This is a genomic window from Romboutsia sp. 1001285H_161024_C4 (genome assembly GCF_015550185.1).
In the GTDB taxonomy this organism is placed as follows: domain Bacteria; phylum Bacillota; class Clostridia; order Peptostreptococcales; family Peptostreptococcaceae; genus Romboutsia_C; species Romboutsia_C hominis.
In genome coordinates this window covers 115,344-173,014 of record NZ_JADNAJ010000001.1, presented here as the reverse complement: position 1 = coordinate 173,014, position 57,671 = coordinate 115,344, and the positions used below count along the sequence as shown (strand labels likewise).

The window sequence follows — 57,671 nt, the reverse complement described above, 5'->3', positions numbered from 1 at the left end:
CTCTTTCTAAATATTTGCTAAACTTTTCAGGACCTAGCATATCAAATAATGCATCATATAATGGTCTTAAATATGGATCTACTTTATCTTTTAAATCCCCTGGTAAAAAACCTAAACTTTCGCCTGCTTCTACCGCTGGTCTTGTAAGTATTATTCTACTTACTTCATCCTTTTTAAAAGCTTTAACAGCCATTGCTACTGCTAGATATGTTTTACCTGTTCCAGCTGGCCCTATTCCAAAAGTTATATCATTTTTCTTTATTAAATCTATATATGTTTTTTGACCAAGAGTTTTTGGCCTAACAGGATTACCTTTTTTAGTTAATACTATAGTTTCTTCTAGGTCTTTTATCTTTTCTTCACTACCTTCAAATAAAAGAGATAAAGAATAAGATATACTTTGCTTGTCTAAATGTTTTCCATTTTGTACTGTTGAATGTAGTTCATCCATTAGTCTTAAGGCTTTTTCTACATATTTTTCTTCACCCATTAAAACTATATTGCCTTCTCTTAATATTACATCTATATTTAAAGCATCCTCTATCAATTTAATATTTTCATCAAAGTTACCAAATAATTCTCTTTCAAACTTCTCTTCTGATACTATAAATTTCTTTTGTACTATCAATTTACGTCCTCCTTAGTTTGTATTTGAATTTTTATCTTTTTCTTTGCTTTTGTCATTTTCTTCTTTATCTTTATCTTCAAATTCATTTCTTATATCATTAATCGGTCTTTTATCAGGATTTTTAGGAATTTCTTCCTCTGACTCATTTTTTTCACTTTCTTTTATATATTCCTCTGCTTCTGACTTGCTAAGTGCGTAAGTATGCGCAATATTCTCAGTTGTTTGTACTGTTAACACATATTCTAACATATTATTTTTATTTACTTTATAATCATGGTCTACTTTTATGATTCTAGCTGATGGAGGTATAATATATTCTATTTCTTTTTGAGCCCTTTCTGATATTTCTTTTTTCAATTCTTCTTTATTCTTGCTTATCTTTTTATTCTTAGCTTCATAGAAAGTACTTACTTCAATTTTTATAGGAAAAGTATAATCTCCTATAGATAATTTATGTGTTTTGTTTTCTATAATATAATCCTTATACTTTATATTTCTCCTTAATGTATATTTTTTATCATAGAAACTTATGGTATATACTCTTTTTTTATTTCCTGTTTTTTCTTTTATAGTATCTTCATAGCTATCAGTTTTTTTAACTTCATAAAAAGTTGTTGCCCATATTTCAGGGAGAGACTTTGTATTTGCGCCACTTACTAACACATCTCCCTTTTTTACTATATCTCCAGGATTTACACTTGGGTTTCCACTTCTTGGTATTACCTTTTCTATTATACCATTTTTACTAGCAATTATATTACAATAATTTGAATCTTTAGTAGATTTTAGAGTTTCTGCTTTTTTCGTTACAGTTACAAATATATTTGTACCTTTAACATTTATAGATATGTATGCTATATCATTAAATTCTAACATTATATGGTCTCTTATTTCTTTTCTATCAATATTCTTTTTATAAACTCCAGGCTTTAGTCCTGCATTATATAGCTCTTTTCGTACATCATCTTTGTTTATCCCTTCTGGAACCTTTATGTATATATCTGTTACAAATTGAGATGTCATAATAAGTAAAAACAACGATATTATAGCACAAATCCACATTCCCTTTAATTTATAGATTCTCTTAAGTATAAATGGTACACCTGTTTTTTGCTTTACCTTTATATCAAAATTATTTCCCCTATAAGCTCTTTTTAAATCCTTCATATCTTCTCTATTTACACAAAATTCTATTTTAGTCTTACTTATTCTTTTTACATTATAAACTTTTACATTACTTCTTATTAAAAGGTTTATAAACTTTTCTATCTCCACTCCCTCTACACTTATAACATAATATCCCCTTATATAGCTTATCATACGTATTTCCCCCTAATCTATATATTCTACTGTGTATATAACTCCTTTTACACCTATTTCTTCTTCTTGTATATATTTAAGTGAAAGATCACTTCCGCATATTTTTATTGTTTTTTCTCTAGTTTTTATTTTTATTAAATCTGATTCATAGGTGATTATAGATATATAATTTTCTATACTTACGAAGGTATTTGAAATTATAGTAACTGTTGGTTTATTTACTAACAATTCTTCTGAAATATCTATCATACTATTCCTCCTTAATTTTTTACTTATTTTTCTTTTATGGAATTTAAGCCTAATAACTCCATACTAATATGATTATTTTTTTATTTAAATAAAGTCAGCGTGTAAACTTATAATATCTATTTGAATAAAATATCTATATATTTATGTTATTAAAAAAGAGGTGATTAAATGAAAAATATTTTTGCAAAAATCATACAAAATTGCATTTACCTAGATATATATTTAAGCTATCTCATAGATTATTCTTATTCGATTGATACGTTAACTTCTATAAAAGAGGAAAATAGTAGGAATACGAAGCTACTCTCTCAACTTTATAAAAATATATATCATAATTCTCTAGATAATGAATTTATCAGAACAACCAATTCATTATCCATAAATGAGGTAGATTTAAATTCTATACTTATACTTAGCTTTAATATACTTTCTGATTTAAAACGTTTAAAAAAATATGCGATAAGTAATTATTCGAAAAATATACTTACATCTCTTAATAATAGTTATTTTAATTTAATTTCATCTATGCAATCTTTATATCCATTAATTAAACCTAAATCTAAAATTAACTTAAGAAATTCTTATAATTTACCAAGTGACTCACGCATATTAAATATATGCGAAAAAACAAAAGATGATACTTTAGATACTACTTCCGATGAATATTTACGTTTTATTTGTATAAAAACTATAAATGCTATATTTGATGATTCTATTTGTGAAGAATCTATAATCGATGAAGATTTTGATATATTTTTCGATAATAATGATGCACTTAAGTTTTATCAGTATTTTTTTAAGACTAAAAATAAAATTTACAAAATAAGAATTTCTAAAAAAGATAATAAAATATTTTATATCTATCAGCGACCATATTTTAATTTAAAAATTCTTCCTATTCAAAGCAAAGATTTTTACCAAAAAATAGTTGATGAATTTTTGAAAAATAAATTAAGTAATTCTTATAATGATTTATACTATGATAAAAACTATATAAAAACTTATCAATATGATAATATAATTGAAAGTTATACATTTAAATATGATTATAAACATAATAATCTTAATAAAAGTTTATATATAAATATAAATACTCTTAATTCTCTAGTATATGAGTTGCTTCTTCTAGAGAATAAAATATAAAAAATACTGAGAAAAATCTCAGTATTTTTTATAAGCTACATATCTTTATTCATGCTCTATTAATCCATACCCACCATTTTTCCTTTTATATACAACATTTATTTCATAATTATCTTGATTTCTAAATATAAAAAAATTATGTCCTAAAAGTTCCATCTGAAGTACTGCCTCTTCTATGCTCATAGGTTTTAGATTGAATTTTTTTCTTCTTTTTATTATTATTTCATCATCTTCTTCAACTTCTTCTGAGTCTTTTATTATTAATGGGTCTGTACTAAATTTCAATTTTGATTTATACCTTATTAGCTTGCTATATACTTTTTCAAAGGCAGCATCTATTGCAGAGTACAAGTCTTCATTTATACTTTCCACTTTTCCAATATTTACATTATCTTCACTCATTAAAACCTCAATGTTATACATGCTTTCATCTTTTTCTATAATAACTTTGACACATCCATCTTCTAAAGAGCTTTTTAACTTATCAAATTTTGAATTAATATACTCTTTTATACCATCCCTTAATTCTACATTTCTACTACATATACTACGTTTCAATCAAATCCTCTCCTTAAAGTCTAATAAAATTGTATTTTATTTTTCACTTTATAGTCTCCCTTAATTTAATCATTGGCTTCTACTAATGTTTTATATTATAAGGTTTTTAATTATGATTAATTAAGTATATGTAGTATGTTATATATTGTTGCTTGTTCTATTTATTTATTATCCATATAAAATAATTTAAATATAAAGCATACATAATCCATAGAATATACGGTATATTTATATAAGTTGCTTTTTTATTTATTTTAAAGAATTTATATGTCATAACTATTACAATTAACAATATTATTACAAGCACTATTAATGCTGTTAGTCTTAAATCAAATCCAAAAAATAATATGCTCCATAAAAAATTAAGTCCAAGTTGTAACCAATAGTAAAACATTGCATCTTTTACTTTAGTAGATTCATAACCTTTTTTTAATATTAAATAAGCTGATATTCCCATTAATATGTATAGAATTGTCCATGCCATTGGAAATATAAAGCTGGGTGGTGCAAAGTCTGGTTTTATTAAACTTGCATAGTTGGCTGCTGTATTTGTTCCTGCTATTATTTGAGATATCATACTACTAGCATATCCTACTACTAGTGGTATGAGGACACTTATAAAAAAATTTATAACTTCTTTTACGGATATAATCAAAGTTATCCCCCTCTTTTCATTGTTTTCTTATTTATAAGTATGTACAAGTTCTCTTTTTTATGACAAGTTTATTTTCGGTATGTCAATATAAAAAATCATATATATAATTTCATAAGCAGTATATCTCTTTCTCAAATTTTATAGTTTTTAATTATAGATTATCAACAAAATAGGTAACTTATAATTTCTTAATATAAATAAAAGCCAATTCTAATTAGAACTGGCTTTTATTTGTATTATTCTTTTTTCTTTTTTTTATTATAAATACAATGATACCTATTAAAGCTATAATACCAACTACTAATATAGCTATATTTTTTATATTAGGTATTTTAACTTTAGCATATATATTCTCTACTTTTCCTAAGTTAAAATCCCAATTATATGTATGTATACCATCTTTTTCTGAGTTAGATGTTGCATTTGATTCTATCAATTCTAAAGGTGTATTTAAGTGGAAATTCAAATCAAAACCAGAACCAAGTAGACCTAACATACCTACTTCTTCACTACTCATATTTTTTTGCATATAATCTTTTAGCATTATGTTAACATCATATATATTATATAAAAATTTATCTTCTTGATTTATTTTTATTAAATCAGCGTATTTGCTTAAATCCTTGTTGTTATCAATTTTTATATCTTTGATATTTCCTATGTTTTCTGTTATTTTATAACCTGTTTTTCCTGGTTCTGTTATTTTTTCTACATTAGAATATGATTCTTTTAATTTGGCTTCATCTATACCTTTCATTAGGTAATCACTACTTAATATTTGTGCCGATGCACTTATATTTCCCTTTTTGTCTATATCTAATGTTATGTCTGTATTTACACAACCTGTCAAAACAAAAATAGATATAAATATTGTTATTAATGTTGTTAGTTTTTTCATATTATCCTCCAGTTGTTATTGCTATGACTATTTTACCATATTATATGGAAAGTATTTAAATTTTATATTTTAATTCATAATTTATTCCATTTTTAATATAATATAAATACAAGCAAAAGGATATACAAATCTTAATTAGATTTATCTTTACTTTCGTTTTTAGATTTTATAGCTTTGTATACAACTCTTTCAATAGAAGCGTTACATCTTCCACATCCCATACCAGCTTTTGTTTTTTTCCTTACTTCATTTATAGATGTTATCCCTTCATTTACCGCATTTTGTATATCAGCTTTAGTTACTTCAAAGCAACTACAAACTACTTTATTTTTGTTATCTTTGTTTTCTTTATACTTTTTAATTATATTCTTAAGCATTTTATACTCCTTAAACTTTTATAATATTTATATTATACCCATAGTTTCATACTTAAAAAACATCTACTACAAAGTGTTTTCTATTTAGTAAATACATTTTTCAAGTATTTTTAATTTTATCTGATAAATAAATATTATTATATTTAATATAAATTTAAATAACTAGACAATATAAACTCCTTATACTATAATAGTTGCAAAGTAAATGAAGTATTTTATATTATGTAAATTTAAAATATAGAAAGGATAATTATGAATAAAATAGGATTAATATTAGAAGGTGGTGGTATGAGAGGAATTTATACTGCTGGCGTATTAGATTTTTTCATAGAAAAGAATATAGGAGTTGATATGGTTGTTGGAGTTTCTGCTGGAAGTTGCCATGCTTCTTCTTATTTATCAAAACAATATAAAAGAGCTTATCATGCTACTGTAGATTATGTAAATGATAAAAATTACTTAAGCTTTCGTAATTTAATTAAAACAGGTTCTATATTTGGTATGGACTTTATGTTTAACAAAATACCTAATGAGTTAAATGTTTACGATTACGATGCTTTTAATAAATCTACTACTAAATTTATAGCTGTTGCTACTAACTGTGAAACTGGAAAACCAGAGTATTTTACTTTAAGTGATTTAAGAAAAGATATTATTTATCTTCAAGCCTCTTGTTCTATACCTATGTTTGCAAATATAGTTGAGGTAGACAATTATAAGTTGGTTGATGGTGGAGTATCTGATTCAATTCCTATTGAATACGCTATAAATCAAGGATATAGAAAAAATATAGTAGTACTTACTAGAGATTATACTTACAAAAAAAATAAACAAAAATTTACTTCAATTGTAAAAAGAAGATATAAAGCTTATCCTAATCTTGTTAGTGCTATTGAAAATAGACATATTAATTATAATAAAAGCCTTGATTTAGTAGATGAATTATCTAAAAAGGGAGATGTCCTTGTTATTAGACCTAAAAAACCTGTTAAAGTTAGTCAAGTTGAAAAAGATGTTAATAAACTTACAGCATTGTATGAAGAAGGTTATAATGACGCAAAAGAGCTATACGATGAAATATTAAATTTTATAGTTTAAATTTAAAATTCAAATAAGGACTAGAAAAATTTCTAGCCCTTATAATAATATTCTTTAGTTATCTCACATCTATGGATTTTTCCCATAACCATTTTACCTTGTAGCTTTATTTCTCTTTCTTCACTTCCTAAATATTTCATACCACATTTTTTCATTACATTACCTGATTTTATATTTCCGTCATAAAATTGTGCTTCTATTTTTTCTAATTTTAAATCATCAAATCCAAATTTTATTAGCCTTGTTACAACTTCAGTCATTATGCCTTTATTCCAATAGTCTGGGTTTAGACAATATCCTAGTGTTGCTACTTTATTTTCTATTCTACAAAACCCTGATGTTCCTATAAATTTGTTATTTTCTTTGTATGTTATACCATAATCATAAGATATTCCTTGTTTATACCTTTCTATAAAAAAGCTTTCTATTAAATTTTTAGTATTTTCTAAACTTTCATGTTTTGGAAATGTCATATACCTTACTACTTTCTCTTCTTTTGCGTATTCATACATATCTTTTGCATTTTCTAAACACACCTCTTTTAAAATACACCTTTTAGTTACTAATATTGGTAGCATAATATCCCCCTTAATTAAAAATTTAATACACGCCATATATTAATGATTTTAAAATCCTTCGATTATATATATATCTTAAGATTGTAGCAGAACATTATATATATTTCATTAGTCTTTATCTTTATTTATATGGATATATTGTTTTTCAATGGCTATAATTTAAGTAAGTCTTATTTTTTTATATTAATATGGTATGATTTTTATTTAAACTCGCTTTTAGAAACTCTATATCTATTTTTTTATATAATATTTTAAAGGAGGATTTTATATGGATATTCTATTGGATATAGGTGAAATTATTGCCGACTTTATATTAACTATATTTTCCGGTGATGACTTAAAAAAATTAAATAAGCACATTAAAAAACCTAGAGACTAGTCTCTAGGTTTTTCTATCTATTGTAAGTTAGCTTTCACTAACTCGTTTATTAGTTTTCCATCAGCTCTTCCCTTAACTTTAGGTCTAACAACTGACATAATTTTTCCCATATCCTTCATAGAAGTAGCTCCTACTTCAGATATAGTTTCTTTTATAATTGTGTTTAGCTCTTCTTCGCTTAACTGTTGAGGTAGGTACTCTTTTAAAACTTCGATTTCAGCCTCTGCTTCACTTACTAAGTCTTCTCTTCCAGCTTTTTTAAACTCAGCTAAACCATCTCTACGCTGTTTTAACTGCTTAGCTATTATATCTATAATGCCTTCATCATCAAGCTCAACTCTATTGTCAACCTCGAATTGCTTTATAGAAGCTCTTATTAAAGTTACCACAGATTTTCTTACTGTATCTTTATTTTTCATAGAAGACTTTAAATCTTCTTGTAACTTTTGTTTAAGGGACATTACCCTCACCTCTTTATTTCTTTTTTAACTATTTCTTAGCGTTTTTTCTTCTAGCAGCTTCTGCCTTCTTCTTACGTCTAACGCTTGGCTTATCATAGTGCTCTCTTTTTCTAACTTCAGACATGATGCCAGACATTGCACATGAACGCTTGAATCTTCTTAACGCGCTGTCTAATGTTTCGTTTTCTCTTACTCTTACTTCTGACATTTCATTTTCCCTCCCTCCGATAGTGCGAATTCTGCTGTGTCTATAACAAAGATTATAACATTTATATGTATTATAACCTCACACTTTGTTTATTATAAACTACTTTTATTTTTTTTTCAAGTATTTTATTTAAGAAGAATTTTTTAAATTTTTCTTACTTATTCATAGCTTCATACATCGGTAATTTTTGGCCACCTAGTATATGATAATGAAGATGTTTTACTTCTTGACCTCCATTTACGCCACAGTTGTTTATAACTCTGAAACCATCTTTATCAAAGCCTTGTTCTTTAGCTATTTTGTTTATCACCTTATGTATATGCGCCATTATGTCCATTTGTTCCTCAGATATATCTATTAAACTATCAAAATGTTCTTTTGGTATTACTAATATATGTATAGGTGCTACTGGATTTATGTCATTAAATGCTAATACTTTATCATCTTCATAAACTTTAGAACATGGTATTTCTCCATCTATTATTTTACAGAATATGCAACTCATAATATTTCTCCTTTTTGTTTATTATTTAACTTTTTAGGCTACTTAATCTATTTGTATATAATTATTTTACCTACTATTATTTAAAATGCCTTAAACAAACCTTTAAACGCGTATTACGCAATTTTTTTAATATATACTGTATTTAATTAAATGTACTAAAAGAAATTATGACAGTTTTTATAAATAGCCATAATTTCTTTTAAGTCATTTTATATTTCTACATATTATACTAAAATTCCTTCTACAAATTCATCATTAACCTTAGTTATCTTAACTTTAAGTATTTGACCTTGTATATCTTTTTCACTATCAACTATAACTCTTATATAATTAGTTGTTAATCCTTCAAATTTATTATCCTTCATTCTATGTTCAAATAGTACTTCTACTTCTTTACCTTCATATTTTGATGCAAACTTTTTAAAGTTTGTATGACCTAAAGCTATAAGCTTATCACTTCTTAACTGCTTCATTTGAGGATCTATTTGATTTTCCATAGTTGCAGCTGGTGTCCCTTTTCTTGGTGAATATTTAAATACATGCATTTGTGAAAGTTCTATTTCTTCTAAGAATTTATTTGTTACACTAAATTCTGCATTAGTTTCCCCTGGGAAACCTACTATAATATCTGTTGTTATTGCAACATCAGGTATATGTGCTCTTAATCTATCAACTATTTCTTTGTATTCTTTAGTTGTATATCTTCTATTCATTCTCTTTAGTGTTTCGTCACATCCACTTTGTAATGATAAATGATAGTGAGGACACACTTTGTCCATTTTAGAAACTTCTTCAACAAACTCTTCTGTGAATAATACTGGTTCAACTGAACTTAATCTTATTCTTTCTATGTTTTCTATTTCATCTATTGCTTTTATAACAGTTAATAAATTCATATTAGCATCTGTTACATCTTTTCCATAAGATGCAACATGTATACCTGTTAGAACTATTTCTTTGTATCCTTTATCTGCTAATTTGTTAGCTTCATTTACTATACTTTCTAAATCTCTACTTCTTACTTTTCCACCTCTAGCATAAGGTATTATACAGTAGGAACAAAATCTATCGCATCCATCTTGTATTTTCATAAATGCTCTAGTTTTTCCGTTTGTTTGATTTATTTCTATTTCTTCAAAGGCTCTTACCTTCATTATATCATCTACTGTACTAGCTTTTTGAGATGCATCTAGTTTTTTAATTTCTTCAACTATTTGTCTTCTTTCGTTAGTACCCATTACTAAGTTTACTTCTTCTATCTCAAGTATTTCTTCTGGTGATACTTGAGAATAGCAACCAACAACTGCTATTATTGCGTCTGGATTTTTCTTTTTCATTCTTCTTATATATTGACGTGATTTTCTATCACTCATATGTGTTACTGTACAAGTGTTTATAACATAAACATCTGCATAGTCTTCGCTTTCAACTTGAACATATCCATCTTTTTTGAACATTTCAAGCATAGCTTCTGTTTCGTATTGATTTACTTTACAACCTAATGTGTAAAATGCTACTTTTTTCACTTATGCTTGTCCTCCTAAGTCACTTAATTCATATAAAACTATAGAAGATGCTACTACTGATGCCGTTTCAGTTCTTAGTATTCTAGGTCCAAGAGATACCGATTGACCATTTATATCTTCTATTTGTTTAATTTCTTCTTCTGCAAATCCACCTTCTGGGCCTACAAATATTCCTATATTATTTATATCTATATCTTTTATAGCTTGTTTTATAGACTTCGTTCTTTCATTTTCATAAGGAACTATATTAAAGTCATTATTTTTCATATCAGCTAATGCTTCTTCGAAACTTAAAACGCCTCTAAGTGTTGGTATTTTTCCTCTTTTACTTTGCTTTGCAGCTTCGTATATTATCCTTTCCCAACGCTCTATTTTTTTGTCTTCTTTTTTATCATCAACTTTGGCTACACTTCTTTTAGTTTGTACTAAGATTATTTCATCCACTCCAACTTCTGTTAACTTTTGAAGTATCATTTCCATCTTAGGACCTTTTGGTAACCCTTGGTATAGCCTTACTTTAAGGTCTGATTCTCTTTTTATATCTATAGTTTCTACTATATCTAGAGTTACTTCTTCTTTAGATATACCCGAAATCTCTGCTATATACTCATTATTGTCATTGTCACATATTTCTAGGCATTCTCCAACTCTACATCTTAAAACTTTTGATATATGTTTTACGTCTTCACCTTCTATTATGCAAGTGTTATTTTCTAGGTTTATGTTTTTCTTTTCTACAAAAAATCTATCCATAATTTCACCTACTTAGCTATTTTAGATACTATAGCATTCCACTCACCTAAAGATTCTACATGTACTATTTCTAATCCATTTGAAACTAGTGCTTCTTTAACTTCATCAACCTTTGCATGTATTATTCCTGAAGATATAAATACTGCATCATCTTTCATAAAGTTTTTGATATCTTTAGCTAATAATTTTATTATATCTGCTATTATGTTTGCAACTACTATATCAGCTTTATCAGTTACAACTTCCATTAAATTACCGTAAAGTGCTTTAACACTTTTAGATACATTGTTAAGTTCTATATTTTCTTTAGATACTTTAACTGCTACTTCGTCTAAGTCAACTGCTAGTACATCTCTAGCTCCAAGCTTTGCAGCCGCTATTGCAAGTATCCCACTTCCACATCCGATATCAAATACTTTACTTTCAGGCTTAACGTATTTTTCTAATTCTCTTATACACATGCTTGTAGTTTCGTGAGTTCCTGTCCCAAATGCCATACCTGGATCTAGCTCTATTATAAGGTCTTCATCACCAGCTTCATATTCTTCCCAAGTTGGTTTTACTACTATTTTTTCTCCTATTTTAGTTGGCTTGTAGTAGTTTTTCCATTCATTAGCCCAGTCTTCTTCATCAACGTATGATAATTCAACTATTGCTTCTCCTACATCTATACCGAACTCTTTTAATCCATCTATTCTTTCTTTTATAGATTTAATATCTTCACTTACATCTCTTTCTTCTGTTATGTATGTTTTTATTATTACTCCGTCGTATCCACTATTAAATATTTCTTCTTCAACGAAATCCCAATCAAATTCATTTTTCTTTTGGAATTTGAAGTCTTTAGGATCTTCTATAGATACTCCTCCTACATTGTGTTCGTATAATATATTAGTTATAGCTTCAACTGCTTCTGTTGAAGTTTTTATTGTTATTTCAGTCCATTTCATGTACTACACCATCCTTTTAGAATTCCTGTTTTTACGTAAATTTTATTATATCATATTTAGTATTATCTTTAAAAATAATCTTTTATACTTTTAAAGAAAATTAATTTTTAAAATTAGTTTTCTTTGAAAGTATTATTAATTAATTTTATAATATTAAAAAAGGCCAAGAAAATTCTTGCCCTAATTTACATTAGCACATTTACCTGTATATTGTATATTTGCCTTTTATAGCTTCTGTTGTCTTTAATTTATTGTCGTGTGCTATGCCACCCATATCTTTGACTACTTGTGTATATATAATATCCAATACAAACATCTGAGCAAGTTTTGAATACATTGAACCACTTTCAAATACTCCTTCATTTGAAATATACGATAAACATATGTCTGATAAGCTCCTAACCTTAGAATCTTTATCATTAGTTACTGAAATTACAGTAGCTTCATTTTTCTTTGCCATTTCTACTGAACTTACTATATCTTCTGTCTCTCCTGTATGAGATACACAAACTATTATATCTCCTTTTTTCATTAAAGAAGACATCATTAATATAGTATGACTATCACTAAAGTAATTACAATTTATCCCTATCCTCATAAATTTATAGTTAATATCTTGTGCTATTATTCCAGAATATCCAACTCCAACGAAATACACTTTATTTGCTTTTCTTATTAGTTTTGAGCACTTATGAATATCTTCATAGTTTATTATTTGTGCTGTATTTTCTAAAACATATATGTTGTTATGTAAAAGCTTTTTAGCAGTTTCTCTTGCATGTTCCTTATTATCTATACTGCTATCTATTATATGCTTGTTCTGGATATTCGTAACTTCTTGTGCTAAGGTTACCTTAAAGTCTTGAAATCCACTAAACCCTATCTTCTTAGCAAATCTAGTTATAGTAGCTTCTCCAATATTATTATCTTTAGCTATTTCTGATATAGATTTATATGAAAAGTTTTCCATATCATTTTTTATGTAATCTATTATTTGTCTTTCTGATTTAGTAAATTTTAAATTTTTATCATCTAATTTATTTATTATACTCATTTAACCAGCCCTTTTTATAATAATTCTTTAACTTCCTTTAATTATTTTTAATATTAAAAGGTGTATAAAATATTATACACCTTTTAAGTATTTAGAAACTATATAAATTATTCATTAGTTCCTAATATATCATTTATTATATTTTTATATAAAACTGCTTTGGCTCCAAATACTGCTTGTATTCCTCCACCAACTTCTAATACATCTATTGCTCCTATTTTTTTAATTTTAGCTTTATCTACTTTATTGACATCTTTAACCGATACTCTAAGTCTTGTTATACATGCATCAACTTCTTCTATATTTTCTGCTCCACCTAATGCTTCTATTATAACAACTGCATCGTCCTTTAAAGAATCTTTATCAGTTACTTTAACTTCTTCAACTTCATCGTCTCCTCTTCCTGGCGTTGGTATATTAAACTTTGTTATGAAGAATCTAAAAGACACATAATATATTGCAAACCATAATAATCCTACTGGTATTACTAACATCCAATTTGTTTTGTCATTTCCTTGTAATACCCCAAATAATGTGAAATCTATTATACCGCCAGAGAAAGTATTACCTATTGATATGTTTAATATGTCTGCCACAAAGAAAGATATACCATCTAGTACTGCATGGAAAACATATAAAAGTGGTGATATAAATAAGAACATAAACTCTATTGGCTCAGTTATACCTGTTACAAATGAAGTTAAAGCTGCTCCTAAGAATAATCCACCTACTAAATTTCTTTTTTCTTTAGGTACACAGTGATACATTGCTAAACATGCTGCTGGTAACCCAAACATCATTGTTGCGAATCTACCTGCAAAGAATCTTGTTCCTTCTGTAAATAACCCTACATGATTTGGATCTGCTAATTGTGCAAAGAATATATTTTGAGCTCCTACTACTTGCTTTCCTGCTACTGTTGCTACTCCTCCAAGCTCTGTCATCCAAAACATTGGATATATCATGTGATGAAGTCCTACTGCTCCACAAATTCTCATTAAGAACCCATAAAAAAATGTTCCTACTGGCCCAAGTACTGCTATCTTCTCACCTAATACTACTAACCAACCTTGGAATGTTGGCCATACTATAAAGAATATCGCTCCTACAAATATTGATGCAAATGCAGTTGCTATTGGAACAAATCTTGAACCACCAAAGAAACCAAGTACTGCTGGTAATTGTATGTTATTGTATCTATTATGTAGCCATACTGCAACTGATGCTATTGCAATTGAACCTATAACTCCAGTATCTATTGCTGGTGCATCTGGTGTAAATATTCCAAGCATTGCTTTTATAGATGCATTCATTATAACGTATCCTACCAACGCCGCTAATGCCGCTGTTCCCTTATCTTTTTTAGCTAACCCTACTGCTAATCCTACTCCTAATATTAATGCTAAATTTCCAAATACAGCGTCTCCTGCTGATGACATTATAGTAAATATTGCTTGTAGCCACGGTATATTTAAAAATGGATAAGCATTTATAGTATTTGGATTTGATAATGCTCCTCCTATTCCTAAAAGTAAACCTGCTGCTGGTAATATTGCTATAGGTAGCATAAATGACTTTCCTACTTTTTGTAAGTATTTAAACATATTTGTCTCCCCTTTATATGATTTTACTTTATAGCATTTACAAACTTTGCTGTTATAAGTTGTGGTCTAGTTATAGCTGAACCTACTACTGCTGAAAATGCCCCATTTTCATATACATCCTTTAAATCCTTTGGTGTATTTATTCTTCCTTCTGCTATAACTGGTATATATAATTCATTTGATAATTTTTTTATAAGCTCTAAATTTGGACCTTCATGCTTTTCTGAGTAAGAAGTATATCCACATAATGTTGTCGATATACAATCACACCCTAGATTTTGAGCATTTAAGGCTTCTTCATATGTTGATATATCTGCCATTACTAAAATACCAAAGCTATGTATATAATCTATTAAATCTTTTAAAGTTTCACCATTTGGTCTAACTCTATCAGTAGCATCTATTGCTATCATTTCACATTTTGTCTTTGAAAGTTCTTCTACTTCTTTTTTGGTAGGTGTTATATATATTTCTGAATCACTATAATTTCTTTTTATAATTCCTATTACTGGTAAATTAGTTGTTTTTTTTATTTCTAATATATCTTCCACGCCTTGTGCTCTTATAGCTACTGCTCCACCTTCTTTAGCTGCTTTTGCCATCTTTCCCATTACAAATGAACTATGTAATGGTTCATTTTCTAAAGCTTGGCACGATACTATAAGTTTTCCTTTTATTTGTGTAAACATCATCTTCCCCTCTTCGCAATCGTTTTTTATGTTCAAATTTTATCATATCATTTTTATTTCTGCAAGTTTTTTTCCTTTTTTATTATTTTTCTCAGTCTATTATTTATATTTTAGAAAAATATTTTCATTTTTGAAATTAATCAAAATATCTATATTAAATTCAATTGTGAGTATTATCTTCTTTGTATATAAAAAGCTGTCTAAAAGTATTTTAACTTCTTTTAGACAGCTTTTTTCTTATGTATCTTGATTAGATATTTGCCTTGGCCACGAAAGTAAATCTTTTCTAGATATTTCTAATTCTTTTTCTTTAGGAAAATGTATACTACAGAAATAATTATGATAATTTGCAGTCCATATATACTTGTCCCATACTCTCATGTTTTCTCTATTTATAAATAATTGTTCTTCTATTTTCTTTTTATGTCTAAGTAATAATTCATATTGAACTCTCTCAAATTCATATTCATTACTACACTCTGTATAATATTAAATATAGTATTTAAGTAATTTAAAAACCAATTTCCATCATTATCTATAAGTATTTTATTTTTCTGAGGTGCTACATCATAATGGTTCATATAAGTTTGTACTTTTGATACGGTATTGTTATCTAATATAATCCTTGGGTAACAAGCAATCTTACTTTCTGTGTTGTGGGCATCCAATAGCGCTGGTCCAAAAACTATATCTTCATTTATATAAAAGTCCCCCATGCTTATACCACCACGAACGAAAAGTCCTTCTAAGGATAGTTTAAACTGATACTCTGCTACATTTTCTAATATTTCATCTAGTTCTTTTTCTCCATCCCCTTTTATAGGATAGGCCACTACCATGTTATCCGTAAATATTTTTATTTTACCTTTACTGTATTTATTAGGTATTATACATTGTTTATTTTTATTTATAAGGTAGTTTATTTCTGTTGGTAGATTATTCCCATATCCATTTTTAGAGGAATTCACTATCATTTGTGAAAATCCTAGTATGTCTATCGCACATACAATAGAGTTTACCAACCTTGGATTGTCTCATCATATTTTATTACATTCATTTTTACAAATCCTTAACTAATAATCATATATATTATACTTTATTTTTTAATAATCTACTATAAGCTTGTATGCGCACATAAATAAAATATATACTACCTTTAACTTATATTTTTTAGTATAAAAATACTCCATATATTTTTTAATATAAAAATATATGGAGTATTTTAGTAATTCTAAGATTTTTTTCTTTATTTATGTTTTTCTATTAATTCCTCAATTTTAGAAATACATCTGCTGCCTTTACATGGACCAGTTGTTGCTTCAGTCTTTTCTTTTACAGCTTCTATACTTGTTGCTCCTTCTTTTATAGCTTTTACTATTGCTTCCTCACTTATGCCTTTGCATAGACATATTATATTTTCACTCATATTTTCCTCCTTATTTTTGCTTGAATGTAGAACATTTTGTTTCCATATATAAGTTTACATTTTCTCCACTTACTTGTACTACATCTGCATTGCATAATTTGTTACTGTTATATGTACATGTAGCTACATTGCATATTAAACAATCACAAGCATTACTTGAATTTTTACCTTCACTTGCATTATTTATTAACGTTGAGTAATGTCTTTTGTCTAAGAAAGAACCACAACATGTTTCTTCTGTATTTTTTGCTCCTTGTCCACCTATATTTACACGATTAGCATAACAAGTATCTTGACAATTATGAGCACAGTTTGTTACACTACAACTTATTTTTTTCATATATACTCATCCTTCTTTTTATATTTTAAACTAAGATTATTTTTAACAATTTAAAAAATATTATACAACTGTTTACTTAAAAATCTTTTCTGTACTTTATTTTCTTTTGTATAGATTATAATTTAGATGTCTTATTAGAAGTTTCATACTTTAAAATAAATAACATATGCTAATTATATAAACATAGATGCAATAACTTTTTAAGACATAATATTTTAATTTTTATGATTGAACACCTTTTCCTTGGGTATCTACAATTGTAAGAATATATTAAAGTTTAAAGGAGAATTTAAAATGGAAAATAAAACAGTATGTTTTTGTAAACAAGTTAAATATTTAGATATAAAAAAAGCTATAGAAGAAGGCGCTAAAACAGTAGAAGATATTAAAAATGCTACTGGTGCAGCTACTGGATGTGGTAGATGTGTATCTTCTATAGAAGAAATCTTAAAAGAAAAATAATAAATAAATCTTAAAAATATTACTCATACAAAAAAAGTGCTTAAATTAAGCACTTTTTTGTTTTCTTATTTTTGTATTTTTAAGTTTAATTATTTGTTTATAAAATTTATATAATAATTTAACAATAAATGATATAACTTTATATAAAGCTTGTATGTGCTAGGATACTGGAGTTTATTACTATACTACTTACAACAACAGTCAAATAACTGCTATTGATATGTTCAAAGAAAATTTAGATTCAGATACTTTAAAGTCTTTTACATATATTAATAAACCTGTTATACATTTTGCTAGTTAGTTTATGTAATCTAAAACATACTTTAATTTATTTAAATAAAAAAGAGGATAAGTATCCTCTTTTTTATTTTCTATCTAATTTAGTATAAATACATTTTAAATATATAAATTACGCTCATTTAAGTTTTATTTTTATGCTCCTTTTTTCTCTTTTCTATTTTTAGCATATTCTGCCACAGCTGTAAAAAGCACATCCGTAGAAGAATTTAGTGCTGTTTCACAAGAATCTTGTATAACCCCTACTATAAATCCTACTCCTACTACTTGCATTGCTATATCGTTTGATATACCAAATAAGCTACAAGCTAGAGGTATTAAAAGTAGTGACCCTCCTGCTACTCCAGATGCTCCACAAGCACTTACTGCTGACATTAAACTAAGCAATAATGCCATACCCATATCTACTTCTATTCCTAAAGTATTGACTGCTGCTAATGTTAATACTGATATTGTTATAGCAGCTCCTGCCATATTTATAGTTGCTCCTAGTGGTATTGATACTGAGTATGTGTCTTTATTTAAATTTAATTCTTCACATAGCTTCATGTTTACTGGTATATTTGCAGCTGAACTTCTTGTGAAAAATGCGGTTATTCCACTATTTTTCAAACATTTAAACACTAAAGGATATGGATTTTCTCTCATGTATACATAAGCTATTATAGGATTTACTACTAATGCTATAAATGCCATACATCCTATTAATACTACTATCAAATGTCCATAACTAAGAAGTGATTCTATTCCTTGTGTTGCTATAGAATTAAATACCAATCCCATTATACCAAGTGGTGCAAAATTTATTATCCACCTTACAACCGTTGATAGAGCATCTGATACATTTGATATTACTAATTTTGTTGAACTTGAGGCATTTTTTAAAGCTAATCCTAGCATTAATGACCATGATAATATACCTATATAATTTGCATTTAAAAGTGCACTTACTGGATTATCAACCACATTCATTAGTAATGATTTTAATACTTCTACTATACCTTCTGGTGGTACAACATCTTTAGCTCCCTCTACTAATGTTAATGTTGTTGGAAATATAAAACTTCCCACTACTGCTGTTAATCCAGCTAAAAATGTTCCTAACAAATAAAGTACTAAAATTGATTTCATATTTGTTTGCTGACCTTTTTCATGGCTAGATATCGCTGACATTACTAAGAAAAATACAAGAATTGGTGCTACCGCTTTTAATGCCCCTACGAATAAAGAACCAAAAATCACTATTGGACTTGCTATGTCTTTAGCTGTAAGTGCAAGTATTATTCCTATTATCAGTCCTATTAATATTCTTTTTACCAAACTTATTTTATTCCATTTGTTTATTAAACCCTTCATGATCTCCCCCTTTTTCTTTCTTCTATTTTTAGTTCTTATAGAGTATATATGCTTTTTTACTAACCCTATTCTATTTATTTTTAACTTTATATATAAAGTTAAGTAATGATTTGATTGTATAGATTCTAAATTTGTTAATAGTTAATTTTTATAATATTTTTTGAATTTTTAGATATGTTTTTTTGATGTGCTTTAGGGTAAGTACACTACTAATAACAAATTTTATAAAAAAGGAAGCGATTTTTATGTTTGATTTACTAAACAAAATAGTTAATGAAAACAAAAAATACATAAAAAATGGTCATGTAGCTACCTATATACCAGCACTTGCTGAAGTTGATGAAAACCAGCTTGGTGTAGCTATTGTAGATTTGAGAGATTGCAATTGTAAGGAATACTTTGCTGGAGATTATAATAAATCTTTTGCAATAGAAAGTACTTCTAAGGTCATAGCTCTTATAATGGCTATGATGGATAATTCACCACAGTATGTTTTTAGAAAAATAGGGGTTGAGCCTAGTGGTTTTGCTTTTAATTCTATTCTTAATATGAAAATAAATAATAAGCCTTATCCATCTAATCCATTTATAAATGCAGGTGCTATTATTGTTAATTCACTTATAATGGGTAAAAATAGTAATGAGAAAACCAATAGAATATTAGAATTTACTAGAAAGTTAACTAACAATCCTAATATTCATGTAATTGAATATATTTATTTATCTGAAAAAAGAACTGGTGATATAAATAGGTCTTTAGCTTATTACATGAAGGGGCATGGCCTAATTGATAATGTTGAAGATGTTTTAGACTGTTATTTTAGACAATGTTCTATTTCTGTTACTGCTATGGATTTGGCAAGGATTGGGGCTATTTTAGCTAACAAAGGAGTCAGTCCTTTTACTGGCGAAATGATTATACCTAGAGATATTTGTACTATTGTTAAGTCTATAATGGTTACTTGTGGCCTTTATGATGAATCTGGTGATTTTGCAGTACATATTGGAATACCTGCTAAATCTGGTGTTGGCGGTGGTATACTTGCTACTGTACCTAATAAAATGGGAATAGGTGTATTTGGACCTTCACTTGATGCTATGGGTAATAGTGTTGCTGGTGTTAAGATTTTACAACAGTTGTCTAACGAGCTAGTTTTAGATATATTTGATTAAATTAAAAAGATGCTTAAAATAATTATTTTAAGCATCTTTTTATGATTGTATGTTAAGCATATAGATTATTATGTAATCTATTAATTTTCTCTATTGTTGTTTTTTCTCACTTAGCTCTTCTATTAAAATATCAAAACCTCTATTATTATTTATTGATTTAACATATGCAGTTCCTATATTACTATTAAGACTAACTATATTTACTGGCTCATTTTGATAATATACTACGATATTTTCCTTTTGCTTTGAGTTCATTATCTCTGCTGCTCTTCTTAATTGCATGATGTTCCTCCTAAATGTTGTTTTAGTCTTAGTTTTTCATTTTTAAATTATTTTATTCTTACATACATATCATAATCCTATATATATCTTTAATATGTTTAATCATATGCCAGTATACTTTTATTTCATCTGCTGCTTTAAATAAACCTCTTTATCATTCCATAACTCTACTTGTCTATTTATCTTTTCTTGAAGCTCTTTTTGGGTACTTGCCTTTATAATTTTAGTTTCTTTTAAATAAGTATTTTCTATAACTTGTAAACAATTATGTTTCTTTAGCATAATTCCTCCTAAAAACTTTTACATTAGTTTTTTCAAAATTTATTCTATTTATCCATGATTTATCCTTCTAATATTTTAATATTACCATCTGCATATCGCTTTATATGAAACTATTATAAGTTTAGTTGATATATACATTTGTAATTCCTTTTTTTATATGTATAATATATATATAACTTACATTCGATAAACTTTGGTGAATTCAAAGAGATTTACTGCAAAGTGAATGTGATTTTTTATTGTTATATAAAAAATCACTTATATACAAATTTAATAGTTTTTTGTAAATTTGATAGATACTATTTTTTATTTCGAACTTAATTAAAAGAGTTGAAAATAGACATTTTTAAATAGGGGTGGTATTATGAAAAAAATAAGTAAAAAGCCTAAAAATCTTTTGCAATACATTTTTTTAATCCTTTTAATGACAGTAACCACTTATTTAGTCGCTAGTACATTAGATATAAATATTTTATCTGATATTTTAAAAGTAATTGATTATAAGTATATAGCTGTTGGATTTTTATTAATGATTTCATATATAATTTTAGAAGGTTATATTTTAAGAGTTATAATAAACTCTATACATGGAGCTAAAACCAAATTTTTAGGATATAAAGTAGGTATATTAGGTCTTTATTATAACTTAGTTACTCCTATGGCATCTGGTAGTCAACCTATGCAAGTTTATGAGTTATCAAAATCTAATATATCAGCTAGCAAAGCTGTTGCAGTTGTCTCTAATAAAACTGTTATATATCAAATTATGGTAACTTTATATTGTATTTTTTTAATGGCTTTTAATGTAGATGTTCTTAAATCTACTTTAAAACCTGTACTTACTTTCATTGCTATGGGTATGTCTCTTAATATAGTTACTTTATGCTTCGGATTTTTTATAGTTTATAGACCAACTCAAACTAAAAAGTTTGTTCACTTTATTTTTAATTTATTAAGTAAAATTAAATTTTTAAAATTTTTAGATAACAAACGACCAAAAGTGAATAGCTTTATAGATGAGTATAATTTTTCCATTAAATCCTTTATAAAGGATAAGAAAGCTTTGTTTAAATCTACATTACTTACAATTGTTCAGCTTACTATTTACTTTAGTATAGCATTTTGTATATATAAAGCTCTTAGATTAAGTGGTGCTTCTTATTTTTATATGCTGTCACTACAAGTCTTTTTATATATGGCTGTTTCTGCTATGCCTACACCAGGCAATATTGGTGCTAATGAAATAGCATTCTTTACAATATTTGGTGGTATATTCTCTAAAGCTATTATTGGTTATTCTGTATTCTTATATGGAATATTTGTATATTATTTTATTTTAATAGTTTGTGGATTATTTACTATATTATCTCAAGGTAATGTATTTAGAAAAATAAGATTATGGCTTAGATTTGCAAAGTATAAAATGAACACGGCTACTAGTAAGTAGTAGATTCTAATATAAAAATCCAACAGCTTTTACTGTTGGATTTTTATATTTATTTAAAATTACATAATTTATTAATTTATCATATTTATTTTATTACTTTAAAGTTAGTTGTTAAGTTTATATTAGCTTTTTTTCTTATTTTTTCTGCTTGATTCTTTACTTTTTCTAAAAGCTCTACCTCATCTAATACTAATATTTCTTTTTCTTTCATTAACCACTTACCATCACATATTGTTGATTCAATATTTTCACTACTCATAGAGTATACTATATTTCCTATTGGATTATGCATTGGCAGTGAATGTATAGTGTTTGGGTTAAGTATTATCATATCTGCTTTTTTACCAACTTCAAGACTTCCTATTTCCTTTTCTAATAATGCACACTTTGCACCGTTTATAGTAGCCATTTCTAATACTGTCTCTGCATTTACAACTTCTGGGTTTAACGTTCTACCTTTATGTATTAATGATGTTAGGTACATATCTCTCATCATGTCCATTCTATTGTTTGACGGAGCTCCATCTGTTCCTATTGATACAGGTATTCCCTTTTCTAACATTTCAGGTACTGATGCAAACCCTAATACTACTTTCATAGCTGCTGCTGGATTATGTGAAACTTTAACATCATAGAATCTAAATAGCTCTATTTCTCTTTCTGTTAACCATACTGTATGAACAGCCAATAAATTTTTATCTAGCACTCCTAATTTATTTAGATGTTCTACTGTTGTAAGTCCCGCTCTAAGCTTTGCAAATTCTACTTCATCTTCTATTTCAGCAACATGCATATGTATACCTGTTTTGTATTTATCTGCTAATTGTTTAGTTTTAAGTATTAATTCATCAGAGTTATTAAATATTGTTCTAAGAGCAAACCATATTTTTACCCTTTCATTAGATGTATTGTTATATTTATTATATAACTCTTCTTGTACATCTAATTCCTCTTGTGTAGTTTTATCAAATGCTTTAGGTAATCCTTCCCCCTCATCCATTACTGATTTTGCTAAACATGCTCTTATTCCTGTTTTATCTACTGCTTCTACCATTGCATCTACATATTGTCCGCCTGATTCTAAGAAAGTTGTTACTCCTGAACGTATTAATTCTATGCAACAAGCTGTTGATGATATTAATGAATCTTCATAATCAAAACTACTTTCATAAGGCCATACTCGTTCTCTTAACCAAGTTAATAAATTTACATCATCTGCTATTCCTCTACCTAGTTGTTGAGACAAATGAACATGAGTATTTACTAATCCTGGCATAAGTATTTTTCCTTTTGCATCATACACTTCTGCACCAGAACTTACTATACTTTCATCAAAATTTCCAACTGCCTTTATTTTATTATCTTCTATTAACAGTTTGCCATTTTCATAAACTTCCCTTTGTCCATTCATTGTTATCAAATATGCATTTTTTATAAGTATCTGCTTCATAATAAACTCCCTTTTTCTCATTTTTTAAAATTATATATTAATTACGAACATTTTTCAATATTTTAGACTTAAAATACGATTTATTTATTTGTTATTTTTATTTAATACATCATATTTATTGAATATTTTTCATTAGTATATCATATTTTGTATTTTTTTATAAAAAACTGTTGTATTTTATATAAGTTTTATATTAAAATAAAATCAATCAATGAACATTGGAGGTAAAATATGAGGTTTAAGAAAATATTGACAGCAGGGGTTGTTTTATCATTGATGTCTTTTGCTCTTGTGGGATGTAGTTCAAGTAGTGGTAGTAAAGAATCTGATACTTTAAAGATAACTATGATATCTGACTTAGGTGGTATAAATGACCAGTCTTTTAATCAATCAGCTTGGGAAGGACTGCAAAAAGCTGAAAAAGAGCTTGGAGTTGATGTTGAAGTCATACAATCTAAACAAGTGTCTGATTATGCTCAAAATGTTGAAACAGCTGTAGATAATGATTCTGACTTAGTAATTGGTATAGGTTTTCAAATGGATGAAGCTATAAGAGAAGCTGCTGAAAACTATCCAGATCAAAAATTCGCTATTATAGATCATTCTTATGAAAAGCAACCAGCAAATGTAAACTCTATAATGTTTAATGCTGAAGAAGCATCTTATTTAGTAGGATTAATAGCTGGTATGAAAACTGAAACTAATACTGTTGGTTTTATAGGGGGTACTAAAAATCCAATAATAGAAAGTTTTGAGTATGGTTTCTTAGCAGGTGTTGATGATGCAGGAAAGGGTACTAAAGTTTTAAGACAATATGCAGATACTTATTCAGATGCGGCTAAAGGAAAAGCTATTGCTAATCAAATGCATTCAAATAATGTAGATATAATATTTACAGCAGCTGGAGATACTGGTTCGGGAGCTATAGAAGCTGCTAGAGAAAATAATAAAATGGCAATAGGTGTTGATAAAGACCAAAACTCTTTAGCACCTGACAATGTTATAACTTCTGCTATTAAAAGGGTTGATATGGTAGTATATAATACGGTTAAAGATTTAGTTAACGGAGATTTTAAAGGTGGGGAAATAAGTGTTTTCGGAATTAATGAAGATGGAGTTGGAATAGCTCCTACTACTGAAAAAAATGTTAATGAAGAAATTTTAGCATTTGTTAAAGAACAAACTGAAAAAGTGAAAAAGGGAGAAATAACTATTCCTGTTAATCAAAAGGAATATGATAATAGAAAATAATATTTAAAATATATATGACATTTTAGGAGGATTTAGACATGGGATTAACACCACATAACGCTGCAAATTTAGGAGATATAGCTGAAACTATACTTTTACCTGGAGATCCATTAAGAGCTAAATTTATAGCTGAAAATTTTTTAGAAAATGCAGTTGAGTATAATACGGTTAGGGGAATGTACGGATATACAGGATATTACAAAGGTAAAAGAATATCAGTTCAAGGTACTGGTATGGGTGGACCTTCTATGGGAATATATTCTTATGAATTAATACATTTTTATGGTGTTAAAAATCTTATAAGAATAGGTTCTGCTGGTGCTTTAAATAGCAATCTAAAAATACATGATATAGTTATAGGTATGGCAGCTTGTACTGATTCAAATTACGGGTCTCAGTATAATTTACCTGGTACATTTGCTCCAATAGCTAGTTTTGAATTAGTAAAAAAAGCTCATGATATAGCTTTAGAAAAGGGAATAACTCCAGTAGTTGGTAACATATTCTCTAGTGATGTTTTCTACAACGATGGCGGTTTAGATGCATTAAAATCATGGAGTAAGATGAATGTATTAGCTGTTGAGATGGAGGCTGCTGCTTTATATATGAACGCTGCTCGTGCAGGAGTTAATGCATTATGTATGTTAACAATATCTGATTTACCTTTTGAAGGTGTTGCTACTACTGCTATGGAAAGACAAACTGCTTTTACTAAAATGATGGAAATTGCTTTAGAATTAGCTTAATGTTATTATCTATGAAATTATTTCTTTAAGCACTACAATCATGATATAATACCTAAATTTTTACAATCAATTTCAAATTAAATTAAAAAGCTATATAAACTTTAAGTTTATATAGCTTTTTAATTTAATTTTATGAAGACTATCTTTTAATTGAGATATGACTTTACGTATTAATTATTAATTCTAAATATACCCCACATACCTGATTCTATATCCCATCTTATAAGCCCAGATCTATATAAATAGTCCCCAGGTATCATGGATGCTCCATTTAGTAATTCTATATTAAACACATTTCCTATATTCATAGCTCCTTGAGCTGATATGATTCTTGTAAATGGTTCTTCTGGTTGGGCTTTCCATTCATGTCCATGAAGTACAAAGCAAGTATTTCTAGGCTTATCGGCTGGCATTAGAAGTCTTATTATAACTTTTTCTCCTGGTGAAGCTTCAAATATTGGTGTAGCTGGATCTCCATGAACTTTAGAGCTAAATATTTTTGATATATCATAGTTAGGATTATATTTTAATCTATTAAAAAATCTTTCTGATCTGTAATTAAATCCTTTTTCACCTCTATCTTCAAAATCTACTGGTTCAGGTACTTCACCATCTTCATTTACTTGATTAGTTTTTATTAAATTACCATGTGCATCCAAAAGTCTTATTCCATTGTGCATAAACATTACAAACTCTCTAAATTGTTCATTTCCATCTACAGATACTGTTACTTGTTCTTTATAATTGTCTTTATTTCCATTATTGCTAGAACTACGTATTTGTGATCCTTCTGGCTCTATTATTATTGCTCCAAATAAACCATGATATCTATGATTTCTTATATCTGTAAATGATGATAATAAGCAAGTTCCATATTCTTCATCTGCGTACCATAAATATTCTATACTTTCTCCAGGTCCTACAGTTTGATCTACATCGTTATATCCTATATTTATACCACTACTATTTATTGGATCAAATTTTAAAAATTGTGGGCTAATTCCTACCCTCATAGACGGCTTAATTTCTTTATCCACTGGTACTCCTGGAAAATCTTGGTATGGTATTGGTTTAGTGAATAAATTAGTTAAAGTTACTTTTATATATTCACCTTTATTTGCTCTTAATATTAATGGAATTGGTTCCATCGTTCCATTAATTATAGCATCTTTGTGTTCATATGGCACAAATAACAATCCATCTGGATCATGATCTTTAAAATTATTATATAGTATATCTTTTTGGATGGCTGCTATATGAAACTCTCTAGTGATTATATTTTTATTTTTCATTGTATCCATATTATTTATACAATTATTATTATTACCTATAGGCAATAATTTTTCAGTTTTATCTTTATAAACTCTTATTATTCCCCATAAACCTAACCAGAAATCATCTTGTCCTCCAAAGTAATAAATATAATCACCTGCTTTATAGTCATCTGTTATTTTTATATTAAATGCTTCTGATATTCCTAATGTTTGAGATTGAACTAATGGTGATTTTTTATCTGTTATTTCTTTTCTCCACTTCATTCCATTTATATTAAATGCATGTTGCTCTTCTTGTGCTCCATCTAATAATCTTATTACAATTTCATCTCCTGGATATGTTTCTAGTAATGGTGTCACTGGGTCACCATGTACGTTAGAACTAAATACATAAGCTGGATCATTAAATACATGATTTGGGTCATTACCATTTAATCTTTCTCTTAAGGGTTCGCATTTATAATTTATGCCCATAACACCTGGATCATCATGTGACCCTGAAAATGGCGGTGGATTTAATGGATTTTTATCTTTATCAAATAGTAATGCAAAGTCATGAACAAATAATCCAAACTCCCTGAAAGTTCTACCTGAAGGTGTTTTTATTACTGCTTTTGTCCCATATTTTATTGGATTACCTGTTTTCGGATCATGGTATGTGGATCCTTTAGGTTCTATTATAAGACTTCCAAACACTCCATGTTGTTGATGTGAATTTGGATTAAGATGGTCGTGGAAGAAACAAGCATTTAATTCTTCATTAGCATAATATCTTTCTACTATAGTTTCTCCATAAAAAACAGAAGCCATATTATTATATCCATTTGCACCACCATCTGAAGCTATAACATCAAACTTAACTAAATGTATATGAAAGCCTACATTATCAGTTAAAGTTTCTAATTGAAATTCTGTTTTCGGTAATGTTTCTGGTAAGAAATTAGTAAGTCTAACTTCTATACAATCACCCTCATTAGCTCTTATAACTAATGGCTCTACATTAATCTCTTCATTTTCTATTCCAGCTACATACATTTTAGCTAACTTTTCTTTATTTTCATCTGTCATCTTATGTCCTGTATATTCTTCTATTTGCTCTTTCATAACATAAAATCTTCCATATGGATCATTCCACCCTGCATTGTTATATATCAATTTTGCTTGTAGTGCAAATAGTTCAAAAATAGCATCTGGCTCTTTAAAGTAGCATTTACTTGTATCTGGACAAGGTTGAGTGTATAAAGCTCCTCTAGTAACATCCTTCGAAAGGTTTGCTCTTTCAATATCAGTTGGGCACATTTTATTTTGACCGTTTTGATTAAGTATTCCTAAAGGCGGCTGTTTTGCCCTTTCTTTAAACACTCCATTTATAAACCCTGGATACCCTGGATGGTCTAAATCTTTTTTAGGTGGTTTTTCTCTATCTGGTAAAGGATTTAGAGCTTTTATATAAGTTCCATCTGGATATAGTGGACGTATGATTTCTCCATTTTCAAGTATTACATCTTTGCCTGTTTCTAATCTATCAAATACTCTCCATAAAGACCACATTCCTTCATGAAAGTGAGGGTATAAATGACAATGCCATATGTGATCTCCTATAGACCCAGGTAAGCTTCCTGCTCCGTGTAATATATCTATAGTATGACTTTCTTGAGGGCTTACTGATATAGAGTCTATTATAGTAGAATTCGGATCATCTGGTTCTAACTTCCATTGATGTGTATGAAGATGGAATACATGTGTTTCTAATACACCTCCATGTATAAGTCTAAATTTTGAGGGGTCTCCTTTATATGCTCTTGGTATAAAAGTTGATGGATCTCCATAAGTCCATGAGCTCATAGAAACGTCTTCACCATCTACTAGCATATGATTAGGCTCTATTATATCTGTGCGGCTGCAGCTATCCTCTGGATTAAAAGGATTACAACATTTAATACCTCTATCTTTTAGCGGTATTAAATTAGCTCTATTTACCATTGGCTCTGATCTATAACTGATAGCAGTTACTGCCATTGGTTGATTAGTATGAGGATCTATTATTTGATTTCCAAATCTATTTACAACTTCAAGTTCATCATGAAAATACACTGCATATTCTCTAAAACTTGGCTTAAATGGATTGTGTATATCAGCAAATATACCGCTTCGAAGTTCAGATCCATCTACAGGGTCTGTCCATGTAGATCCTTTAGCTTGTACTATAAGTGCTCCAAATAGGCCATGTATATTAGTTGCATCTTCACTAAATCTAGTATCTCCCATATCACTAAAGTAAAATATTCCTTCTCTATCTGCATACCATTCATATATTATCTTTTCACCTGGACCAACTGTAGAATCTTCATTGTAACCTACATTAGCACCATCAGATTTTATATTTCTGTACTTAAGTCCTTGCATATGAATTGATAACCTTCTATTTTCATTGTGCTCAAACTCTATTCTTACTGTATCTCCGACATTTGCCCTTATTGTAAGAGGTTGAACTTCTTCTGTAGGTATTGGAAGTGGATCTCCTTTTTGATCTTTATTGTTGAAATTTTTCAAAGCCTTCTCTTTCACTTTCCCTTTATCTTCACTTAATATATACATCATTCCATTTGGATCATAGTCACCAAAAAAGTCATATACAATCGGAATGGATAATACTGTAACATTAAATTTTCTAGTTATATTGTCAAAGTTATTACTATACACCTATATTCCTCCCTTAATTATGTGTTTATATATTAATATGATGTATAGTTTCAAACAGTTACACTTTTATTGCTTTTTTGACATATTATAACCTTGGAAGAATTTAAGTAATTTATAATCTACTAATATATAAAAAAGCCGTATCATTTGATTGTGATACGGCTTTTTTATTATTTTAATTTTTCATATATATTAGTTATTCTATTTATTACATATACATCTTATAAATTAGATAACTCATCATAACTTGATATAACTTTACTTACTATACCATAATCAACTGCTTCCTCTGCATTTAACCAGTAGTTTCTATCTGTATCTTTTTCTACTTTTTCTAAGGATTGTCCTGTAGCAGCACTAATTATATTATTAATTCTTTTTCGAACTCTTACTATCTCTTTTGCTTCTATATGTATATCTGTAGCTTGACCTCTACATCCACCTAATGGTTGATGTATCATATATCTAGTATTAGGCAGTGAATATCTGTCTTCTTTGTCAGCAGCAAGGTAAATTGTTATACCTGCACTTGCAACCCATCCAGTACCTATTATAATAACGCGAGGTTTAATAAACTTAATCATATCATGTATAGTATCCCCTGCTTCTACATGACCACCTTGACTATTAATAAATATCTTTATTGGTTCGTCTCCCATTTCCTGTAGAATTAATAATTGTGTTGCTACTTTTTCAGCCAACTCTTGGTTTATCTCTCCTGAAATGATTATTGATCTAGAATTTAATAGTTTTTCTACTACTACACTAGATGTATCTTTTACATTCTTTTGATTTTCCCCTTGATTATTCATATGTTCCCCCTATTATTTAGTAAATTTAATAATCTGTTAATAATAAGTATAGCATAATTATTCTAAATTATATTTATATTTTAATACTATATAAATATTTTCATATCCATAATAATATTAAAACTAAATCTTTTATAAAACTCATAATTAGTACTTTCTTTTTTGACATATTACACATAATACATTTATTTATAAGTTAAAAACCGCATCACTTATAGTGATATGTTTTTAACTACTTTGCTTCATTATATATAGTATTAATCGGAGGCTTTGATACAGATACATAATCGCCCTCATTTAATGAATTAATAGCTTCTATATCTTCATTTGAAATTTCAAAGTTAAATATGTCTATATTTTCTTTTATTCTATCTTCATTTGACGATTTTGGTATAGGTATAATTCCTCTTTGTATATGCCATCTCAATACTATTTGAGCTATTGTTTTTTTATATTTTTCTGATAAGTTTACCATTAAATCACTAGAAAATACCCTCCCCCTACTTATAGGGCTCCATGCAATAACTTGAATATTATTGTCTTTACAGTAATTTAAAATTTCATTTTTAGTACTAAAAGGATGAATTTCTACTTGATTTATCATTGGCATTATTTTTGCGCTTTTCTTTAGATCTTCTAAGTGATTTACTTTAAAATTGCATACACCTATAGCTTTTACTTTTCCTGTTTCGTATAAGTATTCAAATGCTTTCCATGTTTCATTATTTAATTTATTTGGCCAATGAATTAAATATAAATCTATATAATCTACTTGCAAATTATTTAGTGATTTATTAAAAGCTTCAATAGTTTTTTCATATCCATGGTCATCATTCCAAAGCTTAGTTACTAAAAATATTTCTTCTCTATTTATTTCACTATCTTTTATCCCTTTACCTATGCCAACTTCATTTCCATAAAAATAGGCAGTATCTATCATCCGATATCCTGCATTTAAAGCCTTTATTACTAATCTAGCCGTTTCTTCATCATTTCCTGACTTGTATGTTCCAAAACCAACTAAAGGTATTTTTACATCATTGCTTAATATTTTAAACTTTTCATGCATAATTAATTTTCCCCTTTTAATTAATATCTCATCTATTGATATATTATTTAAATCAATAAAAAAACATTGCCTAGATATATGCTTTTTTTGCATTATTTCATTATCATCTGAGCATTTAACTAGTTACCTTTTAAGTATAGATTACACATTAAATATTATCAATTCTATTTTCAAATTACTTATATATAAGAGAATATATTTTTAATCTACTTTGTGTTATACTATATGTCGTGAAATTCTTACATAAAAATACAAAATTTTACAATATATATTGTAAATATAGTTACTATTTATATAGCTCATAAGCTTAAGTAACTTCATTAACAAATAATTGAGATCATAGTAAGTTTTTTCTTATCAGATTTAAATCTAATAAAAAAAGAAGGTATGATATGGGTAAAATAAATTTTTTTATTACTAAGGAAAAATTAAATTCCAAGACTGGAATTTCGAATTTAAATTATAAATCTAATTTTTATGAATTTATATATTTTCATATACATATGGCTTCATCATGAGTTTTTTAATGATGAATTGTATTTTATAAATTTTTTGATGAAGTTACATAAATCAACCATTTGAGTAATATAAGTATGTATTTAGATATTATTAAACTAAAGTACTAAAATTAAGACATATATTTGATGGAGATATATATTATGAATCAGAGAGAAAGTGAATATTTATTAAGTGTTGCCCTTGAAATTGGAAAATCAATGTTAAGTGCTGGTGCTGAAATATGGAGAGTTGAAGATAGCATTAGACGTATTTGTAAGACTTATAGTATAGATAATGTAGAAATTTATGCTTTAACAACCTTAATAATTGCAACTATAAAAACTAAAGAAGGATATCATTCTACTCAATCAGTAAGAATAGAAAAGGTATCAAATAACTTAGGAAAATTAGAGTCTTTAAATGAATTATCAAGATATATTTGTAAAAATGCCCCAAATATAAAAGATATTGAGTATATGACTAAAAAGGCTGTTTCCTCAGTCAATTCCGGCTATTATAACTGTGTTGGATATATTTTATCTTCTCTATCCTTTGCTATATTTTTTGGAGGAAGCTTTTTAGATGGTATATTAGCAGGGGTAATAGGTGGGATTGTTTTCTTTATGGAAAAATATTGTAATTTGAATGGTTCTAATAATTTGATATATACAATGATTTTAAGTTTTATAACAGGATGTTTCGGAATAATTTTAGTTAAATTTGGACTAGGACAAAATGTAGATAAAATTATGATAGGAAATATAATGTTATTTATTCCTACATTAGCGCTAGTAAATGGTGTTAAAGATATATTTTATAGAGATATTATAGCCGGTCTTTATAGAATAATTGAGTCTGTCTTAATTGCATTATCCGTTGCATTAGGATTTGGCTTATCTCTTGTAGTATTTGGTATTTTTCATATATAGTCTTGGAGGATTTTAATTATGGATAGTAATTTAATACAAATTATAACGGCTGTCTCTGGTACAGTTGGCTTTGCTATTTACTTTAATGTAGATAAGTCAAAGTTAATACCAATCTCATTTGGTGCATTTATTTCATGGATAATGTATTTATTCGTTTTGAATATGAGCAATAGTTTATTTCTAGCAAATTTTTTATCTGCTATATTGGTATGTATATATTCTGAGATTATGGCACGTGTGTTAAAAACACCAGCTAATATTTGTTTAATTCCTTCAGTTGTTCCATTACTTCCAGGTAGTAGCTTTTATTATACAATGTTAGCAGCAATAAGTATGAATATGAATGTATTTAGACAAAAGGGAATGGAAACTTTTATGATAATTTTAGGAATATCTCTTGGAATAGTTATTGGTTTTTTCATATTTGTACAATCATTAAAAGTTTTTCATAAAATTAAATCTTATAATCTTAGTTAAATGATTAAAATAAGTACAAAAAAGACCCTATATCGAAAACACGTAAAAGGTATTTATATGAGGTCTTTTCTGTATAATATTAAACTAGGGTATTTTGCTAATTAAAAAAGCTGACTCCTATTAAGTTTAGTAGTCAGCTTTTGGATACTTAATTATACTCTTTATTATATTAATTTTAATTTGATATTATTTCACTAAATATATTTATACTACATCATAAAGTTCATATATATCTGAAAACTCTAGCTGTATCTTTTGTATATCTACTTTGTAAACATTATTTACTATTTTTTTGCTATTTTCCTCTTCTAAAACTTCATTAGGTAATAAAATAGTAAACTCTGTTCCTCTTACCCCATCACTTTTTAAGTTTATATTACCACCCATTAACTCAACAATAGATTTTGTTATACTTAACCCTATTCCACTACCTTCATTTTCTCTTCTTAATGACTTATCACCCTGGACAAATCTATCAAATATCTTATTTTGAATCTCAATAGGTATACCGATCCCCTCATCCTTTACCTTGATACTTACCCACTTGTTTGTAGTTGATATATCTACTAAAATAATTCCACCATTATCACTAAATTTGATAGCATTTGATAATAAATTTAACATGACTCTTTCTATCATATCTGGATCACATTTTATGTTAAGCTCTTCTACATCTGTATCAAATATTACATCAATTTCTTTTACCTTAGCATAATTTACAACAGATGTACTTATCCCCTCAACAAGTCTTACTATATCATAGTTACTAAAGTCTGGAACTTTAAACCCTACTTCTAATTTAGTTATATCCACTATATTATCTATTAATCTAAGCATTCTTTTGCAATTTATATCTAAGCTATTTTTATATTTTAAGTATATTTCCTTAAAGTTATTTTTATCTAAGCTATAATTTAATAGTTGCATAGTTGAATATATTATATTTAAAGGAGTTTTAAGTTCATGACTTATATTAGCAAAAAATTCATTTTTCATTCTTTCTTCTTTTTTCATATTTTTATATTCTAATAAAGCTGTTTGCATTTTATACTTTTCAGATACATCCTTAATAATTACAACTTTATATCTCTTATCATTTTTTTTAAATAATTGTATAGATATATCTATGAATATATCTTCACCTTCTATGTATATTTCTTTGTTATAATGATCATATTTTTGTAAACATTCTTCTATTTCATAAAAAAATATTTTTCCCTTAAATATCTTGTCAATATTAAGTTTATATTCTCTATCACGGCATAAATAATCTGAATACTCTTCCTTCCTACTTGATATAGCCTTTTTATTTAAATATTTAATGTTATATTTTTCATCACAGATTATTATATTATTATGTTTACTTTCTTCTACTATACTAAAAAATAGACCTTTTTGCTCTTCTAGTTTTTTGTTTTTCTTTACATTTTCGCTAAGTTCTATAAATAACCCTAATATAAACATTATAAAACCTATATAAGTTATTGAAACTGATGTTAATCTAATTTCATCATTCGTATATATATAACTTGCTATAGAATATATAGACTTTGTTGCAAACATGAGTATACTAGATGCTATTACTCCATATATATATTCTTTTTCTGATATACTTTTTATATAAAAAATAACAGCTATAAATAAATATATAAAAAATAGTAGTATATTATATGCTATGAAAAATTCCATATTCATTATACTTTCTGAAATTTTGTAGTTATACTCTATATACGTAACCATAAAAGTGCTAATTACCACTATTATAAATGCTTTAACTTTATTTTCTATAATAAAGCCTTTAAGATTTTCCATGTTACTAATAGATATAAGTGCGATTACAACTCTTATAAACGTTGTCCCTATTGCAAGATATACCTCAACATTATTACTTTCATAGTTTAATTGATTAGAAATACATATATCTAATAAAAAAACTATATACATTAGTGATATTAAAAATAACTCTTTTTTCTTATTGCTACTATATGATAGTAAACAACTTAAAACTCCTAATGCAGCTAAAATCGCATTGAAAAACCTTATAAACTCTGATCTTGTGAATTCAAAATTTGATTGTCCATCTATAAGTGATCCTAATCTTATTATATAAACCCCAAATACTATAATAGATATTAGAAATATAATTATCATATTATTTTTATTTTCTTCTCTTATATCCTCAAAAACATTAAAATTTTTCATTAAAATCCCCCTTCAATACTATGAGATGTGATTATATCATATAAATTGTAAATTTTTGTTTTTTAGATTATATTTAATAATATATCTTATTATTTACCATACTAAAAAACTATATATAAACATTAGATTTTATATATAGCTTCTTAGTTTATTTTTTTAATTTTATTATTCTAATCCCTTCATAAACTCCACCTATAATTATACCTAAAAAAAGCCCTAGCATTATTAAAAATTCGATTTCATAAGATTTTACTCCAACCCTAGTTGATAGTACATAAGTTACTAGAACTATTGATGGTACTGTTAAAAATACTATCCATCTAAATACTATCTTTTTCATCTATCTAGTTCCTTTGTTTTAAATATTATTAATAATATTTATGCTAAATTGTAAATATATTATTATAATTAAAAAGCTTTATAGTATATAAGAACTTTCATTATATAACTCATATATATCTGAAAATTCTAATTGTATTCTTTGTATATCTATATCATAATCTTTATGTATAACTTTATTTTGATTGTATTCTTTTAATACTTTATTAGGTAGCAAAATAGTAAATTCTGAACCTATATTTTCCTCGCTTTTTAAGTAAATTTTGCCATCCATCAGCTCAATTATAGATTTTACTATACTCAATCCTATGCCACTACCTTCATTTTCTCTTCTCAAAGATTTATCACATTGAACAAATCTATCAAATACCCTTGATTTAATATGAGAAGGTATACCGATACCTTCGTCCTTTACTTTTATTTTAACCCATTTTTATTAGTTGATATATCTACTAGGATAGTACCACCTTTATTACTAAATTTTATAGCATTTGATAGCAGATTTAACATAACTCTTTCCATCATGTCTGGGTCTAATTTTATATCAAGTTCCTCTACATCTGTATCAAATATAACTTCTATATTTTTAATACTAGCATAGTTTATAACAGATGTAGTTATCCCCTCAACAATTCCCACTATATCATAGTTTCCATACTGAGGAACCTTATATCCTACTTCAAACTTAGTAACATCTACTATATTATCTATTAGCCTAAGCATTCTTTTACAATTTATATCTAAGCAACCTTTATACCTTAAGTATATATTTTTAAAATCACTTTTTTGTGTACTAGCCGTTAATAATTGCATAGTCGAGTATATTATATTTAATGGTGTCTTTAGTTCGTGACTTATATTAGCAAAAAATTCTGTTTTAATTTGTTCTTGTTGTCTTATATTTTCATACTCTAGTAATGCTTTTTCCATTTTGTACTTTTCAGATACATCCTTTAATCTTACCAACTTGTATATGGTGTTATTTTTTTCAAATTCCTGTATAGAAACATCTACTATCATATCATTTTCTTGTATGTATATACTTTCACTATAATTTTCATCTTTTCTAAGTTTTTTTTCAACTTTATCAAGGACTGATTTGCTTGAATGTATAAACTTTAAGTTATGTTTATCATTATCTCCTTTTGATTCTTTAATATTAAATGCTTTTAGGTTATTATTTCTAGCTCTTTTATTAGCATATTTTATATTGTATTCTTCATCACATATAACAATACTACTGTACTCATTTTCTTCTACTATTTTAAAAAATAAGTCCCTTTGTTCATCTAATTTTCTATTCATCTTTATATTTTGACTAAGTTCTATAAATAGACCTATTATAAATATAATAAAACCCATATATATTACCGATGTTGCAGTTAAGCTAATTTCTTCATTATGTTTTATCAAACTACTATAATCATATATAGATTTTATAGAAAACATTATGGCACTAAAACCTATTACCCCATATATATAATCTTTTTTAACTATACTTTTTATGAAAAATATCCCTGATATAATTAAATATATTATAAATAATGATATGTTATAATTTTTTATAAAATTAATATCTAGAAAATTATTATATAAATTATATTTATACTCTAAGTATATAAATAAAAACGTTATCAATACAATTATTGATGTAGCCTTTATTTTATTTTCATCAATTATATTTTTTAATTTTTCTAGGTTACTAGCTGCTATGCTCATAACTATAAGCCTTATAAAAGATGTTCCTATTGCAAAATATGTATATGTTTTATCACTTTTAATATATATTTGGTTTGATACAAATATATCTATAAAAAATATAGTGTACATTAATGCAACTATAAACAATTCCTTTTTTTTGTTACTATTATAAGATATAATACAACTTAAAATACCTAGTATTGACAAAACGGCATTGAAAAATCTTATAAAATAAGACCTGGTAAGCTCAAATGATACTCCCTCGTTTACAAGCAAATTTAACCTCATTATGTATAAGCTAAATATTATCATTGATATTAAAAGTATTATTACCATACTTATTCTTTTTTGTTCTATGGAATTATTAAAGACATTTCTCACCCTCACTAAAAGCCCCCTTTTATAAATATCTTTACCTAAATTATAACATATAAATTATTCTTTTAACATAAATTGACAAATGCTTTAATTTTTAGAATATGTTTTAATATAGTATTAATTTTTTTAAGATATAATAGCAGAGTATCCATGCCCTTTTTATATATCAATTTTATAATATTACGTTGTAGGTGTTAGTGTCATATTGTAGCCATGTTGTCTAGATAAATAAAAAAATGTTATAAATCTTTTAACATTTTCATTTTCTATATTTAGTTTTTTCATTTCCTTTTTTGCTACTCTTTCTAAAAAATCTATATGATTAAGATTAAATAACATAACCATTCCTGATGTAAAATTTACATCACCTATGCTTATTATTCTTGTAAATACCAAATGGTCTTTATCTAAAGTTCTTGAAAGAGATATATCTATTATATTTATTATTTCTTTTGTATTTATATCTTCTATTTTAATTTTAAAGTCTTTTTTATCTATATCTATTACTTTGTAAAGAGAAGTTTTTGAGTTTTTCATTGATTCTATAAGCTCTATTTCTGATTTGTCTTCTAATTTATGACTTTCTAGAAATAAGTCCACTCCGCTTTTATTATTTAGAGTTTTTTCATATAATATAAAGTCATGACAGTAGTCAAATTCTATATTCTTATCTAAATATACTCTATTATTTTTAAGTAATCCCATTATATTAATATCATTTAACCCTTTTTGGGTAGTTTCTAGATAATCAAATATTCTATCATTTAGTATCTTACTTATTTCTCTATATTCTCTGTATGACTTTATAGATTTTTTTGATTCTAGATAAAGTGTATTTATATCTATCAATTTTAAATCTCCTTTTTTCTTTTTATTGGTATTATGAACTTAATACTACAGATTATACAAATATATATCTTTAAATAAATTAAATTTAATATTTATCATATTGAAAATATATAGATATTACTATATAATAATTTAAGTTATAATAGATATTAGTATCTAGTGCTAAAACTAGATTAAAAAGGAGACATAATGAAAAAGACATCTAAGAAGAAAGTGTTATTTATAGCCATTATAATGGTGTTATCTCTACTAGGTGGTTCCTACTACTTAGGAAAACTAGTGTATTACGGATCTGTTGGTTCATCTGAAGTTAATAAAAGTGAAAATATAGTTGAAGTATTCTCTCAAAAACCTGATAAACCTTTAGATAAGTTAAAAAACTACAAACATGAAAATTTAATGATTAAAACTAAAAACAATTATAAAATAGAATCTTTACTTATAAAGTCTAATAAGAAAACTAATAACACTATAGTAATGGTTCATGGTATTGGTCGTTCTTATTATGATATGCTAAGATACTCTTTTAACTATTTAGATAATGGATATAACGTATTAGTATACAATCAAAGACACACAGGAAAAAGTGGTGGTGATGATTATAGTTTTGGACTTTATGAAAGATATGATTTAGATAGTGCTGTTAAATATATTAAGAAAATATACCCTGATGGAAAAATAGGTGTTCATGGATTTTCTATGGGAGCTGCTACTTCCACTATGCACGTTGCTTTAAATGAAAAGGATAAAAATGTTGATTTTTATATATTAGATTCCCCATATTCTAAAATGGAAGATGCTGTTAGATTAGGTATCGAGGCAGAAAATATTCCTCTTATTCCTACTAGCTATATTAGTTTTTGGGGTGATATTTATACTAAGCTTCATTCTGGATTTAATTTTGATGATGTTATGCCTTATAAAGCTGTTGAAAATTCAACTGTTCCTATAATGCTTATTCATGAGAAAGGTGATAAGGTGTGTGCTTCTGATAATAGTGAAGAAATATATAAATCTATTCCTCATAACAAAAAAGAGCTTTGGATTATAGATGGTAATAATCATATTGGTGGATATGATGATACTGGTAATGAGTATTTTTTTAGAATTTTTAAATTTATAGATAAGTACGCAAAATAATTATAGCACTTTATTGTATAAATAAAGCCTATTTTTCAAAGTTACAATTTTCCTAACTCAAAATTATTTTTTATAATTCTATCTCTATGATTTCTAGCGATTGATTTTATACTTATAAAATTCATTATATTAACTTCAAAGTATTATACTTTTTTGGTATAAATTTCAAAAATATAACTCATATACTACATTGCTAATAACAATATAATATATGAGTTATATTTTACTATTTTTATAGCTACATAATTTATAAAAACTATTAAATTATTAAAATATGTAATTTTAAGCTTTATATTAGTCTTTTAATAATATTATTATTTTGAAGCATCCATTATTTTATCATAATAATTATCCTCTATAGACTTAAATCCTACTTCAATTAAAGATACATAATCATAGGCATTAAAGTTTTTTTCATTTGATATGTAAGTGATTCTAGCCATTATTGTATTATCCTCATGTAAAAAGAAATTAAGTACTAAATTTTCTTCATTAAAAGCATTAATAAGATTTAATAAGTCATTCTTCTTATGTAGATTATCTAATCTACCTATACAATAATATATAGGAGCTAAGTTACCACCATTTAAACTTAAAGATATAATACAATCACCATTCTTTAAAGTTTGCTTAGCTTGGAAAAGTACACTTTTAGAAGTTTCCCTTGAAATAGTAAATATATTGTCTAATCCTCTTTCCTCAAGTGCTTTTATTACTTGAACTTGCTGTAGTTGGTAATTCATAAAAAGACCTCCCCTAAAGTTGATTTGTATAATTTTTTATACCCTATGCAATTTATTGTAAACAAACTAAAAAAAATAGGCAGTATTAAAAATTTTCACAAAATTTTATAATAAATACTTTTCAAGCTTCAAAAGATGATGGTTTAAAGTTAGTTTAGATATGTATAAATTATTTAAAACTTTTGACATACTCTTTAAATACACAATTTAATAAAAATAATTTAAACTACTTATATGTATATTACGCTACCACCAATATCTAATTACAAAGTTTAAAATCATTATCCATTATATTAAATGTTTCTTTAATTCCCTCTGTTATATATACTTCTTTATCATTAGTTATAAATATTGCATCTATATTTTCTAGACTTTCTACAAAATCAAATCCTTCTTCTAGTCCTTTTGTAAAAACTAATGTAGATAAAGCATCTGCATCTACTGAATAATCAGCTATTATTGATACACCTGCTATTTCAGTTTTATAAGGATATCCAGTTTTGGGGTTTAGTATGTGATGATACTTTATATCATTTTCTTCTATAAATCTTTCATAAACACCTGTTGTTACTATAGATTTATTAGCTACTTCTATAGATCCTACTACACTTCCTCTATCGTCAAATGGATTTTGGATACCTATTTTCCATTCTTTATTCCCTTCTTTACTTCCTAGAGCATATATATTTCCACCTAGATCTATTATAGCTTCTTTAACACCCTCTTCTCTTAACAAATTTGCAAGTTCATCTGCAGTATATCCTTTTGCTATACTTCCTAAATCTAGCATCATACCTTCATCACTTAGAAATACTTCTTTGGTTTTATCGTTTATCTTTACTTTTGAATAATCAATAAGTTTTATAACTTCATCAATTTCTTCTTTTGTCGGGACCTTTGCACCTTCAAGGCCTATACTCCAAAGTTTAACTAATGGACCTATAGAAATATCATATCCACCATCAGATAGCTTTGAATATTCTATTGCTTTTTTTATAATTTTATAACTAGTATCACTTAGTTTTACTGAAGATTTACCTGCATTTTTATTAAGTTTATATAATTCTGTACCTTCTTTGTTTATACTCACTAGGTTTTCTATTTCTGAAACTTTACCAAATGCTTTATCTAATATTTCTTTGCTACCCCCGCTATGCAAGGTAATTGTTATTGGTGTCCCCATAAATATTTCCGTTCTTCCTATTTGTTCACCTTGTTCTTCTTTTTGACATCCCACTAAAATGATAGTTAAAATTATTATTATTATACTAACAATTATTTTTCTGCCCATATTTAATTTCCCCTTATATAATAATATTTGCTATCCCTATAATCTCTAATTATAACTATATTCTGTATACACAATAATTAAAATACTTACCCTTTTTTATTTTTATGATACATAAGTACATTCTTTTATATATAGATTTATCATTATTTGATTGTAAAGTCAATATTTAAACAATTATTTAGTTATAAAAATAATTATATATATTAATAGTTTTTCTTTTTACTTAATTTGTAGTTTTTTTGCTCTTTGAGTTTTAAATTTTTTCTTCAGTTGAAGAACATTCCATTTATAATGGGATTATACACTCTAATTTAGTAAACATATTAATATTTTTTTATAAAATATATTTTTTAGATTGCCATTTATATTTTATATCCTTTAAAATTCAATTATATGAAGATTTAATATTTTTGAATAACCTAAAGGAGAAATCATTTATGAAAAGTTTAAAAAAGCTTGATATTATTATTATTGTATCATTACTTATTTTATCTTTTGTACCGAGTATAATTTTCTCAAAATCCCTTTCTAAAAATTTTAATTCAACTTATGTTAGTATAAAAGTTAATGGTAAATTTTATGATAATATACCTTTATCTTCTTTTAAAGATGAGAAAACCTTTACTATAAAATCTAAACATGGTACTAATGATGTATTAGTAAAAGATAATAAAATAAAAATTATAAAAGCAAATTGCAAAGATGAGCTTTGCATAAAGCAAGGTGAAATATCTAATGTAGGTGAAAATATTATTTGCCTACCAAATGAATTAATAATTGAAATTAAAGGAGCTGAAAAAGATAGTTCATCTGATGATATGATACTATCACACTAATTATGAAATTAAACAAAACTTCTAAAATGATTTATATGTCATTACTCGTGTCAATGGCGTTAATACTATCCTTGATTGAACGAATGATGCCAATTCCATTTGTAACTCCTGGTGCTAAACTTGGACTTGCAAACTTGATTATAATAATATCAATCTATACATTAGATAATTATAAAGATTCTTTTATTATACTTATATTAAGAGTATTTTTAGCTGCAATCTTTGGTGGTAATATGTCTACACTGTTGTACAGTGCTACTGGTGGTATATTTAGTTTTATTGCCACTATAATTACTAAAAAATTAGGTGGTAAACATGTTTCTGTAATAGGTGTTAGTTCTTGTGCTGCGGTATTTCATAATGTAGGCCAATTACTTGCAGCATCTCTTATTTTTAATAATTTTGGAGTATTTCTATATCTTCCAGTATTGTCTACAATAGGTATTATTACAGGTATATTTATAGGACTTTCTGCAAATTATCTCTTGAGCCATTTATCCCAATTACCTTATTTTAGAAATAGATTAAATTTGGATAATAAAAAATCTTCATTAAAATATAATTAAAAAAGGAGGTATCTCAAATCGAGATTCGCTCCTTTTTTAATATATTTTTAATATTTGCTTAATTGTTCCATGAACCAAATATTCATTATAAGATAATATATCCCATATTTAGTTACATAATTTCACTAAAAAATAATACAGATATTACATGTCAAAATAGATTAAACTTCCCCCCTTGAAGTTATACAGAGCTCTTGCAAATAGCAAGTTCATGTCCACCTCCCTCTGTATTTCTAGACTTATCTCCTCAATAGTCATATTTTTAAAGGTAATTTGAACATTTTTATATTCATCTACTATATAAATATACTCTCAAATTTTCCATAAGATATTTACTTATATTTACAAGTAAATTTATAAATGATATATTAAAATAAATTTGTAATTTCCCCAGTATACATATCTACATTATACCATCCTAGAGTAGCTATATGTGAACCCTCTCCCTCTATTTCAACAAGTTCATAAACTTGTATAACATAATTATTACCTTCTATATGATCTACTTTAATTTTTGCATTCAACCCTTCTCCTATTAATTTATCTTTAACTAGATAAATAGCCTCTTCTTCTGATAGTTTATTTGTCATATTTTCAGTAGGTTTTAAATCTTCATTTTTACTATTATCTACATTTATTTTTACTGTTTCTCTTTCTATCTCTGTTCCATCTTTATTAAATCCATAAGCTACTACATAGTATCCTTTATTACCTAATTCATCAGTCCAAGTTATGCAATAGTTTGGTATAGTTTCTGGTTCATGTAGTCTTATTATTATTGAATTATTTTTATCTAATATTACATCCTCAAGTTCTATATAATTAAGTTCACTATATTTTTCTAAGTATGCATCTATATCAACTCCTACATCCATAAATTCTTCACCTAACTCATGTACTCGTATATTTTTTATGGCTCCGTCAGTTTCAAGTAATAATAATACATTTCCTTCTATTTGCGTATTTGTGTATATTTTGCTGCTTTTAGATTTTGATTTTAACTCATCTATACCTTCTTTAGAAGTATCATAAGATTTTTCTATAAATAATGTCTTTTCTTTTAATTCATTACTGTCTTTAGTTATTTTCAAATCTTTACCTGTTTTTCTAGCTGATTCTTTATCTTCTTTTTTAGCTGCCTCCATGACTTCTACCGATACATTTGACTTAGTACTTGTTTTTTCTCTAGGTTTTTCTTCAGCATTAAAACACCCCACTAATAATAAAGAAATTATTAAAATTAATAGATTTAATGTTATTTTAATTTTACTAACTAATATATTTTTCATATAATACCACCTCTATTATATATGTCCTAATTGAGTATATGATTTTTAATTATTAATTAGTATAAAAGTTTTCTACAATAAGTTGTAATCCTCACTATTTTTCTAAGAATCCTAATTTTGGATAATTCATAGCCAAAGTATACTTAAATGTAGTTATAATTTTATAATAATTATATTTAGATTTTCATTTTAATTTTTCACCCCTTGTAAGTTTTATTATTATATAGTAATATGTATAATCAATAATTCGATAAGGAGTCATATTATGAATAAATTTTTAAATGAGTTTAAAGAATTTGCTGTTAAAGGAAATATAATAGATTTAGCAGTAGGTGTTGTTATCGGAGGTGCGTTTTCTAAAATAGTCACTTCTTTAGTCAATGATATTATAATGCCAATAGTAGGAATGGCTACTGGTGGAATAAACTTTTCAGAGTATAAGATAGTATTAAAAGAATCTATAGGATCTATTCCTGCCGTTACTTTGAATGTAGGTAATTTTTTACAGACTTCAGTTGATTTTTTAATAGTAGCATTTTGTATTTTTATATTTGTTAAAGCTATAAACAAGTTAAAGTTTACTAGAAAAAAAGAAGAGGCTGCAACTAAAGAGGAAAATGTTGCTCAAACACCTGAAGAAGTTTTGCTACTTAGAGATATTAAGGATTTATTAAAGAATCAAAATTGATAAAAAAGGATAGACAAATTAAGTCTATCCTTTTTTATTAATTTTTAATTTAGTATAGCATTCTTTAAATTTATACTGAAATCGCTTAAATTTTTAACTATTTTATTTTTTACCATAAAAATTAAAGTTTACTTATATTATTTAATTTACTAAGTTAATACTAAGCAAAATATTCATTAGTGGCTTTTTTTACTTTTGGAACTAATACAATCAATGCTAAAAGATTTGGTATTATAAGAAGCCCAAGAGCACAATCTTGTATCAGCCATACTATATCCATACTAACTAATGCTCCAATAATACTAAATATAGGAAAAACATATTTGAAATTAACTGCTACAGTTTCTCCCAGTACATAATTTAGTCCTACATATCCAAAATACCACTGACTCATAAGAGAAGTTAATGAGAATAAAATTAAACTTAAAGATACAATATACCCCATTAATGGATGTATTGTTTTAAACGCATTTATTACTAAAATAGATGGATGTTCACCACTATTTAATACACCTGTACATCCTAAAATCAATCCTGTTATGGTACATATTACAATTGTATCTATAAATACTTCAGTAACACCAAATATAGCTTGTTCTACAGGATGTTTTACATTTGCTGCCGAATGAATTACTGGAGCAGAACCTTCCCCTGCTTCGTTTGAGTATAAGCCTCTGGCTACACCAAATCTCATAGCTTCTTTGATAGTATGACCTGCCATACCACCTACACCAGCTTCAAATGTAAATGCACTTTTAATTATATCCTCTAATACACCTGGAACTTTATCTATATTAACTAATATTAAAAATAAGCCAAACAATATGTAGAATATAGCCATTATAGGAACAATTTTTTGAGTAACAGTTGCTAATCTTTTAAGTCCACCATAAACTATGGTAAAAACTATAGTAACTAATAATATACCAGTTATCAATGGAGATACGCTAAATGTATTCTTCATCACACTAGATATAGTATTAGATTGTATAAGATTACCACCTATTATTTGAACAGTCATAAGTATAGCAGTTATACTTCCTAATATAGGTAGATTTAACCCTTTAGAAATATAATACATAGGTCCGCCTATATATTCACCTTTATTATTTTTTTCTCTATATAAAATACCTAAAATAATTTCCCCAAACTTAGTTGCCATTCCTAAAAATGCAGCTACCCACATCCAAAAAATTGCACCTATTCCCCCAGATGCAAGTGCAGTAGAAACACCTATAATATTTCCACTACCTACGCAACTTGCTAAAGCTGTGCACATTGCTTGAAATGACGTTATAGACCCCTCAGAACTTGATTTATCTCCTTTAAAATTTTGCTTCATAGGATTTATTATTGTCTGGTTTATTATATACGGAAATTTTTTAAATTGAACAAATCCTGTTGCAAAGGAATATAATAAACCTACTGCTAAAAGGGTAAATAATAACCAATTTCCCCATAAGATACTTGCAAGCTGTCTCAAAAAAAGTTCCAAATTTTCCATACTTCTCCCTCTCAATGTCAATACATTTATTTTGACTTTATATCATCTATAAATATAGGATTGCTCCATGCTATTTTACCATATTTATCAACACATTCTATTCTTATATATGTTTCATTTCCTCTTAGCTCAAACTCTGCTCTTGTAATACTATCTTCTTTAGGCTCTCCCCAATATGAAAAACCACCATTTATAGCATTTCCAGACATAAAGTTGACATGATTTACAGGAGAACATTCTACATATGCAACTCCATCTTTTATACCAAAATCATATATTTGAGGACCTGATGAAGAATAGTAATCTCCATTTATTAATGCATTTATTATATTATCATGTTCTAGAGATTCAGCTTTAACCATTACCCATCCTCCAAATGAATCCGGTAAGAAATCTTCATTATGATTATCATCTGATGCAAATGCAAATACTTTATTTCCTTTTCTCAACATAGTATCCCAATGAGTTGTATCATATCCTGTATTACTTTCTAATACTGTACCATGATTATATATTTCTAAAGCAAAGATTCCTTTTGTATCTATAAAATCTTCTTGGTCTACTCTTGACCATAAAGGGTGATTATAAGTTGATATACACCCCTTAGCTTCCATAAGATTAGCTATGTCTTGAGCGGTTTTAGCACCTTCCCATACTAGAGGTTCTAAAATTTCCATATGTTTGAAAAGCTTACCCTTAGCCTTTTCTTGCATTTCTGTAGTTCCCAATAATCCATGCAAATGATGTATTTTTTTTCTTTGATTATCCTCATCATATAATACACTTGAGCATTCTATCCCAGGTAATATTATAAATCCTTCACTATTTAATTCTCCTCTAAAATCTGTGTATATATCATGCTCACTTAAGCACATAAAATCATATCCATTTCCTTTATACAGATTCACTGATTCCTGTGGAGTTAATTTTCCATCTGAAACTGTAGTATGACTATGTAAATTTCCTTTAAACCATTCTCCATTTCTCTTAAAACCATTTATATTTATATTTTTCATATTATTTTTCTCCTATTTTAAATAATACATGTTCTATGATTTTATATATAATTACTTCTATAACCTATGGATATATCCACAGGTTATAGAAAATTTTTTAATTTTTTATTTAACATATCTCTTATACTTATCTTGCATCTTCTGCTTGCTTACGTTTTATAACTCTAACTAAGTAAGAACTTATAAAAAATCCTAAAATTGAGAATCCTACCATTGTCATAAATACCATTTTATATCCTGATAACCCTGGACTTTTATCTAACATACTTCCATAAAGAGTGTATGCAAATGTTGATGGGAAGTACCCTACAAGAGATCCTATAGACATCGCTGCACCACTTATTTCTTTTGGTACTTTTATTTCATCCATTGGAGCAAAAAATACTGCTCTCATTGTGAATATTATAGCTCCAAATCCTAGTGTTAAGCTCATCCCAGTATATATACTCATTGATTCATGAGGTAAAAATATTATTATTGTCATAGCTATTGCTGCTACAACAAATGCTGCTCTTATATATTTAGCTGTAGATTTAGTAACTTTATCTGCTAGGAATCCTCCCACTGGCCCTCCTACCATCTTTAGTCCATATTGGTTTATTATACCATATGCCCCTACTAATGTTGCTGGCATAGCATATACATCACTTAAAAATGGTATAAAGTATGTAAGGCCACAATATACACAATATACAGAGAATATTGTAAATGCAACAACCCATATTTCTTTCATCTTTATAGCATTAATCATGCCTTGGAATGCAGCTGCATTTTTACCAATTTTTTCGCCTGATTCATTTACTTCCTTTATTTCATCATGTGGAACTGTAAAAAACGATATTATCCCAACTACTATAACAACAGCTGAAAAAAACAGTATACCAGCTTTAAGACCTTGTGCACTTTCACCCATTGCTGAGAATATAGCTAAAGCTGAAAATGCTACTATTGTATCAACTATACCACGTCCAGCTTCTAAAAAACCAAATATTCTACCTTGCTCTTTTTCAGTAGCTATAAGTCTAACTGCTTTTAAAAGTACTGGCCAATAAATAACCTCTCCGAATATAGCAAGTACGGCAAATGCTGCTAAAAATCCTGCATACGGAGGAAATATTGATAAATAAATACCTACAAGTCCTACTCCTATCAATGAGAAAGATATCATATATTTCTTAGAAAACCTATCTGCTAAATAAATTGAGAATATTAATCCAACCGTTTGTACCATCCCATATGTAGATAAGGCCATACCTATTTGAGTATGATTTAATCCCATATATTGTTGCATAGGTATGTAAAATGCATCTTTAAGTGAACTAAGCTTAAATATAGTTCCTGCACCTAGTACAAGAATTGCAAATGTAAACCACCTATTACAAGCATACTTTGTTTTTATTTGTAATTCTTTTTCGTTCATCTTAAACCTCCATGATTAATTTTATAAAATCGTTTTCAAGGTTAAATATATTTACCCTTTTCTTGTTACGGTTATAATTATAATTGGTTTTTTTTGTAAATACAAGTTTTTTATTGTTTTTTTTTGTTTTAAATTGTTTTTTATAGCTTTTTATATTGTTTTTTATAGCTTTTTATCCTTTTTCCATTACTTTTTTCTATAATAAGTGGATTTTTATAAATTTTTGATATATAATTTATAATTAATACCAAAAATATACAATCTAAAATTGTTTTTATCCAATTAAATCAACATTTTTTGATGTCAATATTTTTAAATTTATTCTGGAGGTGGTATTTATAATAGCTGAAGAAAGATATGCCATAATTTTAGATAAGCTAAAATTTGATGGTATAGTAAAAACATCTGATTTAAAAAAAGAATTAAATGCCTCTTCTGAAACTATAAGAAAAGATCTTAAATATCTTGATGAGGCAGGATACTTAGATAGAGTTCATGGAGGAGCTATTCCTAAATCTGATGTAAAACCTGATGATAATGATGATGATGTATATATATCATTTAAAGTTCGTCAATCACAAAATTCTGATATGAAACAATCTATAGCCCTTAAAGCTGCTGAATTAGTCAAAGAAGGTCAATCAATTGGACTAGATTCTGGGACTACCTCTTATGAGCTTGCTAAGGTTCTAAAGAAAAAATTTAATAACCTTACAATAGTTACTAATTCTTTAATAAATGCTTATGAGCTAGTTGATAAAAAAGGATTCACTGTAATTGCGACAGGGGGAGTACTTACCCCTGATGAAAATTCATTTGTTTCTGATTTCGCTACCCTTATACTGGATAAAATAAATCTGGATATGATGTTTTTAACAACATGTGGCGTTTCCTTAGAAAATGGTATAACAGACCAAAGAATGGATGAAGTTGTTATACATAATAAAATGAAAGATTGTTCAAAAGAAGTTGTGGTTTTGTCTGATAGTACTAAATTTAATGAAGTGTCACTTATAACAGTCTGCCCTCTTGAAAGTATAGATTGTATCATTACTGATTCTAACATTGATATAGAATTGGTAGAAAAATTTAGAGCTCAAGAACATAATATAATTATCGCTGAATAATGGTTGTACTAATCAGCAATAAAACGAATTTAGAAGTATAATTGTATATTCTTAAAATTTAATTTAAGTGGTTAATTAAATTTTATATAGGGCTATAACTACTTAGATATAGTCCTTTTTCATAATTTCTATAAAAATAAATTTTATTGCTTATGATATCATTTTAAGTTTAATGTCCTTATATACTCTCTTTTCCCAGTTAAAATTTTTTAATACAAATAAAAAAGGAAGTTTTAAATCACTCCCATTTTTACACTATCCTACAATTCTGTATTAGTTTCAAGTGCTTCCACTATCCTTATAATATCAACCTTAAAAAAATTAACTCCACCTATACACATTCTATCATCTGTATTTTCGTCAACTAAATAAACTAATTCTTCTAATTTTTCCTTAGATAAGCCTTTTAAATGTTCTTCTAATGCTTTAACTTCTTGTTCATATGTTGGTCTCATTTTAATTTCTCCTATTTATTTAAAATTTGATATGGATATCCCTATTTTGAGTAAGAATCTGTAAGTTATTTAATATTCTCACTTTTTATAATAATTTATACCCAAATTAATCATTATAATTCTAACTATATTTCTTAATATATATTATATATAATACTAAGAGAATACTTCAATAATTTTCTTTAGCTTTTAAACTTACTCTTAAATCAAATAAGATTTTATTAGCTTAATAAATATAGTAAATAAAAAAGATATAAGCATCTTAGTCATAGCAGACTATACAACCTATATCTTTAAATATTATATTTAAACACTTAGCTTTACTTATTATATTTTTTACTATAATCTAATTGTACATAAATATCCCTATTAATATAATAGATACAATCAACATAATTATAGTACTACAGATAGTTATAAAGCTTTTTACTTTATTATCATATTTAAATATACTTTTAATGATAGTATAAATACCTATTCCAATAATCCCACCAATCGTATTTGTTATAATATCAGTTATATCACTAGCACCTATACCTAATATATATTGACTAATTTCAAATATAAAACTTATTATAACTATTATACATATACTTTTAGATATCCTTACATCCTTTATTATCATATTTATATATATCCCAAATGGTATAAATAAAATTATATTCCCATATATATCCATTTTATTAAATTTACCCTTAAATATATCATTAAATGGAATTATATTAAGTGTCTGTGAAAAAAACCTATCATTACTGAATATCTCTAATGGAGATACATATTTAAACAAAATATTCCACAAAATAAACAATAAATAGAAAATAAATCCCATAATAAATAGAGTATTAATTATTTTCTTGCGCATTTAATTTCCCCCTAGTTTTATATTAAACGTCTTATACCTACAATATAATTATATTGTAGGTATAAATTATCATATTTAATTATAACTTAAACTCTACTTAGTATCTATAACTTCATGTGCCATTTTAACTAATTCATCTTGTGATAAATTGCCATCTCTAACTAGGAAATTATAGTAAATACCATTTTGCTTCCAATTTAAATATTTAACCTCACTTACCTCTATTTCTTTAGATCCATAGCTAAACACATATTTACCAGATAACTCATCTTTTTTATCTTGTTCTGTCATTTCATAATCACCTGGTACAAGCTTATTTTTATATACATTATAATATATCTCTATATCTTTATAAGTATCAACCACTGTTTCTCTATTGGATTTTTCACCTAATATTCCTTCTTGCATTGAAAGATTTATTTTATCCTTGCCATTTTTATAAACAAAATCTATTGTTTTTGACTTCTCAAGTGAACTTCCTTCCTCATCGATACCTTCATAATTTGTAGTGTATCCATTTTCAAATACATATCCATTACTAAATTTATCTACTAACTTCGGTTCAAAACCAAAATCTTCTTTTACTTCTTTATCTGTTGGCATATCAGTATAAATTGGTATATTACTAGAGTGTCCAACTATAGAAAGCATTTTCCCTGCTGCAAATACAGTTGTCCCTAATGCCATAGTTGCCACTAAAGCGGTTATAATCCTTTTTTTAGCCGATACCTTCTTATACACTTTTCTATCTTCCATTTCACTATTCCCCCTTTTTTCTGGTAAGTTATCTAAAGTATCTCTTACAATATTTTTAAAACTTTGTGGTGTATCTAAAAAAATATTATTTAAATTTTTTTTATTCATAAATTACCTCCATATTTTTTAACTTTATTTTTAATAGCTTTCTTCCTTTTGATAATCTACTTTTTACAGTTCCTGAAGGTATTTTTAAAATTTCTTTAATTTCATCCACGCAATACCCTTCTATATAGTAAAGAACTATTGTAATACGAATTCGTGGAGGTAATTTACAAATAGCCAAATATAGTTCACTATAGTCTTTTTTATCATCATTGTAAACTTCAATGCATTCTTCATAAGGTACTACTTTACTTGCTCTACGTTTTAAACTATAGCATTCATTTATAAGTATTCTAATTAACCAAGTTTTAAAATACTTCTCTTCTTTTAATGTATTCAATTTATCATAAGCTTTTAAAATTGCTCCTTGAACTGCATCCTCACAATCTTGGTCATAAATCAAGATTGACTTAGAAACATGATATAAAGTATGTTCAGCTTCAAGAACTTTCTCTATAAATGTACTTTTATTCAATATACTTCCTACCTTTCCTTGCAAATTATAGCGCTATTTCTTTGCTTTACACTAATTAGATGTTTTAATAGAACAAACGGTTCATTTTATTTTAAAATTTTTTAAACTTAAATTTGTAATTTAATTGCAATCAAAAAGCATCTAGCTTTAAACTAAATGCCTATATTTTATATTATTAAATTATTTTTTATTTTTAAATATGTATTTTATATTCTCTCTACTTTGTATCTAAGCACTGTTTTTAACTTTTCAGGTTCAGTCTTTCTAAAATCTGATAAATATATTTCTCTATGAACTTTAGTCCTTAATCTTAAATTATTTTCATCACAAAACTTTTGCATGATTTCAAAAGTTATAGGCTCACCATCATAAAATCCAATATGTAACATTTGTACAGATAAACTATCTTTAATACTTTCAAATTTCACCTTATCTAATAATCTATGTGGCTTTTTACTTTTTCCATGGCTCTATTAAATACTTCATCATTTACAAAGCTAGGTTGTCTAATCATTAGTGTATATATTAGCTCATTTTTATCTAAATATTCTAGCCCTCTTCCATTTTCTTTTAAATCCCATAATCCTTCTAGAGGATATACTGTATATTCAAAATATCCTTCTGGTATATTATCACTTTTATGCATCATTCTAACTGTATAAGCTAATTAATATAACACTCCTATAGCTTCACTAAATTCCTCACTATTTGGATTACTTCGCCCCTTTATAGTAAAAAATTTAAACTCTGGTATTTCTATTAACTGCGGTTTTTGCTTTGGTATGTAATATTCCTTTTCTTTTTTTCTCCACTCGTGCTTCATACTTACCTCCTTTATTATTTAATAGCTATCTAAATAATATTATACATTCTTTTTGGTTCAAATTGGCAACACTAAGTGTTTAACTAAAAGAGCCTACTATCTTTGTCATAAAAAATAAAAGAGTATCAATATATTAATACTCTTTTATATAAATAGCTATTTATTTCCTTTTAAAATTTTTTTTAATTTACATATATCTAATGGCCTATAATAAACATACCCTTGTACCATGTCACATCTAAACTCCCTAAGTATATCTACTTGCTCTCTACTTTCTATTCCTTCACAAACTACATCGATGTTATACTCCTTGGCTAAATTAATAATAGCCTTTAATAAACTCTTAGTCTTTTCATCTTCTTCTATATCAATTGATAAAGTCCTATCTATCTTTAAAACATCTATATCAAGTCTCTTTAAATTGCTTAGATTTGAAGAACCTGTTCCAAAATCATCCATAGAAACCTTGATACCTAGGCTTTTTATATCTCTTATTCTATTATTAATATAATCAATATCATTTAAGGCTGCAGTTTCTGTTATCTCAAATTCTAAGTATTCTGGTGAAATATCATATCTCTTCATAGTATTTCTTATATAATCTATTAGATTATTTTGATAAAGCTCTACCCTCGATAAATTTATAGCAATAGGAACTATATTATCTTTATTTACTTCGCATTTTTTTATTTCTTTGCAAACTTCTTTTATAACCCATCTTCCTATAAGATTTATATCTCCATTTTTCTCAGCTATTGGTATAAATATATTTGGTGATATATATCCTACATCTTTATGTTTCCACCTTATTAAAGCTTCTGCAGATACTATCTTTTCACTATTAATATCTACCTTAGGTTGATATAATATTTCAAATTCTTCATTTTTTAAAGATCTTTTTAAATCCCTTTCTACTATCAGCTTTTGTTGTATCTTATACTCTAGTTCATCATTATATAAATAGTATAATTTATCTCCTACTTTTTTGGATTCTATCCTAGACTTATTTGCATTATCTAAAGCCTTATCAATTTCAATACATTCCTTTTTCATCTTAAATACACCTATATGGGTATTTAATTCTAATTTTTTATTAATATAACGTTGCTTTGTAACATGCTTATTTATATACTCGATTTTTTTTTCAAAGTCTTCATCGTCCTCTATTTTGAATAATAGTGTGAATATATCTTCCCCTATTCTTGCACTAATATTTTCAAACTCTATACTTCTTATATTATCAGCTATCATCTTCAATACCTTATCTCCCTTATCATAGCCAAATAATTCATTTATAGCTTTGAAATTCTTTATATCAAATGCCACTATTACACAAACATAATCCTTAGCCCTATTTAATATTATCTTTTTTGCATCTAATTTAAACTTTAACAAATTTCTAAGATTAGTTAAGGAATCTACATAACTAGCTTCTTCTAATTCTTTTTTATTTTTTATATCTTCATAAGTACCAATAATTACGTATAAGAATAATGACAATATAATTGTAAATAAAGATAATTTTATTGTACTATGTGTTCCTGTAAATACTTTTGCTATAGGAACTATAGATATAGCATACCAATTGTTACTGTTTTTTACCTTATTATAAGCAATTACATTTTTTTCCCCATGTTCATCAAAACTATCTATACCATTATTTCCTTTTTCATTGATTAATTTTAATATTATATCTCTATACATGCCTAAATTTTCTTTAGACCCTAACACTATGTTCCCATTAGAAGTAACAATATATACCTTTACTTTATCTGAAAATGTATTATTTACTAAATTTTTATCTAATATCTCCTTAGGTTCAATCCCTACAATTGCTCCTTTGATTTTTCCATTTATAATTAATGGTCTTGAATATACTGTATCTAGTTCATATTCTAATCTATTTTCTATAAGTTTACTTACATGGTTACCCCCAGATATGGCTTTTTTAAAATACTCTCTATCCCCTACATATACCTTTTTATCATTATCACCTATATTTATGTACCCATCCATACCCACTATGCCTATGTACTTAAATAAACTTCCACTACTAATTCTATTTATATTTTTTAAAAATATGTCTTCATTATACTTATCTTTGTATTTTTTCATATCTTCGTTTATATATTTATTTATATAATCTAATTTCTCCATTCCATTGTATATATCTATAGATACTTTATTCGAAACCTGCCTATTAAACTCTCTTATACTTCTTTTAGATTCTTCATACAGGTTCATTTCTACTTTGGTTATAAATATTATACTTATTAATGTTATTAACAATATCCCCTTCATTCGCTTTAACATTGATTTAACATTAAATACACTCATGCTTGTGTTGTTGCTATCCATTCTAATTCCTCGTAATTTTTTACATTAGATTTCTTATTTTTAATTATTATACTATATTTTTTAATCCTTTTATATGTTAAAATTAAAATACCACTTCAAAAAAATTCCTCTGAAGTGGTATTTAACTTAATTTATTTGCTTTTTTTAAAACTTTCTAATAATATAATTTTATCTATTCCCTTTTAACTACTATGACATTTAACTATAATATACTGCCCCTTATTTATTGATATTTATTACTCATATATAAACACATTATAAAACACCCCATATAAATTACAAACAAAATTGCTAGATTCATAAAATACTCTCCCACACTTTAATATTTATTAGCATTTTTTTGATATTATTAATCTACCTTATATGTATTATTAAAAAATTTATTTCCCCAACTCTACACACATAATTATTTATTTAATTCAAAGTTTTTTTATTTTTCATTAAATATCTAAATTTATATAATATAAATAATTTCTCTATACTTTTTATAATCATCTCGATGTTGTTTACATATAGATCCCACCAAATATATGATAATCCTAATCAAAATCAAAATCAATTTATTTCCTTTTCATTTTCAATAATTTTATGTAAATAGCAATTTTAAAGTATAATTTAGATTTATATATTAATAATAAATTTACCTATAGACATGTTCATCAAATACTATTTAGCATGAACAATTTCCAAATAAATTATCTAATCTTATCTTAAGTTCTTTATTCTTAGATCTACTTATAGGTATTTCAAATCCTCCTATAATTATAGATTTTTCCCTTAGTTCTTGGATTTTCTTTAAATTTACTAAATAACTATGATGACATCTGTAAAAGTTATAACCT

63 protein-coding genes (2 of these 63 cut by a window edge) are annotated in these 57,671 nt (G+C 26.6%); 15 read left to right on the top strand and 48 right to left on the bottom strand.

Annotated features, from left to right (window positions below):
- The 3 genes in view from I1959_RS00900 to I1959_RS00890 are tightly spaced (at most 12 nt apart) and all read right to left on the bottom strand, a layout consistent with a single transcriptional unit that may run on beyond the window.
- Nucleotides 1–628, bottom strand: partial view of a PhoH family protein gene (locus I1959_RS00900; RefSeq protein WP_195236850.1) — the 5' portion only. It extends 365 nt beyond the left edge of the window; only the first 628 of its 993 coding nucleotides appear in the window; the start codon lies at nt 626–628; its stop codon lies beyond the left edge, outside the window.
- Nucleotides 629–640: 12 nt separating this feature from the next.
- Nucleotides 641–1,948: a sporulation protein YqfD gene (gene yqfD / locus I1959_RS00895; protein WP_092927039.1), complete on the bottom strand. Its 1,308-nt coding sequence runs from the start codon at nt 1,946–1,948 to the stop codon at nt 641–643.
- 12 nt (nt 1,949–1,960) lie between these two features.
- Entirely contained in the window at nt 1,961–2,197 is a 237-nt protein-coding gene (locus I1959_RS00890; protein WP_092927041.1) for a YabP/YqfC family sporulation protein, read from the bottom strand.
- Nucleotides 2,198–2,365: 168 nt separating this feature from the next.
- Here I1959_RS00890 and I1959_RS00885 point away from each other — a divergent pair, with 168 nt between their 5' ends.
- A complete protein-coding gene (locus I1959_RS00885) occupies nt 2,366–3,340 on the top strand; it encodes a hypothetical protein (protein WP_195236849.1) in 975 nt (324 codons plus the stop codon).
- Nucleotides 3,341–3,385: 45 nt separating this feature from the next.
- Here I1959_RS00885 and hpf read toward each other — a convergent pair whose 3' ends face one another.
- The 4 genes from hpf to I1959_RS00865 form a co-directional block, all read right to left on the bottom strand.
- On the bottom strand, nt 3,386–3,898 hold the full coding sequence (gene hpf, locus I1959_RS00880) for a ribosome hibernation-promoting factor, HPF/YfiA family (protein WP_195236848.1): 513 nt from the start codon (nt 3,896–3,898) through the stop codon (nt 3,386–3,388).
- Between the two features lie 157 nt (nt 3,899–4,055).
- Complete coding sequence (locus tag I1959_RS00875; RefSeq protein WP_195236847.1) at nt 4,056–4,553, bottom strand: TspO/MBR family protein; 498 nt, start codon at nt 4,551–4,553, stop codon at nt 4,056–4,058.
- A 214-nt stretch (nt 4,554–4,767) separates the two neighbouring features.
- Nucleotides 4,768–5,451, bottom strand: coding sequence for an LPXTG cell wall anchor domain-containing protein (locus I1959_RS00870; RefSeq protein ID WP_195236846.1), 684 nt, complete (start codon nt 5,449–5,451; stop codon nt 4,768–4,770).
- 131 nt (nt 5,452–5,582) lie between these two features.
- On the bottom strand, nt 5,583–5,828 hold the full coding sequence (locus I1959_RS00865; protein WP_092927051.1) for a (2Fe-2S)-binding protein: 246 nt from the start codon (nt 5,826–5,828) through the stop codon (nt 5,583–5,585).
- 252 nt (nt 5,829–6,080) lie between these two features.
- Between I1959_RS00865 and I1959_RS00860 the strand changes: the two genes are divergently transcribed.
- Complete coding sequence (locus I1959_RS00860) at nt 6,081–6,926, top strand: patatin-like phospholipase family protein (protein ID WP_166504952.1); 846 nt, start codon at nt 6,081–6,083, stop codon at nt 6,924–6,926.
- Nucleotides 6,927–6,958: 32 nt separating this feature from the next.
- Here the strand turns inward: I1959_RS00860 and I1959_RS00855 are convergent, their stop codons facing one another.
- The 14 genes from I1959_RS00855 to I1959_RS00795 all read right to left on the bottom strand — a co-directional run bounded on the left by I1959_RS00855 (nt 6,959) and on the right by I1959_RS00795 (nt 17,399).
- The gene (locus tag I1959_RS00855) at nt 6,959–7,504 is read right to left on the bottom strand and encodes a GNAT family N-acetyltransferase (RefSeq protein WP_195236845.1); all 546 of its coding nucleotides are present in this window, start codon (nt 7,502–7,504) and stop codon (nt 6,959–6,961) included.
- Between the two features lie 396 nt (nt 7,505–7,900).
- Nucleotides 7,901–8,344, bottom strand: coding sequence for a GatB/YqeY domain-containing protein (locus tag I1959_RS00850; RefSeq protein WP_092927056.1), 444 nt, complete (start codon nt 8,342–8,344; stop codon nt 7,901–7,903).
- 28 nt (nt 8,345–8,372) lie between these two features.
- On the bottom strand, nt 8,373–8,552 hold the full coding sequence (gene rpsU / locus I1959_RS00845; protein ID WP_021125460.1) for a 30S ribosomal protein S21: 180 nt from the start codon (nt 8,550–8,552) through the stop codon (nt 8,373–8,375).
- 154 nt (nt 8,553–8,706) lie between these two features.
- Entirely contained in the window at nt 8,707–9,057 is a 351-nt protein-coding gene (locus tag I1959_RS00840; RefSeq protein WP_092927058.1) for a histidine triad nucleotide-binding protein, read from the bottom strand.
- A gap of 224 nt (nt 9,058–9,281) precedes the next feature.
- Nucleotides 9,282–10,583, bottom strand: coding sequence for a tRNA (N(6)-L-threonylcarbamoyladenosine(37)-C(2))-methylthiotransferase MtaB (gene mtaB, locus I1959_RS00835; RefSeq protein WP_092927060.1), 1,302 nt, complete (start codon nt 10,581–10,583; stop codon nt 9,282–9,284).
- Nucleotides 10,584–11,336, bottom strand: a complete 753-nt coding sequence (locus I1959_RS00830; RefSeq protein WP_092927062.1) for an RsmE family RNA methyltransferase — start codon at nt 11,334–11,336, stop codon at nt 10,584–10,586.
- An 8-nt stretch (nt 11,337–11,344) separates the two neighbouring features.
- A complete protein-coding gene (gene prmA / locus I1959_RS00825; protein ID WP_195236844.1) occupies nt 11,345–12,286 on the bottom strand; it encodes a 50S ribosomal protein L11 methyltransferase in 942 nt (313 codons plus the stop codon).
- A gap of 199 nt (nt 12,287–12,485) precedes the next feature.
- Entirely contained in the window at nt 12,486–13,340 is an 855-nt protein-coding gene (locus I1959_RS00820; protein ID WP_195236843.1) for a MurR/RpiR family transcriptional regulator, read from the bottom strand.
- A 107-nt stretch (nt 13,341–13,447) separates the two neighbouring features.
- On the bottom strand, nt 13,448–14,944 hold the full coding sequence (locus I1959_RS00815; protein WP_092927068.1) for a PTS transporter subunit EIIC: 1,497 nt from the start codon (nt 14,942–14,944) through the stop codon (nt 13,448–13,450).
- A 23-nt stretch (nt 14,945–14,967) separates the two neighbouring features.
- Nucleotides 14,968–15,633, bottom strand: coding sequence for an N-acetylmannosamine-6-phosphate 2-epimerase (locus I1959_RS00810; protein ID WP_092927070.1), 666 nt, complete (start codon nt 15,631–15,633; stop codon nt 14,968–14,970).
- 237 nt (nt 15,634–15,870) lie between these two features.
- Complete coding sequence (locus tag I1959_RS15370; protein WP_243239961.1) at nt 15,871–16,014, bottom strand: hypothetical protein; 144 nt, start codon at nt 16,012–16,014, stop codon at nt 15,871–15,873.
- A 29-nt stretch (nt 16,015–16,043) separates the two neighbouring features.
- Nucleotides 16,044–16,607: a hypothetical protein gene (locus I1959_RS00805; RefSeq protein WP_243239960.1), complete on the bottom strand. Its 564-nt coding sequence runs from the start codon at nt 16,605–16,607 to the stop codon at nt 16,044–16,046.
- A 272-nt stretch (nt 16,608–16,879) separates the two neighbouring features.
- Nucleotides 16,880–17,059, bottom strand: coding sequence for a (2Fe-2S)-binding protein (locus tag I1959_RS00800; protein WP_166504947.1), 180 nt, complete (start codon nt 17,057–17,059; stop codon nt 16,880–16,882).
- Nucleotides 17,060–17,069: 10 nt separating this feature from the next.
- The gene (locus I1959_RS00795; protein ID WP_195236842.1) at nt 17,070–17,399 is read right to left on the bottom strand and encodes a DUF1540 domain-containing protein; all 330 of its coding nucleotides are present in this window, start codon (nt 17,397–17,399) and stop codon (nt 17,070–17,072) included.
- 294 nt (nt 17,400–17,693) lie between these two features.
- Between I1959_RS00795 and I1959_RS00790 the strand changes: the two genes are divergently transcribed.
- Nucleotides 17,694–17,861, top strand: a complete 168-nt coding sequence (locus I1959_RS00790) for a (2Fe-2S)-binding protein (protein WP_092927076.1) — start codon at nt 17,694–17,696, stop codon at nt 17,859–17,861.
- A 205-nt stretch (nt 17,862–18,066) separates the two neighbouring features.
- On the top strand, nt 18,067–18,162 hold the full coding sequence (locus I1959_RS15855; protein WP_416389773.1) for a hypothetical protein: 96 nt from the start codon (nt 18,067–18,069) through the stop codon (nt 18,160–18,162).
- Between the two features lie 131 nt (nt 18,163–18,293).
- On the opposite strand, the gene sstT is transcribed toward I1959_RS15855, so the two are convergent.
- On the bottom strand, nt 18,294–19,514 hold the full coding sequence (gene sstT, locus I1959_RS00780) for a serine/threonine transporter SstT (RefSeq protein WP_092927080.1): 1,221 nt from the start codon (nt 19,512–19,514) through the stop codon (nt 18,294–18,296).
- A gap of 245 nt (nt 19,515–19,759) precedes the next feature.
- Between sstT and glsA the strand changes: the two genes are divergently transcribed.
- Nucleotides 19,760–20,686 (top strand): glutaminase A, encoded by a 927-nt coding sequence (gene glsA, locus I1959_RS00775; RefSeq protein WP_195236841.1) that lies wholly within the window; start codon nt 19,760–19,762, stop codon nt 20,684–20,686.
- A gap of 90 nt (nt 20,687–20,776) precedes the next feature.
- Here the strand turns inward: glsA and I1959_RS00770 are convergent, their stop codons facing one another.
- Together I1959_RS00770 and I1959_RS00765 are read right to left on the bottom strand one after the other, a co-directional pair.
- Nucleotides 20,777–20,968, bottom strand: a complete 192-nt coding sequence (locus I1959_RS00770; protein ID WP_166504945.1) for a small, acid-soluble spore protein, H family — start codon at nt 20,966–20,968, stop codon at nt 20,777–20,779.
- Between the two features lie 120 nt (nt 20,969–21,088).
- Nucleotides 21,089–21,250, bottom strand: coding sequence for a hypothetical protein (locus I1959_RS00765; RefSeq protein ID WP_195236840.1), 162 nt, complete (start codon nt 21,248–21,250; stop codon nt 21,089–21,091).
- Between the two features lie 364 nt (nt 21,251–21,614).
- Here I1959_RS00765 and I1959_RS00760 point away from each other — a divergent pair, with 364 nt between their 5' ends.
- Nucleotides 21,615–22,697 (top strand): lysylphosphatidylglycerol synthase transmembrane domain-containing protein, encoded by a 1,083-nt coding sequence (locus I1959_RS00760; RefSeq protein WP_195236839.1) that lies wholly within the window; start codon nt 21,615–21,617, stop codon nt 22,695–22,697.
- Nucleotides 22,698–22,782: 85 nt separating this feature from the next.
- Here the strand turns inward: I1959_RS00760 and I1959_RS00755 are convergent, their stop codons facing one another.
- Nucleotides 22,783–24,147, bottom strand: coding sequence for an amidohydrolase (locus I1959_RS00755; protein ID WP_195236838.1), 1,365 nt, complete (start codon nt 24,145–24,147; stop codon nt 22,783–22,785).
- Between the two features lie 231 nt (nt 24,148–24,378).
- On the opposite strand from I1959_RS00755, the gene I1959_RS00750 reads away from it, so the two are divergent.
- Both I1959_RS00750 and deoD read left to right on the top strand, forming a co-directional pair.
- Nucleotides 24,379–25,398: a BMP family lipoprotein gene (locus tag I1959_RS00750; RefSeq protein WP_092927090.1), complete on the top strand. Its 1,020-nt coding sequence runs from the start codon at nt 24,379–24,381 to the stop codon at nt 25,396–25,398.
- Nucleotides 25,399–25,436: 38 nt separating this feature from the next.
- Nucleotides 25,437–26,144 (top strand): purine-nucleoside phosphorylase, encoded by a 708-nt coding sequence (deoD, locus tag I1959_RS00745; RefSeq protein WP_092927092.1) that lies wholly within the window; start codon nt 25,437–25,439, stop codon nt 26,142–26,144.
- A 170-nt stretch (nt 26,145–26,314) separates the two neighbouring features.
- Here deoD and I1959_RS00740 read toward each other — a convergent pair whose 3' ends face one another.
- The 3 genes from I1959_RS00740 to I1959_RS00730 all read right to left on the bottom strand — a co-directional run bounded on the left by I1959_RS00740 (nt 26,315) and on the right by I1959_RS00730 (nt 32,002).
- Nucleotides 26,315–30,121, bottom strand: a complete 3,807-nt coding sequence (locus tag I1959_RS00740; protein ID WP_195236837.1) for a multicopper oxidase domain-containing protein — start codon at nt 30,119–30,121, stop codon at nt 26,315–26,317.
- Between the two features lie 221 nt (nt 30,122–30,342).
- Nucleotides 30,343–30,933, bottom strand: coding sequence for an ATP-dependent Clp protease proteolytic subunit (locus tag I1959_RS00735; protein ID WP_092927096.1), 591 nt, complete (start codon nt 30,931–30,933; stop codon nt 30,343–30,345).
- A 232-nt stretch (nt 30,934–31,165) separates the two neighbouring features.
- A complete protein-coding gene (locus I1959_RS00730; RefSeq protein WP_092927098.1) occupies nt 31,166–32,002 on the bottom strand; it encodes an aldo/keto reductase in 837 nt (278 codons plus the stop codon).
- Nucleotides 32,003–32,661: 659 nt separating this feature from the next.
- Here I1959_RS00730 and I1959_RS00725 point away from each other — a divergent pair.
- Together I1959_RS00725 and I1959_RS00720 are read left to right on the top strand one after the other, a co-directional pair.
- On the top strand, nt 32,662–33,429 hold the full coding sequence (locus I1959_RS00725; RefSeq protein ID WP_176698703.1) for a threonine/serine exporter family protein: 768 nt from the start codon (nt 32,662–32,664) through the stop codon (nt 33,427–33,429).
- Between the two features lie 18 nt (nt 33,430–33,447).
- Nucleotides 33,448–33,906: a threonine/serine exporter family protein gene (locus I1959_RS00720; protein ID WP_092927102.1), complete on the top strand. Its 459-nt coding sequence runs from the start codon at nt 33,448–33,450 to the stop codon at nt 33,904–33,906.
- A 204-nt stretch (nt 33,907–34,110) separates the two neighbouring features.
- On the opposite strand, the gene I1959_RS00715 is transcribed toward I1959_RS00720, so the two are convergent.
- The 5 genes from I1959_RS00715 to I1959_RS00695 all read right to left on the bottom strand — a co-directional run bounded on the left by I1959_RS00715 (nt 34,111) and on the right by I1959_RS00695 (nt 39,375).
- Complete coding sequence (locus I1959_RS00715) at nt 34,111–36,108, bottom strand: MFS domain-containing histidine kinase (RefSeq protein WP_092927104.1); 1,998 nt, start codon at nt 36,106–36,108, stop codon at nt 34,111–34,113.
- A gap of 148 nt (nt 36,109–36,256) precedes the next feature.
- Nucleotides 36,257–36,448: a hypothetical protein gene (locus I1959_RS00710; RefSeq protein ID WP_092927106.1), complete on the bottom strand. Its 192-nt coding sequence runs from the start codon at nt 36,446–36,448 to the stop codon at nt 36,257–36,259.
- Nucleotides 36,449–36,526: 78 nt separating this feature from the next.
- Nucleotides 36,527–36,829 carry an ATP-binding protein gene (locus tag I1959_RS00705; protein ID WP_330615156.1) on the bottom strand — a complete coding sequence of 101 codons (303 nt, stop codon included), beginning with the start codon at nt 36,827–36,829 and terminating at the stop codon, nt 36,527–36,529.
- Nucleotides 36,830–36,864: 35 nt separating this feature from the next.
- The gene (locus I1959_RS15720; RefSeq protein ID WP_195236836.1) at nt 36,865–38,535 is read right to left on the bottom strand and encodes a histidine kinase dimerization/phospho-acceptor domain-containing protein; all 1,671 of its coding nucleotides are present in this window, start codon (nt 38,533–38,535) and stop codon (nt 36,865–36,867) included.
- 171 nt (nt 38,536–38,706) lie between these two features.
- On the bottom strand, nt 38,707–39,375 hold the full coding sequence (locus I1959_RS00695) for a hypothetical protein (RefSeq protein ID WP_195236835.1): 669 nt from the start codon (nt 39,373–39,375) through the stop codon (nt 38,707–38,709).
- Between the two features lie 189 nt (nt 39,376–39,564).
- On the opposite strand from I1959_RS00695, the gene I1959_RS00690 reads away from it, so the two are divergent.
- Nucleotides 39,565–40,515, top strand: coding sequence for an alpha/beta hydrolase (locus I1959_RS00690; RefSeq protein ID WP_195236834.1), 951 nt, complete (start codon nt 39,565–39,567; stop codon nt 40,513–40,515).
- Nucleotides 40,516–40,829: 314 nt separating this feature from the next.
- Here the strand turns inward: I1959_RS00690 and I1959_RS00685 are convergent, their stop codons facing one another.
- A complete protein-coding gene (locus I1959_RS00685) occupies nt 40,830–41,258 on the bottom strand; it encodes a hypothetical protein (protein ID WP_092927114.1) in 429 nt (142 codons plus the stop codon).
- Nucleotides 41,259–41,517: 259 nt separating this feature from the next.
- The gene (locus I1959_RS00680) at nt 41,518–42,549 is read right to left on the bottom strand and encodes an FAD:protein FMN transferase (protein WP_195236833.1); all 1,032 of its coding nucleotides are present in this window, start codon (nt 42,547–42,549) and stop codon (nt 41,518–41,520) included.
- 437 nt (nt 42,550–42,986) lie between these two features.
- Here I1959_RS00680 and I1959_RS00675 point away from each other — a divergent pair, with 437 nt between their 5' ends.
- Nucleotides 42,987–43,385: a NusG domain II-containing protein gene (locus I1959_RS00675; RefSeq protein WP_166504936.1), complete on the top strand. Its 399-nt coding sequence runs from the start codon at nt 42,987–42,989 to the stop codon at nt 43,383–43,385.
- Between the two features lie 35 nt (nt 43,386–43,420).
- Nucleotides 43,421–43,951, top strand: a complete 531-nt coding sequence (locus I1959_RS00670; protein WP_243239959.1) for a Gx transporter family protein — start codon at nt 43,421–43,423, stop codon at nt 43,949–43,951.
- 368 nt (nt 43,952–44,319) lie between these two features.
- Here the strand turns inward: I1959_RS00670 and I1959_RS00665 are convergent, their stop codons facing one another.
- Nucleotides 44,320–45,240 carry a hypothetical protein gene (locus tag I1959_RS00665; RefSeq protein WP_195236831.1) on the bottom strand — a complete coding sequence of 307 codons (921 nt, stop codon included), beginning with the start codon at nt 45,238–45,240 and terminating at the stop codon, nt 44,320–44,322.
- A 265-nt stretch (nt 45,241–45,505) separates the two neighbouring features.
- On the opposite strand from I1959_RS00665, the gene mscL reads away from it, so the two are divergent.
- Nucleotides 45,506–45,928, top strand: coding sequence for a large-conductance mechanosensitive channel protein MscL (mscL, locus tag I1959_RS00660; RefSeq protein WP_092927124.1), 423 nt, complete (start codon nt 45,506–45,508; stop codon nt 45,926–45,928).
- A gap of 160 nt (nt 45,929–46,088) precedes the next feature.
- Here the strand turns inward: mscL and I1959_RS00655 are convergent, their stop codons facing one another.
- From I1959_RS00655 to I1959_RS00645, 3 genes are all read right to left on the bottom strand, one after another.
- Nucleotides 46,089–47,432: an alanine/glycine:cation symporter family protein gene (locus I1959_RS00655; RefSeq protein WP_166504933.1), complete on the bottom strand. Its 1,344-nt coding sequence runs from the start codon at nt 47,430–47,432 to the stop codon at nt 46,089–46,091.
- Nucleotides 47,433–47,458: 26 nt separating this feature from the next.
- The gene (locus tag I1959_RS00650) at nt 47,459–48,448 is read right to left on the bottom strand and encodes a PHP domain-containing protein (RefSeq protein ID WP_166504932.1); all 990 of its coding nucleotides are present in this window, start codon (nt 48,446–48,448) and stop codon (nt 47,459–47,461) included.
- Nucleotides 48,449–48,575: 127 nt separating this feature from the next.
- Complete coding sequence (locus I1959_RS00645) at nt 48,576–49,868, bottom strand: MFS transporter (RefSeq protein WP_195236830.1); 1,293 nt, start codon at nt 49,866–49,868, stop codon at nt 48,576–48,578.
- Between the two features lie 329 nt (nt 49,869–50,197).
- On the opposite strand from I1959_RS00645, the gene I1959_RS00640 reads away from it, so the two are divergent.
- Nucleotides 50,198–50,995 (top strand): DeoR/GlpR family DNA-binding transcription regulator, encoded by a 798-nt coding sequence (locus I1959_RS00640; RefSeq protein ID WP_092927132.1) that lies wholly within the window; start codon nt 50,198–50,200, stop codon nt 50,993–50,995.
- A gap of 260 nt (nt 50,996–51,255) precedes the next feature.
- On the opposite strand, the gene I1959_RS00635 is transcribed toward I1959_RS00640, so the two are convergent.
- The 9 genes from I1959_RS00635 to I1959_RS00605 all read right to left on the bottom strand — a co-directional run.
- On the bottom strand, nt 51,256–51,450 hold the full coding sequence (locus I1959_RS00635) for a hypothetical protein (RefSeq protein ID WP_092927134.1): 195 nt from the start codon (nt 51,448–51,450) through the stop codon (nt 51,256–51,258).
- 346 nt (nt 51,451–51,796) lie between these two features.
- Entirely contained in the window at nt 51,797–52,312 is a 516-nt protein-coding gene (locus tag I1959_RS00630; protein WP_092927136.1) for a VanZ family protein, read from the bottom strand.
- A gap of 93 nt (nt 52,313–52,405) precedes the next feature.
- Nucleotides 52,406–53,176: a hypothetical protein gene (locus I1959_RS00625; RefSeq protein ID WP_195236829.1), complete on the bottom strand. Its 771-nt coding sequence runs from the start codon at nt 53,174–53,176 to the stop codon at nt 52,406–52,408.
- Nucleotides 53,169–53,648 carry an RNA polymerase sigma factor gene (locus I1959_RS00620; protein ID WP_092927140.1) on the bottom strand — a complete coding sequence of 160 codons (480 nt, stop codon included), beginning with the start codon at nt 53,646–53,648 and terminating at the stop codon, nt 53,169–53,171. Before I1959_RS00620 ends, I1959_RS00625 begins: the two co-directional genes overlap by 8 nt.
- 206 nt (nt 53,649–53,854) lie before the next feature.
- Entirely contained in the window at nt 53,855–54,076 is a 222-nt protein-coding gene (locus I1959_RS15715; protein WP_330615147.1) for a GyrI-like domain-containing protein, read from the bottom strand.
- A 5-nt stretch (nt 54,077–54,081) separates the two neighbouring features.
- The gene (locus I1959_RS15710; RefSeq protein WP_330405566.1) at nt 54,082–54,297 is read right to left on the bottom strand and encodes a hypothetical protein; all 216 of its coding nucleotides are present in this window, start codon (nt 54,295–54,297) and stop codon (nt 54,082–54,084) included.
- Between the two features lie 18 nt (nt 54,298–54,315).
- Nucleotides 54,316–54,471, bottom strand: coding sequence for a hypothetical protein (locus I1959_RS15705; protein ID WP_330405564.1), 156 nt, complete (start codon nt 54,469–54,471; stop codon nt 54,316–54,318).
- Between the two features lie 156 nt (nt 54,472–54,627).
- On the bottom strand, nt 54,628–56,829 hold the full coding sequence (locus tag I1959_RS00610; protein ID WP_166504928.1) for a bifunctional diguanylate cyclase/phosphodiesterase: 2,202 nt from the start codon (nt 56,827–56,829) through the stop codon (nt 54,628–54,630).
- Between the two features lie 670 nt (nt 56,830–57,499).
- Nucleotides 57,500–57,671, bottom strand: partial view of a LytR/AlgR family response regulator transcription factor gene (locus tag I1959_RS00605; RefSeq protein WP_166504927.1) — the final stretch only. Its footprint extends 527 nt past the window's final position; 172 of the gene's 699 nt are visible here — the last part of the coding sequence; the start codon falls outside the window, past its right edge; its stop codon occupies nt 57,500–57,502.

What these genes read in the sequence shown, in the direction of transcription:
- yqfD (WP_092927039.1), bottom strand. Translation starts at nt 1,948, where the DNA reads ATGATAAGCTATATAAGGGGATATTATGTTATAAGTGTAGAGGGAGTG.
- I1959_RS00890 (WP_092927041.1), bottom strand. Translation starts at nt 2,197, where the DNA reads ATGATAGATATTTCAGAAGAATTGTTAGTAAATAAACCAACAGTTACT.
- I1959_RS00885 (WP_195236849.1), top strand. Translation starts at nt 2,366, where the DNA reads ATGAAAAATATTTTTGCAAAAATCATACAAAATTGCATTTACCTAGAT.
- I1959_RS00870 (WP_195236846.1), bottom strand. Translation starts at nt 5,451, where the DNA reads ATGAAAAAACTAACAACATTAATAACAATATTTATATCTATTTTTGTT.
- I1959_RS00865 (WP_092927051.1), bottom strand. Translation starts at nt 5,828, where the DNA reads ATGCTTAAGAATATAATTAAAAAGTATAAAGAAAACAAAGATAACAAA.
- I1959_RS00860 (WP_166504952.1), top strand. Translation starts at nt 6,081, where the DNA reads ATGAATAAAATAGGATTAATATTAGAAGGTGGTGGTATGAGAGGAATT.
- I1959_RS00855 (WP_195236845.1), bottom strand. Translation starts at nt 7,504, where the DNA reads ATGCTACCAATATTAGTAACTAAAAGGTGTATTTTAAAAGAGGTGTGT.
- I1959_RS00850 (WP_092927056.1), bottom strand. Translation starts at nt 8,344, where the DNA reads ATGTCCCTTAAACAAAAGTTACAAGAAGATTTAAAGTCTTCTATGAAA.
- rpsU (WP_021125460.1), bottom strand. Translation starts at nt 8,552, where the DNA reads ATGTCAGAAGTAAGAGTAAGAGAAAACGAAACATTAGACAGCGCGTTA.
- I1959_RS00840 (WP_092927058.1), bottom strand. Translation starts at nt 9,057, where the DNA reads ATGAGTTGCATATTCTGTAAAATAATAGATGGAGAAATACCATGTTCT.
- I1959_RS00830 (WP_092927062.1), bottom strand. Translation starts at nt 11,336, where the DNA reads ATGGATAGATTTTTTGTAGAAAAGAAAAACATAAACCTAGAAAATAAC.
- prmA (WP_195236844.1), bottom strand. Translation starts at nt 12,286, where the DNA reads ATGAAATGGACTGAAATAACAATAAAAACTTCAACAGAAGCAGTTGAA.
- I1959_RS00820 (WP_195236843.1), bottom strand. Translation starts at nt 13,340, where the DNA reads ATGAGTATAATAAATAAATTAGATGATAAAAATTTAAAATTTACTAAA.
- I1959_RS00815 (WP_092927068.1), bottom strand. Translation starts at nt 14,944, where the DNA reads ATGTTTAAATACTTACAAAAAGTAGGAAAGTCATTTATGCTACCTATA.
- I1959_RS00810 (WP_092927070.1), bottom strand. Translation starts at nt 15,633, where the DNA reads ATGTTTACACAAATAAAAGGAAAACTTATAGTATCGTGCCAAGCTTTA.
- I1959_RS15370 (WP_243239961.1), bottom strand. Translation starts at nt 16,014, where the DNA reads ATGAGAGTATGGGACAAGTATATATGGACTGCAAATTATCATAATTAT.
- I1959_RS00805 (WP_243239960.1), bottom strand. Translation starts at nt 16,607, where the DNA reads ATGATAGTGAATTCCTCTAAAAATGGATATGGGAATAATCTACCAACA.
- I1959_RS00800 (WP_166504947.1), bottom strand. Translation starts at nt 17,059, where the DNA reads ATGAGTGAAAATATAATATGTCTATGCAAAGGCATAAGTGAGGAAGCA.
- I1959_RS00795 (WP_195236842.1), bottom strand. Translation starts at nt 17,399, where the DNA reads ATGAAAAAAATAAGTTGTAGTGTAACAAACTGTGCTCATAATTGTCAA.
- I1959_RS00790 (WP_092927076.1), top strand. Translation starts at nt 17,694, where the DNA reads ATGGAAAATAAAACAGTATGTTTTTGTAAACAAGTTAAATATTTAGAT.
- sstT (WP_092927080.1), bottom strand. Translation starts at nt 19,514, where the DNA reads ATGAAGGGTTTAATAAACAAATGGAATAAAATAAGTTTGGTAAAAAGA.
- glsA (WP_195236841.1), top strand. Translation starts at nt 19,760, where the DNA reads ATGTTTGATTTACTAAACAAAATAGTTAATGAAAACAAAAAATACATA.
- I1959_RS00770 (WP_166504945.1), bottom strand. Translation starts at nt 20,968, where the DNA reads ATGCAATTAAGAAGAGCAGCAGAGATAATGAACTCAAAGCAAAAGGAA.
- I1959_RS00765 (WP_195236840.1), bottom strand. Translation starts at nt 21,250, where the DNA reads ATGCTAAAGAAACATAATTGTTTACAAGTTATAGAAAATACTTATTTA.
- I1959_RS00760 (WP_195236839.1), top strand. Translation starts at nt 21,615, where the DNA reads ATGAAAAAAATAAGTAAAAAGCCTAAAAATCTTTTGCAATACATTTTT.
- I1959_RS00755 (WP_195236838.1), bottom strand. Translation starts at nt 24,147, where the DNA reads ATGAAGCAGATACTTATAAAAAATGCATATTTGATAACAATGAATGGA.
- I1959_RS00750 (WP_092927090.1), top strand. Translation starts at nt 24,379, where the DNA reads ATGAGGTTTAAGAAAATATTGACAGCAGGGGTTGTTTTATCATTGATG.
- deoD (WP_092927092.1), top strand. Translation starts at nt 25,437, where the DNA reads ATGGGATTAACACCACATAACGCTGCAAATTTAGGAGATATAGCTGAA.
- I1959_RS00735 (WP_092927096.1), bottom strand. Translation starts at nt 30,933, where the DNA reads ATGAATAATCAAGGGGAAAATCAAAAGAATGTAAAAGATACATCTAGT.
- I1959_RS00730 (WP_092927098.1), bottom strand. Translation starts at nt 32,002, where the DNA reads ATGCATGAAAAGTTTAAAATATTAAGCAATGATGTAAAAATACCTTTA.
- I1959_RS00725 (WP_176698703.1), top strand. Translation starts at nt 32,662, where the DNA reads ATGAATCAGAGAGAAAGTGAATATTTATTAAGTGTTGCCCTTGAAATT.
- I1959_RS00720 (WP_092927102.1), top strand. Translation starts at nt 33,448, where the DNA reads ATGGATAGTAATTTAATACAAATTATAACGGCTGTCTCTGGTACAGTT.
- I1959_RS00715 (WP_092927104.1), bottom strand. Translation starts at nt 36,108, where the DNA reads ATGAAAAATTTTAATGTTTTTGAGGATATAAGAGAAGAAAATAAAAAT.
- I1959_RS00710 (WP_092927106.1), bottom strand. Translation starts at nt 36,448, where the DNA reads ATGAAAAAGATAGTATTTAGATGGATAGTATTTTTAACAGTACCATCA.
- I1959_RS00690 (WP_195236834.1), top strand. Translation starts at nt 39,565, where the DNA reads ATGAAAAAGACATCTAAGAAGAAAGTGTTATTTATAGCCATTATAATG.
- I1959_RS00685 (WP_092927114.1), bottom strand. Translation starts at nt 41,258, where the DNA reads ATGAATTACCAACTACAGCAAGTTCAAGTAATAAAAGCACTTGAGGAA.
- I1959_RS00680 (WP_195236833.1), bottom strand. Translation starts at nt 42,549, where the DNA reads ATGGGCAGAAAAATAATTGTTAGTATAATAATAATAATTTTAACTATC.
- I1959_RS00675 (WP_166504936.1), top strand. Translation starts at nt 42,987, where the DNA reads ATGAAAAGTTTAAAAAAGCTTGATATTATTATTATTGTATCATTACTT.
- I1959_RS00670 (WP_243239959.1), top strand. Translation starts at nt 43,421, where the DNA reads ATGTCATTACTCGTGTCAATGGCGTTAATACTATCCTTGATTGAACGA.
- I1959_RS00665 (WP_195236831.1), bottom strand. Translation starts at nt 45,240, where the DNA reads ATGAAAAATATATTAGTTAGTAAAATTAAAATAACATTAAATCTATTA.
- mscL (WP_092927124.1), top strand. Translation starts at nt 45,506, where the DNA reads ATGAATAAATTTTTAAATGAGTTTAAAGAATTTGCTGTTAAAGGAAAT.
- I1959_RS00655 (WP_166504933.1), bottom strand. Translation starts at nt 47,432, where the DNA reads ATGGAAAATTTGGAACTTTTTTTGAGACAGCTTGCAAGTATCTTATGG.
- I1959_RS00650 (WP_166504932.1), bottom strand. Translation starts at nt 48,448, where the DNA reads ATGAAAAATATAAATATAAATGGTTTTAAGAGAAATGGAGAATGGTTT.
- I1959_RS00645 (WP_195236830.1), bottom strand. Translation starts at nt 49,868, where the DNA reads ATGAACGAAAAAGAATTACAAATAAAAACAAAGTATGCTTGTAATAGG.
- I1959_RS00635 (WP_092927134.1), bottom strand. Translation starts at nt 51,450, where the DNA reads ATGAGACCAACATATGAACAAGAAGTTAAAGCATTAGAAGAACATTTA.
- I1959_RS00630 (WP_092927136.1), bottom strand. Translation starts at nt 52,312, where the DNA reads ATGCGCAAGAAAATAATTAATACTCTATTTATTATGGGATTTATTTTC.
- I1959_RS00625 (WP_195236829.1), bottom strand. Translation starts at nt 53,176, where the DNA reads ATGAATAAAAAAAATTTAAATAATATTTTTTTAGATACACCACAAAGT.
- I1959_RS15710 (WP_330405566.1), bottom strand. Translation starts at nt 54,297, where the DNA reads ATGATGCATAAAAGTGATAATATACCAGAAGGATATTTTGAATATACA.
- I1959_RS15705 (WP_330405564.1), bottom strand. Translation starts at nt 54,471, where the DNA reads ATGAAGCACGAGTGGAGAAAAAAAGAAAAGGAATATTACATACCAAAG.
- I1959_RS00610 (WP_166504928.1), bottom strand. Translation starts at nt 56,829, where the DNA reads ATGGATAGCAACAACACAAGCATGAGTGTATTTAATGTTAAATCAATG.